At 65.5% G+C, this 55,277-nt stretch carries 56 protein-coding genes (1 of these 56 running past the window's edge); 22 read left to right on the top strand and 34 right to left on the bottom strand.

Annotated elements, in window-relative coordinates:
- The 4 genes from AC3A3W_RS07060 to AC3A3W_RS07045 form a co-directional block, all read right to left on the bottom strand.
- A protein-coding gene (locus AC3A3W_RS07060; protein WP_487441447.1) for a LacI family DNA-binding transcriptional regulator crosses the window boundary here: on the bottom strand, window positions 1–823 show its 5' portion. Its footprint begins 158 nt before the window's first position; only the first 823 of its 981 coding nucleotides appear in the window; the start codon lies at window positions 821–823; its stop codon lies beyond the left edge, outside the window.
- A 178-nt stretch (window positions 824–1,001) separates the two neighbouring features.
- Window positions 1,002–1,583 (bottom strand): hypothetical protein, encoded by a 582-nt coding sequence (locus AC3A3W_RS07055; protein ID WP_487441445.1) that lies wholly within the window; start codon window positions 1,581–1,583, stop codon window positions 1,002–1,004.
- A gap of 121 nt (window positions 1,584–1,704) precedes the next feature.
- Complete coding sequence (locus tag AC3A3W_RS07050) at window positions 1,705–2,979, bottom strand: MFS transporter (RefSeq protein ID WP_487441443.1); 1,275 nt, start codon at window positions 2,977–2,979, stop codon at window positions 1,705–1,707.
- The gene (locus AC3A3W_RS07045; RefSeq protein ID WP_487441461.1) at window positions 2,976–3,353 is read right to left on the bottom strand and encodes a MarR family winged helix-turn-helix transcriptional regulator; all 378 of its coding nucleotides are present in this window, start codon (window positions 3,351–3,353) and stop codon (window positions 2,976–2,978) included. The genes AC3A3W_RS07050 and AC3A3W_RS07045 overlap by 4 nt, the downstream gene beginning before the upstream one ends.
- 432 nt (window positions 3,354–3,785) lie before the next feature.
- On the opposite strand from AC3A3W_RS07045, the gene AC3A3W_RS07040 reads away from it, so the two are divergent.
- Window positions 3,786–4,166, top strand: a complete 381-nt coding sequence (locus AC3A3W_RS07040; protein ID WP_487441442.1) for a VOC family protein — start codon at window positions 3,786–3,788, stop codon at window positions 4,164–4,166.
- An 83-nt stretch (window positions 4,167–4,249) separates the two neighbouring features.
- Here the strand turns inward: AC3A3W_RS07040 and AC3A3W_RS07035 are convergent, their stop codons facing one another.
- The 6 genes from AC3A3W_RS07035 to AC3A3W_RS07010 all read right to left on the bottom strand — a co-directional run bounded on the left by AC3A3W_RS07035 (window position 4,250) and on the right by AC3A3W_RS07010 (window position 10,458).
- Entirely contained in the window at window positions 4,250–4,747 is a 498-nt protein-coding gene (locus tag AC3A3W_RS07035) for a DinB family protein (RefSeq protein ID WP_487441440.1), read from the bottom strand.
- A gap of 67 nt (window positions 4,748–4,814) precedes the next feature.
- Window positions 4,815–6,230, bottom strand: coding sequence for an NAD(P)-binding domain-containing protein (locus AC3A3W_RS07030; RefSeq protein WP_487441438.1), 1,416 nt, complete (start codon window positions 6,228–6,230; stop codon window positions 4,815–4,817).
- A gap of 106 nt (window positions 6,231–6,336) precedes the next feature.
- Window positions 6,337–8,073: a helix-turn-helix transcriptional regulator gene (locus AC3A3W_RS07025; RefSeq protein ID WP_487441436.1), complete on the bottom strand. Its 1,737-nt coding sequence runs from the start codon at window positions 8,071–8,073 to the stop codon at window positions 6,337–6,339.
- 160 nt (window positions 8,074–8,233) lie between these two features.
- Complete coding sequence (locus tag AC3A3W_RS07020; RefSeq protein ID WP_487441435.1) at window positions 8,234–9,028, bottom strand: alpha/beta fold hydrolase; 795 nt, start codon at window positions 9,026–9,028, stop codon at window positions 8,234–8,236.
- A gap of 48 nt (window positions 9,029–9,076) precedes the next feature.
- Window positions 9,077–9,970, bottom strand: coding sequence for a potassium channel family protein (locus AC3A3W_RS07015; RefSeq protein ID WP_487441434.1), 894 nt, complete (start codon window positions 9,968–9,970; stop codon window positions 9,077–9,079).
- 89 nt (window positions 9,971–10,059) lie between these two features.
- Window positions 10,060–10,458, bottom strand: coding sequence for a DUF1304 domain-containing protein (locus tag AC3A3W_RS07010; protein WP_487441432.1), 399 nt, complete (start codon window positions 10,456–10,458; stop codon window positions 10,060–10,062).
- A gap of 121 nt (window positions 10,459–10,579) precedes the next feature.
- Here AC3A3W_RS07010 and AC3A3W_RS07005 point away from each other — a divergent pair, with 121 nt between their 5' ends.
- Window positions 10,580–11,617 (top strand): helix-turn-helix transcriptional regulator, encoded by a 1,038-nt coding sequence (locus AC3A3W_RS07005; RefSeq protein ID WP_487441430.1) that lies wholly within the window; start codon window positions 10,580–10,582, stop codon window positions 11,615–11,617.
- 121 nt (window positions 11,618–11,738) lie between these two features.
- On the opposite strand, the gene AC3A3W_RS07000 is transcribed toward AC3A3W_RS07005, so the two are convergent.
- The 4 genes from AC3A3W_RS07000 to AC3A3W_RS06985 all read right to left on the bottom strand — a co-directional run bounded on the left by AC3A3W_RS07000 (window position 11,739) and on the right by AC3A3W_RS06985 (window position 14,040).
- The gene (locus AC3A3W_RS07000) at window positions 11,739–12,110 is read right to left on the bottom strand and encodes an MATH domain-containing protein (RefSeq protein WP_487441429.1); all 372 of its coding nucleotides are present in this window, start codon (window positions 12,108–12,110) and stop codon (window positions 11,739–11,741) included.
- Window positions 12,111–12,244: 134 nt separating this feature from the next.
- Window positions 12,245–12,925, bottom strand: a complete 681-nt coding sequence (locus AC3A3W_RS06995; protein ID WP_487441427.1) for a DUF998 domain-containing protein — start codon at window positions 12,923–12,925, stop codon at window positions 12,245–12,247.
- A 204-nt stretch (window positions 12,926–13,129) separates the two neighbouring features.
- The gene (locus AC3A3W_RS06990) at window positions 13,130–13,780 is read right to left on the bottom strand and encodes a hypothetical protein (protein ID WP_487441426.1); all 651 of its coding nucleotides are present in this window, start codon (window positions 13,778–13,780) and stop codon (window positions 13,130–13,132) included.
- 8 nt (window positions 13,781–13,788) lie between these two features.
- Window positions 13,789–14,040, bottom strand: coding sequence for a PspC domain-containing protein (locus tag AC3A3W_RS06985; RefSeq protein ID WP_487441424.1), 252 nt, complete (start codon window positions 14,038–14,040; stop codon window positions 13,789–13,791).
- Between the two features lie 388 nt (window positions 14,041–14,428).
- On the opposite strand from AC3A3W_RS06985, the gene AC3A3W_RS06980 reads away from it, so the two are divergent.
- Both AC3A3W_RS06980 and AC3A3W_RS06975 read left to right on the top strand, forming a co-directional pair.
- Window positions 14,429–15,751 (top strand): GmrSD restriction endonuclease domain-containing protein, encoded by a 1,323-nt coding sequence (locus AC3A3W_RS06980; RefSeq protein ID WP_487441422.1) that lies wholly within the window; start codon window positions 14,429–14,431, stop codon window positions 15,749–15,751.
- 45 nt (window positions 15,752–15,796) lie between these two features.
- A complete protein-coding gene (locus tag AC3A3W_RS06975; protein ID WP_487441420.1) occupies window positions 15,797–16,525 on the top strand; it encodes an excalibur calcium-binding domain-containing protein in 729 nt (242 codons plus the stop codon).
- Window positions 16,526–16,742: 217 nt separating this feature from the next.
- On the opposite strand, the gene AC3A3W_RS06970 is transcribed toward AC3A3W_RS06975, so the two are convergent.
- From AC3A3W_RS06970 to AC3A3W_RS06955, 4 genes are all read right to left on the bottom strand, one after another.
- Complete coding sequence (locus tag AC3A3W_RS06970; protein WP_487441418.1) at window positions 16,743–17,483, bottom strand: DJ-1/PfpI family protein; 741 nt, start codon at window positions 17,481–17,483, stop codon at window positions 16,743–16,745.
- 128 nt (window positions 17,484–17,611) lie between these two features.
- On the bottom strand, window positions 17,612–18,220 hold the full coding sequence (locus AC3A3W_RS06965) for a GIY-YIG nuclease family protein (RefSeq protein WP_487441417.1): 609 nt from the start codon (window positions 18,218–18,220) through the stop codon (window positions 17,612–17,614).
- A gap of 169 nt (window positions 18,221–18,389) precedes the next feature.
- Complete coding sequence (locus tag AC3A3W_RS06960; RefSeq protein ID WP_487441416.1) at window positions 18,390–19,283, bottom strand: hypothetical protein; 894 nt, start codon at window positions 19,281–19,283, stop codon at window positions 18,390–18,392.
- 613 nt (window positions 19,284–19,896) lie between these two features.
- Window positions 19,897–20,655 carry a FadR/GntR family transcriptional regulator gene (locus AC3A3W_RS06955; RefSeq protein ID WP_487441415.1) on the bottom strand — a complete coding sequence of 253 codons (759 nt, stop codon included), beginning with the start codon at window positions 20,653–20,655 and terminating at the stop codon, window positions 19,897–19,899.
- A 94-nt stretch (window positions 20,656–20,749) separates the two neighbouring features.
- Here AC3A3W_RS06955 and AC3A3W_RS06950 point away from each other — a divergent pair, with 94 nt between their 5' ends.
- The 3 genes from AC3A3W_RS06950 to AC3A3W_RS06940 are packed head-to-tail and all read left to right on the top strand — an operon-like array spanning window position 20,750 to window position 23,824.
- On the top strand, window positions 20,750–21,628 hold the full coding sequence (locus tag AC3A3W_RS06950) for a carbon-nitrogen hydrolase family protein (RefSeq protein ID WP_487441413.1): 879 nt from the start codon (window positions 20,750–20,752) through the stop codon (window positions 21,626–21,628).
- A gap of 10 nt (window positions 21,629–21,638) precedes the next feature.
- Window positions 21,639–22,994, top strand: a complete 1,356-nt coding sequence (locus AC3A3W_RS06945; RefSeq protein ID WP_487441411.1) for an APC family permease — start codon at window positions 21,639–21,641, stop codon at window positions 22,992–22,994.
- 50 nt (window positions 22,995–23,044) lie between these two features.
- Entirely contained in the window at window positions 23,045–23,824 is a 780-nt protein-coding gene (locus AC3A3W_RS06940; RefSeq protein WP_487441409.1) for a carbon-nitrogen hydrolase family protein, read from the top strand.
- 4 nt (window positions 23,825–23,828) lie between these two features.
- On the opposite strand, the gene AC3A3W_RS06935 is transcribed toward AC3A3W_RS06940, so the two are convergent.
- Entirely contained in the window at window positions 23,829–24,785 is a 957-nt protein-coding gene (locus tag AC3A3W_RS06935; RefSeq protein WP_487441408.1) for a lipid kinase, read from the bottom strand.
- Between the two features lie 131 nt (window positions 24,786–24,916).
- Entirely contained in the window at window positions 24,917–25,639 is a 723-nt protein-coding gene (locus tag AC3A3W_RS06930; protein WP_487441406.1) for an HAD hydrolase-like protein, read from the bottom strand.
- Between the two features lie 74 nt (window positions 25,640–25,713).
- Here AC3A3W_RS06930 and AC3A3W_RS06925 point away from each other — a divergent pair, with 74 nt between their 5' ends.
- Window positions 25,714–26,196 (top strand): Lrp/AsnC family transcriptional regulator, encoded by a 483-nt coding sequence (locus tag AC3A3W_RS06925; protein ID WP_487441404.1) that lies wholly within the window; start codon window positions 25,714–25,716, stop codon window positions 26,194–26,196.
- Here AC3A3W_RS06925 and AC3A3W_RS06920 read toward each other — a convergent pair.
- Together AC3A3W_RS06920 and AC3A3W_RS06915 are read right to left on the bottom strand one after the other, a co-directional pair.
- The gene (locus AC3A3W_RS06920; protein ID WP_487441402.1) at window positions 26,186–27,598 is read right to left on the bottom strand and encodes an aldehyde dehydrogenase family protein; all 1,413 of its coding nucleotides are present in this window, start codon (window positions 27,596–27,598) and stop codon (window positions 26,186–26,188) included. The two genes, AC3A3W_RS06925 and AC3A3W_RS06920, sit on opposite strands and share 11 nt — an antisense overlap.
- Window positions 27,591–28,643, bottom strand: a complete 1,053-nt coding sequence (locus AC3A3W_RS06915; RefSeq protein ID WP_487441400.1) for a homoserine dehydrogenase — start codon at window positions 28,641–28,643, stop codon at window positions 27,591–27,593. Before AC3A3W_RS06915 ends, AC3A3W_RS06920 begins: the two co-directional genes overlap by 8 nt.
- A gap of 295 nt (window positions 28,644–28,938) precedes the next feature.
- Here AC3A3W_RS06915 and AC3A3W_RS06910 point away from each other — a divergent pair, with 295 nt between their 5' ends.
- Both AC3A3W_RS06910 and AC3A3W_RS06905 read left to right on the top strand, forming a co-directional pair.
- The gene (locus AC3A3W_RS06910) at window positions 28,939–30,378 is read left to right on the top strand and encodes an amino acid permease (protein WP_487441399.1); all 1,440 of its coding nucleotides are present in this window, start codon (window positions 28,939–28,941) and stop codon (window positions 30,376–30,378) included.
- A 125-nt stretch (window positions 30,379–30,503) separates the two neighbouring features.
- Window positions 30,504–31,301, top strand: a complete 798-nt coding sequence (locus tag AC3A3W_RS06905; RefSeq protein ID WP_487441397.1) for an IclR family transcriptional regulator — start codon at window positions 30,504–30,506, stop codon at window positions 31,299–31,301.
- Here the strand turns inward: AC3A3W_RS06905 and AC3A3W_RS06900 are convergent.
- From AC3A3W_RS06900 to AC3A3W_RS06890, 3 genes are read right to left on the bottom strand one after another with little or no spacing between them, the layout of a single operon-like run.
- Window positions 31,298–32,074 carry an IclR family transcriptional regulator gene (locus AC3A3W_RS06900; RefSeq protein WP_487441395.1) on the bottom strand — a complete coding sequence of 259 codons (777 nt, stop codon included), beginning with the start codon at window positions 32,072–32,074 and terminating at the stop codon, window positions 31,298–31,300. The two genes, AC3A3W_RS06905 and AC3A3W_RS06900, sit on opposite strands and share 4 nt — an antisense overlap.
- Before the next feature lie 32 nt (window positions 32,075–32,106).
- Entirely contained in the window at window positions 32,107–32,859 is a 753-nt protein-coding gene (locus AC3A3W_RS06895) for a cyclase family protein (RefSeq protein WP_487441393.1), read from the bottom strand.
- Window positions 32,856–33,305, bottom strand: a complete 450-nt coding sequence (locus AC3A3W_RS06890; protein ID WP_487441392.1) for a hypothetical protein — start codon at window positions 33,303–33,305, stop codon at window positions 32,856–32,858. Before AC3A3W_RS06890 ends, AC3A3W_RS06895 begins: the two co-directional genes overlap by 4 nt.
- Before the next feature lie 164 nt (window positions 33,306–33,469).
- Here AC3A3W_RS06890 and mmuM point away from each other — a divergent pair, with 164 nt between their 5' ends.
- Window positions 33,470–34,438, top strand: coding sequence for a homocysteine S-methyltransferase (gene mmuM / locus AC3A3W_RS06885; RefSeq protein ID WP_487441390.1), 969 nt, complete (start codon window positions 33,470–33,472; stop codon window positions 34,436–34,438).
- A gap of 40 nt (window positions 34,439–34,478) precedes the next feature.
- Here the strand turns inward: mmuM and AC3A3W_RS06880 are convergent, their stop codons facing one another.
- Window positions 34,479–35,504 carry a DUF808 domain-containing protein gene (locus AC3A3W_RS06880; RefSeq protein ID WP_487441388.1) on the bottom strand — a complete coding sequence of 342 codons (1,026 nt, stop codon included), beginning with the start codon at window positions 35,502–35,504 and terminating at the stop codon, window positions 34,479–34,481.
- Between the two features lie 329 nt (window positions 35,505–35,833).
- Here AC3A3W_RS06880 and AC3A3W_RS06875 point away from each other — a divergent pair, with 329 nt between their 5' ends.
- The 6 genes from AC3A3W_RS06875 (at window position 35,834) to AC3A3W_RS06850 (ending at window position 43,688) form a co-directional block, all read left to right on the top strand.
- Window positions 35,834–36,685, top strand: a complete 852-nt coding sequence (locus AC3A3W_RS06875) for a hypothetical protein (protein WP_487441386.1) — start codon at window positions 35,834–35,836, stop codon at window positions 36,683–36,685.
- Window positions 36,686–37,025: 340 nt separating this feature from the next.
- A complete protein-coding gene (locus AC3A3W_RS06870) occupies window positions 37,026–38,048 on the top strand; it encodes a 3-oxoacyl-ACP synthase III (protein WP_487441384.1) in 1,023 nt (340 codons plus the stop codon).
- The gene (locus AC3A3W_RS06865) at window positions 38,042–40,738 is read left to right on the top strand and encodes an alpha/beta fold hydrolase (RefSeq protein WP_487441382.1); all 2,697 of its coding nucleotides are present in this window, start codon (window positions 38,042–38,044) and stop codon (window positions 40,736–40,738) included. Before AC3A3W_RS06870 ends, AC3A3W_RS06865 begins: the two co-directional genes overlap by 7 nt.
- Window positions 40,735–41,727 (top strand): NAD-dependent epimerase/dehydratase family protein, encoded by a 993-nt coding sequence (locus tag AC3A3W_RS06860; protein WP_487441380.1) that lies wholly within the window; start codon window positions 40,735–40,737, stop codon window positions 41,725–41,727. Before AC3A3W_RS06865 ends, AC3A3W_RS06860 begins: the two co-directional genes overlap by 4 nt.
- Window positions 41,728–41,895: 168 nt before the next feature.
- Window positions 41,896–42,216 (top strand): GYD domain-containing protein, encoded by a 321-nt coding sequence (locus tag AC3A3W_RS06855; protein WP_487441379.1) that lies wholly within the window; start codon window positions 41,896–41,898, stop codon window positions 42,214–42,216.
- A gap of 395 nt (window positions 42,217–42,611) precedes the next feature.
- Window positions 42,612–43,688, top strand: a complete 1,077-nt coding sequence (locus AC3A3W_RS06850) for a methyltransferase (RefSeq protein WP_487441378.1) — start codon at window positions 42,612–42,614, stop codon at window positions 43,686–43,688.
- A gap of 322 nt (window positions 43,689–44,010) precedes the next feature.
- Here AC3A3W_RS06850 and AC3A3W_RS06845 read toward each other — a convergent pair whose 3' ends face one another.
- From AC3A3W_RS06845 to AC3A3W_RS06830, 4 genes are all read right to left on the bottom strand, one after another.
- Window positions 44,011–44,367, bottom strand: a complete 357-nt coding sequence (locus AC3A3W_RS06845) for a hypothetical protein (RefSeq protein ID WP_247048198.1) — start codon at window positions 44,365–44,367, stop codon at window positions 44,011–44,013.
- 80 nt (window positions 44,368–44,447) lie between these two features.
- Window positions 44,448–45,344, bottom strand: coding sequence for a ketopantoate reductase family protein (locus tag AC3A3W_RS06840; RefSeq protein WP_487441375.1), 897 nt, complete (start codon window positions 45,342–45,344; stop codon window positions 44,448–44,450).
- A 43-nt stretch (window positions 45,345–45,387) separates the two neighbouring features.
- Window positions 45,388–47,046 (bottom strand): thiamine pyrophosphate-binding protein, encoded by a 1,659-nt coding sequence (locus AC3A3W_RS06835; protein ID WP_487441373.1) that lies wholly within the window; start codon window positions 47,044–47,046, stop codon window positions 45,388–45,390.
- Window positions 47,047–47,166: 120 nt separating this feature from the next.
- Window positions 47,167–47,670, bottom strand: coding sequence for an Lrp/AsnC family transcriptional regulator (locus AC3A3W_RS06830; protein ID WP_487441371.1), 504 nt, complete (start codon window positions 47,668–47,670; stop codon window positions 47,167–47,169).
- Between the two features lie 92 nt (window positions 47,671–47,762).
- Here AC3A3W_RS06830 and hisC point away from each other — a divergent pair, with 92 nt between their 5' ends.
- Window positions 47,763–48,860, top strand: a complete 1,098-nt coding sequence (gene hisC / locus AC3A3W_RS06825) for a histidinol-phosphate transaminase (RefSeq protein WP_487441369.1) — start codon at window positions 47,763–47,765, stop codon at window positions 48,858–48,860.
- Window positions 48,861–48,914: 54 nt separating this feature from the next.
- Window positions 48,915–50,327 (top strand): amino acid permease, encoded by a 1,413-nt coding sequence (locus AC3A3W_RS06820; RefSeq protein ID WP_487441366.1) that lies wholly within the window; start codon window positions 48,915–48,917, stop codon window positions 50,325–50,327.
- 200 nt (window positions 50,328–50,527) lie between these two features.
- Here the strand turns inward: AC3A3W_RS06820 and AC3A3W_RS06815 are convergent, their stop codons facing one another.
- Window positions 50,528–51,775, bottom strand: coding sequence for an RES family NAD+ phosphorylase (locus AC3A3W_RS06815; protein WP_487441364.1), 1,248 nt, complete (start codon window positions 51,773–51,775; stop codon window positions 50,528–50,530).
- A 74-nt stretch (window positions 51,776–51,849) separates the two neighbouring features.
- Between AC3A3W_RS06815 and AC3A3W_RS06810 the strand changes: the two genes are divergently transcribed.
- Complete coding sequence (locus AC3A3W_RS06810; protein ID WP_487441362.1) at window positions 51,850–52,116, top strand: amino acid permease; 267 nt, start codon at window positions 51,850–51,852, stop codon at window positions 52,114–52,116.
- Window positions 52,117–52,243: 127 nt separating this feature from the next.
- On the opposite strand, the gene AC3A3W_RS06805 is transcribed toward AC3A3W_RS06810, so the two are convergent.
- The 3 genes from AC3A3W_RS06805 to AC3A3W_RS06795 all read right to left on the bottom strand — a co-directional run bounded on the left by AC3A3W_RS06805 (window position 52,244) and on the right by AC3A3W_RS06795 (window position 54,087).
- The gene (locus tag AC3A3W_RS06805) at window positions 52,244–52,357 is read right to left on the bottom strand and encodes a hypothetical protein (protein WP_487441459.1); all 114 of its coding nucleotides are present in this window, start codon (window positions 52,355–52,357) and stop codon (window positions 52,244–52,246) included.
- A 96-nt stretch (window positions 52,358–52,453) separates the two neighbouring features.
- The gene (locus AC3A3W_RS06800; RefSeq protein WP_487441360.1) at window positions 52,454–53,599 is read right to left on the bottom strand and encodes a DNA sulfur modification protein DndB; all 1,146 of its coding nucleotides are present in this window, start codon (window positions 53,597–53,599) and stop codon (window positions 52,454–52,456) included.
- 401 nt (window positions 53,600–54,000) lie between these two features.
- Window positions 54,001–54,087 carry a helix-turn-helix domain-containing protein gene (locus tag AC3A3W_RS06795; RefSeq protein ID WP_487441458.1) on the bottom strand — a complete coding sequence of 29 codons (87 nt, stop codon included), beginning with the start codon at window positions 54,085–54,087 and terminating at the stop codon, window positions 54,001–54,003.
- A 252-nt stretch (window positions 54,088–54,339) separates the two neighbouring features.
- Here AC3A3W_RS06795 and AC3A3W_RS06790 point away from each other — a divergent pair, with 252 nt between their 5' ends.
- Together AC3A3W_RS06790 and AC3A3W_RS06785 are read left to right on the top strand one after the other, a co-directional pair.
- Window positions 54,340–54,951: an amino acid permease gene (locus tag AC3A3W_RS06790; protein WP_487441358.1), complete on the top strand. Its 612-nt coding sequence runs from the start codon at window positions 54,340–54,342 to the stop codon at window positions 54,949–54,951.
- Between the two features lie 19 nt (window positions 54,952–54,970).
- A partial coding sequence (locus AC3A3W_RS06785) for a nitrilase-related carbon-nitrogen hydrolase (RefSeq protein ID WP_487441356.1) occupies window positions 54,971–55,277 on the top strand: 307 nt, incomplete at its 3' end.

The raw sequence follows: 55,277 nt of genomic DNA, 5'->3' as shown, positions 1-55,277 counted from the left end.
GGGCCGTGGAGGTGTTGTCAAAGCCGAGGACGGAGACGTCTTCCGGAACCCGTCGGCCGCGTTTCTGCAGTTCGTTCACCACGGCGGCGCCCATCTCGTCACTCATGGCGAAGATGGCGGTGAGATCCGGTTCCTGGTCCAGGAGTTCGTCCAGGCCGGGGGCGCCGCTTTCGTAGAAGAAGCTTCCGGCGGCGGTGACGGGAGTGCATTTGGCTTCGGCCATGGCGCGGAGGTAGCCGCGCGTGCGTGGCTGCGCCACATAAATGGACGCGGGGTCGCCGGTGAGCAGGCCGATGCGGCGGTGGCCGAGTTTCAGCAGGTGACGGGTTGCGTCGTAGGCTGCCTGCTCGTCGTCGATGGCCACACTGGGTGAGCCGGACTTGTCGCTGATGGCCACGGAGATGATGGGGATGTTCGGCCCCAGCAGCTGCCGTGTTTCGGGGGTGATGACGGCGGAGATGAGGATGACGCCGGCCGCCCGGTAGGTGCGGAGCGTCCTCAGGTAGCCGGCAATGTAGGCCGACTTGGCTCCGGTGCGCCCCAGCATCACGGCGTAACCGCGCTCCTGGGCCTCGGCTTCGACGCCCTGCATCACCTGGGAGGCGAGGGCGTCGGACACCATGGGGGCCAGCAGCCCGATCACGGAGGTCTGCCGGGTTTTCAGGCCGCGGGCCAGGTAGTCCGTTTCGTAGCTGAGGCTGCGGACCGCGTCCTCCACGCGCTCGCGGGTTTCGGCGGAGTAGCCCACCAGCCCGTTGACCACCCGCGAGACGGTGGCAGGAGATACGCCGGCGTGCCTGGCGACGTCCCTGATGGTTACCACTGTTTCTCCTCGCGGGGTGTTGCTGGTTCGGGTGCAGAACACGGGCACGCAAACGGTTTACGTAATCGGTTTCGTGATCTGCTGCACCAACACTAAACGGAGAGGAACGGGATTGTTGTACGTTTCGTAAACGGGGGATTCATAGCGATGGAGGCAGGGCCACCGGACCCCACCCGAATCATCCTTTGGCGTCAGCCGGGCCGCTATCAGTCGCCTCGTCCTCCGCAGGGAGTGCGGTATGGGCAGAATTCCCTGACGAGATCTGCCGCTTGACCTGCTCAAGCTCATCTTTGAGAAGGTCAACGGTGGCACGGTATTCTTCGAACTCCGCCGTTCGGCGCCGAGCCACCGAGTAACTGATGCCGGCGGCGAGAATGGCAAGCGGGAACGACACCAGCAGGGCCCAGCCGGACGCGGCAAGGAAGTCCAGCGCTACGGGAAGTGCCTGCTTGAATGCCAGGAACTCGTTCACCCCGCCGACCACTCCGTTCAGAGCGGAGTCCAGGGGGCCCAGAAACTGCCCCACGACAGGGGTCCCGGAGAACGACGGAGCGCTCAGCGGCGGTTCTCCCCCTGCGGACCAGCGCGAATCACTGAAATGGTTCAGGACGTAGATCGCTGCACCCGCGTTGAGGGCCGCGAAGAGCAGGACGGAACCAAGCGCAGTCCAATGGAGCCTGCGCGGACGCCAGACGCCGGCCACAAGCGCGAAGACTGTGGCGGCAACCCAAGAAAAGATGCGGAGTTCGTCGCGGCTCATGCCGCCCAGTAGATCCAAGGAATTCCCCGCCCCTTACAGTTGGAGCCCATGCTTGTCCCGTCCCAAGCGAGCCTATCCCAGTCACCCTCGGGCATGTCGCGGCAGTTGCGGGCGTCACCGGCTAGGCGTCCGAGATCTCCATGCCCCGGGCGCGTTTTCCGGGGAACGCCGTCCGGAGCTGTGCCCGGAACGTCAGCGGGCTGCGCCGGCTGACCGCGATGACCGAGAGCAGGCCGGTCAGCAGCACGATGATGCCGCCGGCGGCCACCGACCAGCGCGCGCCGAACTCCGTGCCGATCCACCCCATGAGCGGCGCTCCCACGGCGGTGCCGCCCTGCAGGACGGCAAGATAGAGGGCCAGCACACGCCCCCGGAACTGCGGCTCCACGGAGAGCTGGATGCTGGTGTTGCAGCTGTTCAGGAAGGTGATCGAGGCCAGGCCCACCGGTATCAGCACGGCGGCGTAGAGCCAGAACGACGGCGACACGCTGGCTACCAGCGTGAAGACCCCGAGTCCGAGGGCCCCGCCGAGCAGGAACCGCAGCCGGGGGCCGGTCCGGCGGGCCGCGAGCAGGGCGCCGGCCAGCGTCCCCACGGCCATGATGGAGCCCAGCAACCCGAATTCACCCGGCCCCATCCCGAACTCCGCGGTGGACATCAGCGCGTTGGTGATAGCGAAGTTCATGCCGAAGGCGCCGAGGACGCCCACCATGACCAGGATGAGCACCAGCTCCGGCCGCTGCCGCACGTAGCGGAGGCCCTCGGCCACCTGGTGCTTGCCGCGGGAGGCCCGTGTGGTGGGGGCCAGCTCGGAGGTGCGGATCCGGAACAGCGAGATGATGACGGCGGCGAAGCTGGCTGCGTTGAGCAGGAAGACCGGTCCGGTGCCTACCCAGGCGATGAGCAGACCGGCGATGGCCGGACCGGTGAGCCGGGCGGTGTTGAAGGAGGCGGAGTTCAGCGCGACCGCATTGGCCACCCCGTCCTGCCCCACGAGTTCGGAGACGAAGGCCTGGCGGGCCGGCGCGTCAATGGCGCTGGCCAGTCCAAGGCACAGGGCGGCCAGGTAGGCGTGCCACAGCTGGGCGTTGCCCGTCACCACCAGGAGCCCGATGGCCAGCCCGCACAGTCCCATCGCCAGCTGGGTCCACAGCAGGATCACGCGTTTGGAGTGCCGGTCGGCGAGCACCCCGCCGTAGGGGCCAAGCAGCAGCATCGGCAGGAACTGCAGGCCCGTGGTGATGCCGACGGCGGTGCCGGAGTGGTCGGTGAGGACGGTCAATACCAGCCAGTCCTGGGCGATCCGCTGCATCCAGGTGCCGATATTCGAGACGAGCGCCCCTCCCGCCCACACGCGGTAGTTTCGGTTCTCCAGCGCCCGGAACATGGCGCTCATTTGGCGGCCAGCTGCTGCATGATGTGGGCGGCGCGGCTGAGGGTCTGGCGGTCCTCGTCGCTGAGTCCGGCGACGCGTTGGGCCAGCCACGCCGTCCGTTGTTCGCGGGCCTCCGCCAGGACATCCTTCCCGGCAGGGGTGATTCCCACCTGGACCTGGCGGCCGTCTGCGGGGTGGGCTGTCCGGGTGACGAAGCCCTGCTCTGTGAGGGCGTTGACGATCCGGGTCATGGACGGTGCCTGCACGTGCTCGCGTTCGGCCAGCGCGCGGAGGGTCTGCGGGCCGTTGCCGTGCAGCTGCGCCAGTACCGTGTACTGGCCGGGGGTGATGACGTCCCCGGTTGCCTCCACGCGGAGCCTGCGCGAGGTGCGCATCACCGCAGTCCGCAGGTCGATGGCCAAACTGTCCGGCGTGATGCTGTCCTTGGGCTCCCGGTCCGTTGTCACTGTTTGTTGCGCCTCCTGAAAATTTAGTTAGCAATGCTAATTAGCTCTGCTAACCATTATGCTCCCGCCGCCTGCAGGCGGCAAGTGGGTGCCGCCGTCGGCTACTGACCGGGCGTGGTTGTACAACCGGAGGGCTCCGCCGCGCGCTATTTCCGTAGCCATGAATCGGTTCCATAATGGCCCCATAAGTGTCGGGACCCTCCGCGCCGATGATGGCTGGCGGGCGCGGGAGAGTCCCAGGTGGCCGCCCCGGGAACTGGCGGAGCGGGCGGCCACGCGGCCACGGGACAAAGACGTCCCGGTGCCGCTACCGGGGGAGAGCATCGCCATCACCGAGAACAACGGACAAAGGGAATCATCATGCTCACGGATTCAGACATCATCGCTGTCCTGCCCGCGAAGGACATCAACAGGGCGAGGGATTTCTACCGGGACAAGCTGGGGCTGGAACCTTCCGAGACCCCGGAGGCGGACAGCCTGCTGTACCGCGGCGGACACGGAACGGGCTTCCTGATTTATCAGACAGAGAATGCAGGCACGGCGAAGAACACCCAGATGGGCTGGACCACGGACAACCTCGAACGCGAAATGGAGGAACTGCGGGGCCGCGGCGTCGTCTTTGAAGAGTACGACCAGCCCGGGCTAAAGACTGAGAACGGCGTCGCCACGAGTGAGTCTGAGAAGGCCGCCTGGTTCCTGGACAGCGAAGGGAACATTCTCAACATCTCCCAGCGCACATAACTGGAAGAGAACGACGCCGGCGCTCGCCGCTGCGGTCCCCTCGCCGGCCGGGACCGTCGCCAGCGTGGTGATGCAGTGCGCGGTCAGCCGTTGAGGATCTGCTCGCGCAGGATGTCTGCATGCCCGCAGTGCTGGGCGAGCTCGCGCAGCATGTGAAGGTACACCCAGCGCAGCGGCAGCGGACCCCTCCTGTTGCCCAGAACAAGATCGTCGAGCTCAAGGGAAGACGCCGCGCGGCGCGACGCATCGCACGCCTCTCGGTGGGCCTGCTGCACGCTGGCGATGGAGTCGCCGTCGTCGAGGATGAACGATTCGTCAGGCGTGGCCGGGATGCCGATCTCGGCGCGCGGCCGGCACGTGATTGCCTCGTCGAACCAGACCTTCTCCACGAAGGTGGCGTGCTTCACCAGGCCCAGCAGCGTGGTCCGCGACGGCACCAGTGACCGCCGCGCCTGCTCCTCGGTCAGTCCGTCCAAACAGGAATTGAGCATGCTGCGGTGTTCATTGAGGAATGCCTCGAACTGGACGCGGACCGGCTGATCGATGACGCCGTCGGCGAGGGTGGCGGGGAGGGCAGGCATGTGTGAAGTATTGCAAGGCCGTCTGCACGGGGCAAACGCCACACATCGGCTGCGAAGGCTGCCTCGATCAAGCCCGCGTGGCCGCCAGCCGCTTCGCCAGGTACTTGGCGTCCCGGCACACGCCGGGCAGGGTTTCCGAGACTGCCGAGAAGATGAAATCCTTCCCCAGCAGGTACAGGCCCGGCACGGCATCCACGATCCCGCGGTGCTGCCGCTCCCGCCAGTCCGCGGGCAGCGCCGCGATGTCCAACCACGGGTAGTCCTCGGCGAAGCCGGTGCACCAGATGACGTTGGCCACCGGAAGGTGCCGGCCGTCGTCGAGCATTACTTCGCCGTCCCGGACTCCGGCGACCCGCGGCACCAGGTGGACTCCGGCGGCGCCGAGGTCCGCGAGCTTGGTGCGGATCAGGGGCGTCGCCATGACCGCCATCTTGGGCAGCACCTTGCGCCCCACCGGGGTGTTCGTGGTCAGCACGTGCAGCCCGGCGAAGCGGACCATGGGGATAATGAACCGCGCCCCGGTCCGGCCGTGCCGGAACGGGACCTCGGCGCTCGGCTTGCCCGCCAGCCAGGTGTCATGTGTCCGGCTGGTCTCCAAGGCGATCTCCGCCCCGGAGTTGCCCACGCCCACCACCAGGACCGGACCAGGCTGGAGCTGATCCGGGTTCCTGTAGTTGTGGGAGTGGAGCTGTACGACGCCGGACGCCAGGTCCGACGCGAAGCGCGGCGTCTTGGGCTGCTGGCAGGACCCAGTGGCGAGGACGACGTTCGCCGCCGTCCAGCGCTGCGCCCCGGCCGTGACATGGAAGAGTTGCCCGTCGTGGCTCAGCTGGGTGACGGCCGTGTTGGGCCGGACCGGCAGGTGGAACCGGGAGGCATAGTCCTCGAGGTAGTCCGCCTGCTCGTCCTTGGTGGGGAAGGCGAGGCGGTCGCCGGGGAAGGGCCGGCCGGGCAGGCCGTCGTACTTGGCGGGGGTGAACAGGCGCAGCGAGTCCCAGCGGCTGCGCCACGCGTCGCCGACCCGCGTGCGGGCGTCGAGAATGACAAAGTTCCGGTGCTGCTGCGCCAGGTAGTAGCCCAGCGCCAGGCCGGACTGTCCGGCGCCGATGATGACGGTGTCGACGGCGGCGGTGCCGACGGCGCCGCTGGTGTCAGGTGCTGGGGTGGTGGTCATGATGGTGCCTCCTTGGTGATGCAGGTGCGGTTGCGGGGTATGAACGCTGTGCTCCGACCGGAAGCGCAGGTACCAGATGAGCAGCAGCGCGGAGGCGACGGCGTAGAAGAAGTGCAGCAGCCAGATCGGCCCGGCCGGGAGGCTGACGACGTAGACGGAGTGCACTGCGTTGGCGGCGCTGCTCAGCGCCAGGTAGCCGAAGCTGTAGGAGTCAAGATCCCTGGTGCGGAGGGCCTTGAGCAGCATCGGCAGGTAGCTCACCGCAAAGAGGACGGTGGACACCATTCCTGCGAGCACTGCAACGTTCATGCCACTAACGCTATTTTTCGGCGCGGCGCGGCGAATCGGGCGAATCACCCATTTCCGCGGCGGAAGCCGGCGGGCGGGGAATGGGTATTTTTATGCAGCAAGGAGGTCAGACGAGGCCGTGCTTATAGGCGTAGGCCGTGGCCGCGGCCCGGGACGTCAGGCCCAGCTTGGTGAAGATATTGCTCAGGTGCCGGGCCACCGTTTTCTCGCTGATGAACAGCTCGGCGGCGATGTCCCGGTTGCTCAGTCCGGTGGCGACGAGCCGGACCACCTCGATTTCGCGGGCGGTGAGCGGCCCGGCGCCGGCGGGATGGCCGGCGTCGTCCGCGGAGGCTGGCAGCGGGGCTGTCCGGGCGTCCCGCGTAACACGCGCAGCGGGCGCCGCTTGCCCAAGCGCCGATGACTCCAGCGCCGATGAGTCCAACCCCGATACCTCCAGCCCGGACAACTCGAGAGCCGACAGCGCCGGCGCGGCGCCCAGCTCGGTAAAGACCGCCCGGGCCGCCGCGCGCTCCAGCCGGGCGGATTCCTCGTCGCCGAGCGCGGCGCAGAGGCTGGCCAAGAGGGCTCGGCAGCGGGCCGCCTCGAACGGCGCGTCGAGGCTGAGCCAGCGGGACCACGCGCGGCGGAGCGGGACCATGGCGGCCTCGGGGTGGCCTTCATGGAACAGGACAGCGGCCTCCGACTGGTCGGCGAGGGCGTGCAGCATGGGCATGTCGATCGCGGCGCAGAGCGAGGCCAGCTCCTCCATGGCGGCCCGCGCCGCCCGCGCGTCGCCTGCCGCCAGTTCGATCTCCACCCGCGCGGCGAGCATCCGGCGCCGGTAGGCGGGGCCGACGCCATCCATGGCCTGGCGGAGCAGGGACCGGGCCTGGTCCGGCCTGCCCTGGGCCAGGCGCAGCAGCGCCAGCCCCGGCTGCGGCGGGAAACCGGTCTCCTGGGCCTGGCGGTAGCAGGCCTCGGCGGCCTCGAAGTCGCCCCGGAGCCGGTGGATTTCGCCCTGTTCGTAGAAGCCGCCGTACGTGGCCATCCGGTCGCCGCGGAGGGCCAGGTCCTGCGCTGTTTTGGCGGCGTCGAACGCCTCGGTCCATGCGCCGTGCAGCCGGTACAGCTCGGCCCGGTGCATCTGGCACTGGCCGCCGAAGGCCACCAGCTGCTGCGCGCCGCACCACCGGTCCAGCGCCCGTGTCCACTCGTGGGCGCGGTCCAGGTCGAAGGCCAGGTGGCAGGTTTCAATCACCGCGCAGTAAATGATCCCGGCGGGGACCGGGGAGATTTCGCCGACCGTGACGGCCACCATGGCTTCGTCGAGCAGGGCCAGGCCGTCGCGGAGCTGGCCCAGCAGGATCTTCGCCTGCCCGAGGCCGAGGGTGCCCAGGGCTGCCGAATCGGCGTCGCCGCGTTCCCGCCCGAGGTCGGCGGCCCGGGTGAAGGCCTCCGCGGCGGCGGCGCCGTCGCCCTGGTAGAAGGCGCCCAGCCCGGCGGGGACGAACAGCAGGCCCTCGCAGGGGCAGGGCTCGGGCAGGTCCTCGACGATCCGGCGGGCGCGGGCGAGCCAGCCGGTGCTGCGGGCCGATTCGCCCAGCAGCATGAGGTTCAGCCCGGTCCAGACGGCGCAGCGGGCGGCGGCGGGGTAGTCGCCGTCGGCGAGGTACTTCAGGTGCGCGCGGGCCAGGATGTCCACTCCCTCGGGGGCCCGGCCGGTGAGGATCACGGAGGTGGCCAGCCGTTCCAGATCGCCGGCCGGCAGTTCGGCGTCGTGCTGGGCAGCGGTGTACTGCCCGACGGCGTCCGGCCAGCGCCGTTCGGCGTAGGCTTCCCGGCCGTCTGCCAGCGTGGACATCGCGCCTCCCCGTTCCCGGTGGCGGGTCTGAGCCGTGGGCGCTGCCGGTGCCGGCACTCTCTCGGAACCGGCGCTGGGCGGCGCGGCCCGTCATCTGTTTTTCAGGCTACCGCCGGGGTTAAGAGGGCGGCAAGGCGCCCGGGACCCTCCGTCAGGGGTGTCAGGCACGCGACGTGAGGAACGCCGCCGTGTCGTCGGCGACCCGCTCCGGGCATTCCCACAGGACCAGGTGCGCCACGTCCGGGTAGACCTTCAGCTCCGCGCCCGCGATCCGGGCGGCGAGGGCTTCCTGGTCGCTGCGCGGCAGCAGGTTGTCGTGGGCGCCCCACAGGATCAGCGTGGGTGCCCCGATGGTTCCCTTTTCCGTGGGCGGCGTGGCCGTGATCAGCCCGTTCAGGATGGCTTTCCACGCATGGGCGGGCATCCTGAGGCCGTCGCGCACGCGGTCCTCAATGAACCACGGAGGAACGTCGTGCAGGAGCGGAAACCAGGACAGGGAGTCCCGGACCCAGCCCTCGTCGAGCGGATCGGTCAGGGCGTCCACCTCGTCGGCGAAGGGGGTCCGTCCCTGCAGGCTCAGGGGAGAGCCCACCAGCACCAGCGCCGCAACCCGCCCGGGGTGGGCAACGGCCAGCTGCTGGCCGACGTACCCGCCGCTGGAGGAGCCGACGACGAAGGCCCGGGGCACGCTGAGGGCGTCCAGGATCGCGGCGGCGTCCTCGGCCTGTTCCGCGAGGGAGTAGCCGTCCTCCGGTTTGTCTGCCCCGCCCTGCCCGCGGAGGTCGGGGGCGTAGACCCTGAAGCCGGTCAGCAGGGGCATCAGGCGGTCGAAGCTGCCGCGGGATTCGCCCCACGCATGCAGCAGCAAGACCGGCTTCGCACCGGCGTCGCCCTGGATGAGGCACGGCACCGTGATGCCGGTGCGGAGCCGGAGATCCCGGACCTCGGTTTCCATGGGCTCAGGGTACGCCGGGTGAGGACCCGGTTCGCGGAATAGCCGAACCTAGTTTGTGTCCGGTTCCCCCGGCCGCCGGTGTCTGTGGTGCAGCTCGTAGCTATCGAACACATCGGAGGACGTTGATCCTGAATGGCCGAATTTGCCGCGAAGGACGTCCGCGAGTCCGTCCAGCGCCGCGTGGAGCATCCGTCCCGCGAACTGGAGTTCAGGGCTCGCGCTGCGCTGGGCCTCGGAGGCCAGCTCCTGGGCGTAGGCCACTGTGGCCGGCAGGGAGCCGCGCTGCTCGACTTCACGGAAGTAATAGGTTTCATGGAACGCAAGCAGGTCTATGCTCACCGAAGCCACGTTTCCGGCCATTGACTCCAGCAGCCCGGCAGCATGCCTGGGGTCCAGAGACAATACACCGGCCGGACCTGCAGCCTCCCTGAACAGGTTCAGCTGGTGGGCGAGGGCCCGGCGGCGGTTCAGGGCCGGGTACGTCTGCAGGATCCAGGTGACCGTTGCCGTCAGCAACCCGAAACCCGTGACGGCCTGGAGAGCCACAACCAGCCTGAGCAGCGGATGTGCCGGCACTATTTCGCCGAACCCCACAGTGGAAAGAGTGACAAGGGAGATGTAGAGCGCTTCGCCGAAGTCGCCCCGCTGTGGAACCCCGGCCCCGTGAACAAAACCGGCCGGCAGATGGGGCAGATAGAGCAGGGCCCAGCCGATGGCCGCCAAGCCTGCCCAGGCGCCAATGACAGCTGCCATGGCCAAAGGTGCTGCGATAAAGGAGCCCCGGCCCCGCAGCTTTCTGGACACCAGCCAGAATCCCCGCATGATCGCCCGGCCCACAGGACCGGAACCGTGCGGATAAAGGAGCGTACGAAAGACATCAACAAGCATCAGCAGAACCAGCCCGGCCCCCAAAACCGTCCAGAGCATGTCCTCGAAGTCCATGCCTCATCTTATGGCGGCACTGTTGGGAACCCGCGACGAACATCACGGGACAGGCGTTGACAGCGCCGGCTGCGCCAGGACCAGGAGGCTCAGAACGGGAGAGCGACCAGCGCGATGAGGGGCGGGACGGTCGCGCCGAGGGTGCCGGGGATGCTGTCACCCTTCCTGGGGTAGTGGCCCAGCCAGTCCGCCAGCCCCATGGTGGCGCCGCTGAGCACCATGTTGGCGCTGCAGTAGACCACCAGCGTGTAGCCCACCACCACGTAGCCGGTGTTCACCGCAACCACCCCGGCGATGTTCCCCAGCCCGATCAGGAGGTTGCGGAAGCCGGTGGGGATGGCCCACATCATCACGGCGGGCACGTTCTGTGCAGGTGTGCTGAGGAATTTCTGCGCTGCCGGGTGCCGCAGGAAGAAGCTTTCCAGCGGGAACACCACGATGTAGATCAGTGCGGCAAGCACCGCGAACAGCTGCGATACGGCGTTCATGGAGGAAGAGTACGACGGCGGCGCGCGGCCCTGCGATCCCCTCAGCGGGGGTTTCCTGGAGACTTGCGGAATCCCCTGTTTGGGGGATTGCGGTCCGGCCCTCCGACCGGATACTGGACGTATGTGGGAGGAGCGCGCTGAGCGTGCCCGGCGCGAGATGGCGGACCTCGCCGCGGGCGGCCTGGACCTGGCTGAGCTGTACGCTGCGGCGCTGGCCGTGGTGCGTCAGGAGGTTCCGTTCGATCAGGGCTGCTGGGCCGCGGTGGACCCGGACACATTGGGGATGACGTCCGTGACCAACTGGCGGCCGTGGCCGGTGACGGACGAGTATGCTGCCCGTTTCGCCGAGTCCGAGTACACCGGCGCCGAACCCAACACGTTCAGGGAGCTGCTGCGGCGGCCGCGGCCCGTGGCCAGGATTTCTGATGCCCCGCACCGGGACGTGGTCCGCAGCGTCCGGATCAATGACCTGCTGGTTCCCCTGGGGTTGCACCATGAGCTGCGCGGCGCGTTCCGGGTGGACGAGGCGTGCTGGGGTGTGGGCAGCATCTTCCGGGAGGGCGGGCAGGATTTCTCGGACCGTGAGGTGGAGTTCCTGGACGCCGTCACCGCTACCCTGGCGGCTGCCACACGGGTGGCCGTACGGGTGCAGCGCGGGCAGCGCGCCGCTGCGGGTGGGCCGGTGATCGTGATCGCCGGAATCCATGGCGAACTGCGGGCGGCCACCCCTGCCGCTGTCCTGTGGTTGGCCGAGGTGGAGGATGCGGCGCCGGGAGGGTTCACCATGACGCTGCACTCCGTCGTGGCGCAGGCCCATGCGTCCGTCTCCGGCACTGCCCGGGCCAGAATGCGGGACACCGGCGGCAACTGGGTGGTGCTGCAGGCCAGCCGCCTCATCACGGGCGACGACCCCGAGCAGATGGTGGTCACCGTGGAGCCGGCGACCACGCACGACGTGGTCAGCCTCCTGCTGGCGGCCTACGGGGTCTCCGCCCGTGAGCGGGATGTCTGCCTGGAGCTTCTGTCCGGAATTTCGACGGCGGACGTCGCACGAAATCTGTTCATCTCCCCGCACACGGTGCACGACCACCTGAAGGCGCTCTACGGAAAACTGGGCGTCGGCAGCCGCGGGGAATTGGTGGCGAAGCTGCTGGTTTAGCCTCCGGTGGTTGAGCCTGTCGAAACCCTGCGTGCGACCATCAAAGTGCGTTGGGCACAGTGACAAACGAGGAACCCCGCAGTGCTGGGCACGGCGGGGTTCCTTGCGGACTGGATTCCGGTTACTCGGAGTCGGGCTTCTGTTCGGCGTCCGGTTTCTGTTCCCGGTCCCGGAGGTTCTTCTTGATCTCGTCGAACTTCTCCTTGATGACCCGTTCCGCGTCCGCGAGGGTTTTCCCGGCGGTGCTCAGGGGGTCCAGCTGAACGTAGACGTTCTGGCTGACAGGCACGTCGTACTCGTCCTTCAGATGCGTGCCGCCGCCCACCCCCTGAAGCGACAGGTACACCATGGCCTCGGTCCGGGCAATGCCGGAGAGTGTTCCGAAGACAACTGTGAAGTCGTTCGATTCAAAGCTCACCGTCTGGCCGATATGGCTGCGGTCTAGGTCACCGGCTGCTACCGGCTTCTCGGACTGACTTCCGTTGTAGCTCATGAACTTCTCCTAAAAGGTCGAGGGACACGTACCACTGCAGTCTATATACGGGGCCCGTGAAGCCTCGGCGGTTAATCGCGAAATGTCAATGCATCGGAGAGATGGCCCGGCGCCGCCGTCGTCACTGGGAAAGCCTAAACGTGTGACGTCCTGCCAGCCGCAGGCCGCTTCCACAGCGCGACTGCGAGCACCGCTACCCAGAGCAGGAATGCGCCGATGCTGATTCTTTCGCCGATGCCCAGCAAGAGGTTGGGGCCTGGGGCCGCCATGAACGCCACTATGCCCATAAGCGAGGAAACTAGAAGCGATGCAATGGAGTAGGCACGCATCCGCCCGCGAAACCCTGCAGCCACGAAGCACATTGCAGCGACCATGAGTGCGAGCTGGATATCGGTGGCGAGGATATGCATGGGAACGGAAGCCTCGTCCCCCAGCGTCAGGGGGTAGAGGGCGCCCATGATGTTCCACAGTCCGTAGGCGGTAAGCAGGCCGGCACCTATGCGAAGAACGCGGGTGCCGTGCACGGAGATCCAGACACCTATCCCGTACGCGGTGAACAGCAGCGTGTAAAGCCACGTGAAGGGGAGGAGGACGTCCCGGCCGGGTGAGCCGACCGCGAACAGTTCGCTCACCATCTGTTCCGCCCGGCGGTACCCGTCCCACCTGGATGCAGCCAAGATGTCGGTGGCAATCACGTAGAGCAGCGAAGACACAGGTCCTGCGGCCAGAAGGGCCTTGCGGATGGCGTCTCGGCTGCGTCCTCCTTGCGTCGCGGTCCACGCGCGTGGCGGGAGCCGGCGCTTGTCGATTGCCATGTCCTGATGTCCTCAGAGCCGCGGTCTGGCAAAGGCTTGATGCAGGGACCCGCGGGCGTCCGCCCCAGCGCCTACCTGTTTAAGCTTTGGCCCCGTTTAACTGGTGTCGATAGGGCCGAACGGCCTTGATCGGCAGGGGGTCCTGAAATGGTCGACGACGACACGTCTCATGGGCTCAGCGTAGGCCGGCCGCCGTGTCTCACGTCAGGGACTTTGGTCCGTCTCGGAAAACAGCATCCGTAGCAGGACAAGTCCGGTAACGGCTGCCATCCCCACCGCCATGGCAATGCCCGCGAACACGCCGATGAGTGCGATGAGTGTTGGTGGCTGGCCCGGTTGCCAGAGGGGAGCGGAGATCGCCAGAAAGATAACCAGCCCAACGGACCAGGCCGCGGCCGTACCGGGGATCCACGGCCAGCTGTGGGGAATATGCCGTCGCAGCTCCAGCCATTGCGCCACGCCGATTGATGCCAGCAGGACAAGGCCGGTGAGGAGCCCTACCGCGAGTTGCAGCGCCGGAGGCCATGGGATCCATACTTGGTTGAATTCACTCGGGGCGAGGCCGAGGTACCACGCGGCCGCAGCGGCAATTGAGGTCAGGAGCGTCCAGCGCCTGGCTGATAATGCAGGCAGCAGGCGCTTGAGCACATGCGCCTGCGACCATCCCAGCAGTGCACCCTCGGCCAGGCCCGCAAGGACCAGCAGAGGGAGCATCATTCCGGCCGCGGCCTGCGATCCGAGCTGCTGAAACATCACCGGGGCAAGAAATCCAATGCTCTCGCCGAGGCTCACCCAGCCCACCCAAGCAGCCAGGAACGCACGCGCAGCCGGGACATGCGTGATGGTCCGAAGCAAAGGTGCTCCTAGATTCCCGGTCTTTCCGCCAGCCAGGATTCGAGGATTATCTTCCCGGAAGCGTCCGGGAGTACGAGCCAGGCCCAGAGGTAGAAAGCGACGGCAGGACCGGGAAACAGTGCAAAGATCAGGAACACGATTCTGGCGAAGGTGGGACTGACGCCCAGCTGGGCGGCAAGACCACTGCACACACCGGCCACCCAGCGGTCAGAACCACGGCGGAGGTGGGTCCCCCTGATGATGCCGAAGAATTTTTCCATGCAAGCAGTGTCCTGCTTCCGTTCCCGGTTGTCACCGGTGCCTGAAGTCGGAGGGACCTGAGCAGCCAGTGCGTGCTGTACCCGGCTTGAGAGCTTCAATCACCATTCAGAATCAGCAGTGTTACGAGGATCCTCAAGGTTGGCTCAAGACTGGATCAACGTTGCCCCAAGATCAACGCTGTTGTCGTTTTCCCCAGGCGCCGGGGAAATAGGCTTCTCATTAGCTACATTTCGGCTTAAGCAAAAGGCCCGGCTACTTGCCGGGCCTTTATTAATGGGGATACGAATGTCGAACTACGGGAGCCTTCTGGGGCCAGGACCAACGGGTGCGGGACCGGGCCCGAGGCCACCGCGAAAGCCACGAGCGTCCACCTTCATTGCCGGGGGCATGACCGCGCTGTTCGTGATCCTGGGGGCGTTCAGCGGCGGCATTGGGGGTGCCCTGGTCTTCCTGGCCATCTCCGCCGCCCTCACCGGCCTCTATGTGCTGGCGACCGGGCGCCGTTCGTGGGCGTGGCTCCCGGCCAAGCGGAAGGCGGGGGCCATTGCGCTTGCTGTCGCCTTTGCTTTGTTTATCGCGGGCGGCTTGGCGATGCCGCGCAGTGCGACGGCGGAGCTGGAGGCCGCCTCATCGGAGGGCACTGCCACGCCAGCCTCCGCAGAGGCGAGCGCTACCTCCACAGCGACGCCGACGCCGTCGTCTGCCCCAACCGCTCAGGAGACGGGCGCTCCGCTGGATCCTGACAGTCCGTCCCTCTTGGCGCAGGGCGCCAGCGTGACGGCTCCAAAGTCGCAGCCTGCCTTCGCCACTAAGGCGGTCGACCTGCTGGCCACCCTCCCCATCAAGGGCCGGGCACCCAAGACGGGATATGACCGCGCGCTGTTCGGCCAGGCGTGGGCAGACGTTGACCGCAACGGTTGCGACACCCGGAACGACACTCTCAAACGCGACCTGACCGGTATCAAATACACCAACAGTGTCCCGTGCAAGGTGCGGTCCGGCACGCTGGCGGACCCGTACACGGGCACCAGCATCAACTTCCTGCGGGGGGCTGCGACCAGCAGTGCCGTCCAGATCGATCACGTTGTTGCCCTCAGCGACGCCTGGCAGAAGGGGGCACAGCAGCTGACCACGGAACAGCGGACAGCCTTCGCCAATGACCCGCTGAACCTCCAGTCGACGGACGGCCCGACAAACATGCAAAAGGGCGACGGCGACGCAGCCACCTGGCTGCCGCCAAACAAGGGCTTCCGGTGCGAGTACGTTGCCCGGCAGATTTCGGTGAAGGCGACGTACAGCCTGTGGGTTACCCAGGCGGAGCACGACGCGATGGCCAGGATCCTGGGCGACTGCTCCGGCCAGCTCGCACCAACAAACTCGAAGGCGCCGGCCGCCGCGGCGCCGGCGCCTGAGCCTGCACCGGTGGTGGCACCGGCCCCGGCTGTCGTTGCTCCGGCCCCGGCCGCCGTGGCACCTGCCCCCGCTGTCGTTGCTCCGGCGCCGGCAGCTCCGGCACCGGTTGCGCCTGTCCCCGTTCCGGCGGCACCGGCTCCGGTAGTGCCCGCCCCCGCTCCGGCAGCACCGGCTGCCGCTTACTACGCCAACTGCGCGGCGGCCAAAGCTGCAGGTGCGGCACCGCTGTATGCCGGGTCGGCGGGCTATCGACCGGCGCTGGACCGCGACTCCGACGGCGTTGCCTGCGAGAGCTAGACCGATGCCATCACTCCACAGTTTCAAACTTTCCAAGGGGGAAAAATGAAAAAGACATTGATATTAGTTGTGCTGGCCGGCCTCATGCTGACTGGATGCGGCGGCAAGCAGGAGGCTGTGCAGCCGACAGAATCGGCAACCGCTGTGGCAGTGGCTGAAGAGACTGTCACGGTTCCAGGCGTAGTGGGCCTGACTCTGGATGTCGCCACGGAACAGCTGGAGGATCTCGGGCTCGAGGTCGAGGCTGAGGACATCGTGGACGGCAAGTCGATCATAGTGGAGAAGAACTGGCAGGTAGTGTCCCAAGACCCCACGGAAGCTGCACAAGTGGCAAAGGGCTCCACCGTGCATCTCGGCGTCAAGAACCTTGACAAGATTGCGGCGGAAAAGGCTGCGGCGGAGAAGGCTGCTGCAGACAAGGTGGCCGCCGAAAAGGCTGCTGCAGTAACGGCTGCAGCTGCGAAAGCTGCCGCGGACAAGGCCGCAGCGGACAAAGTAGCGGCTGATAAAGCGGCGGCCGACAAGGCTGCGGCGGACAAGGTTGCCGCGGATGCGGCTGCGGCTGCCGAGAAGTTGGCGGCGGAACAAGCGGCGGCTCAGCAGGCCGTCCCGCAGGCTCCGGTGCAACAGGCTGCCCCGCCGGCGCCCGCCTCCGCCTACTACGCCAACTGCGCCGCAGCAAAGGCCGCAGGAGCCGCGCCGCTGTACGCCGGGCAGGCTGGCTACAGCACCAGCCTTGACCGCGATCGCGACGGCGTCGCCTGCGAAAACTAGTCGCTGACGAAGTAGCGAAGCCGTGGGTACCTTCTCTATTCGGGGGTATCCACGGCTTTCGTTTTACGTGCGGTCCCCCACAGAACGGCAGCGTGATCTGCGGCTGAAGTCGACGGATCGGCAGATTACCGGCGCGTGAGCGGGGCGAGCACGCAACGTCGCCCAGAACTGCGAGGCCCTCCGGAAGCAGATCGCATTGCAGGGATCTTTGACGTAGTCAGCCGTCGAGGTCGAGGTGGGGCCTTCCGCAAAGCTCCGGTTGTGCAGAGGGCTGCGCCCTCGCCAGGGCGCTGGCAGAGGTTCGGACCCTGGCCATGCGGAGGTTCTCGGTAGCGGCGATGATGCTCTTTACTGCTTCGGGGTCTGCCTTGCTTGGCGAGCCGTGGTCGAACGGGGGTTCCGGGTCGTATTCGATGGCTAGCTGAATCTTCCGGGCTTCATCGTCACCAAAGAGTTCCGCTGCCAGCGTGAATGCAAAATCAATCCCTGAGGTAACGCCGGCACCTGTAATCCGGTTTCTGTCGCGGACGACTCTTTCCGACGTCGGTTCGACGCCGAAGTGTTCGAGCATCTGCAGGGAGGCCCAGTGGCTGGTGGCTCGGTAGCCGGTGAGAAGACCCGCCGCTGCAAGGGTGAATGATCCCGTGCAAACGGAGGTGATCCAACGGGACTTCCTTGACTGCACACGGAGAAACTCCAGAGCCGCAAGGTCGTCGAACATGTCGAACGCCCCTGCGCCTCCTGGAACAAAGAGGATGTCAGCCTGGGGGCAGTCGTCAAGGGTGGTAGTCGGCACAATGCACCAGCCGGCGTCGGTGGCGATGGGGTCCAGGTCATGCCAAGCGAGGTGAACTTCGGTGTCCGGGAACTTGGAGAAAACCTGAGCGGGCCCCGTGAAATCCAACTGGGTGACCCTCGGGAAAAGGAGGACGACGATTCTCAGTGGACCGGGAGACATGGTTTCAGGCTATACGAGCGCGTACGTTATCCGGCACCTTCGCTCGAATTGCTACACCCGTTGGTTGCCTCGCAGAGGGGAGAGGCCCAGGGCCGTCCACGGCGACACCGTCACCGGATAGGAAGGGCCTAGTTCAGGTTCATGCCGAACTGCCGGGTCAGGAGCGCCCGCTTGAAATGGGCCTCGGCTGCATCCACCTGCGCGGATGGAGCGCTCGGGGAGAAGACCTGCAGGATGCTGAACTGGAAGTGCTGCCGGTGCCGGGCGTCCGCGATGAGGTAGATGCCCTGCACGGAGCTGAGGGCCGTCCGCCATTGGCCGTAGCGGTCGTCGGCCATGACGGCCTGGAGCTCTTCGAAGCTAACAAGGAGCGAATCGAATCCTGGAAACGGCACACTGGACGGGTCGGAGATCTCAACCACCGTCATGGAGGTTGCCTGGTCGCCTGTCTTGGCCCAGTTCACCGCGTCCTTGGTCCACTCGATCACAAGGCGGTCCGACAGGGCAGCGAACACCGGAGTGGGCCGCAGGTCAAAGAAGCGGCGATCCTCAGTCCGCTCCGCGAGCAGTTCGCCATGGTTCTCGTGCGCGATGATGAACCGGGCGCGCCGGCCGGTGGTGGCGAGGAAGTTCAGCCAGAACCGGGGTGGAGTTGCCGGGATCTTACTGTTTGGATGCCCTGTTCTCGCACGTACGGCAACAGGTTGGGTCCCATAGCATCTGCCCGGGCTCGCCACCCTACAAGTTCCCGGCAAGGCATGCCGAATTCGCCGCTGAGGCTCGCATCCAAACGCGGCAAAGCCCCCGAGTGATGTGAACTGTCCCCCAAAGCCGGACTAAGAAATTCGGTTCGACTACTGGAGGTCGGTTCAATCTACCGGGGGCTTTGCACTTTCCTTAGGAGTGTTACTTGACGGCTACGAAAACTTTGTCGGCCAGCATGCCCGGCCTGACGGCGAGGACGCCATGGCCAGCAGTGGCGGTCGGCACTTCGATGGCCATGTTGCCCGTTGCGGTGCCGTCCTTGTAGAGCGTGCTCGTGGTGTTGATCGGCTTTGGCGCGGTGACGAGCTTGTCGAGTCCATTGACAGTCGTGCCGTTCGCTGTGACGTACTCGACTGAGACGAAGGCAGGCATCTGCCCGTCAGGGTCATCGCCAATGTACGTAGCGGAGTAGTTCACCAAGATGTACTCCGACCCCTTGGCCGGCGCCTCATTGAATTGGTTGGCCGCGACAACGGCATCCGTGGCGGCGAGCGTGACCGAGTTGATCACGACGCGCCAGTCGTCAGACTCTACAACCGACCCTATCGGGGACGGGTTCTCACGGGTTCCTGCTGTGGCGGCAGGATCTTCCTTTGCTGCTGCTTGGTCGTTCGTGCCCGCATCCCCAGACGGTGTGGCGACTTTGGTGTCGCCGCTGCCGAGAGCGTTGTCAATTGACGTACCGACAACGGCGAAGAACACGGTAAACCCTACGATCGTGCCCACGATAGAGACGATCAGGGCGGTGACGCCCGTCCACTTGACCTTGTCTTTCAAAAAGAGTGAAACGATACCCAGAACAAATGCGATCGGCAGCAGTATCCAGCCAATGATGAGTGCACCGGGGATGCAGGCGAAAATGAACCCGAGTGCCGCGGTGATAAGCGCGATCAGCCCGAGGACGTTGGACTGCTTCTTCGTCTTCGTTGGCCGGGGCGGGAACGTCTGCGTTGGCGGACCATAACCCGGCTGCCCAAAAGGTGGCTGTTCCGGCTGCCCTGGTGCCGTCTGCTGGTAACCCTGCTGATGTGACATTTGTTCCCCATATTTCTTTTAGTCGTTCAAATTTCGGCTTTGCCAGATTGCAATTTGAAGTCTTTAACGTGTTGCGGCAGTTACTGTTTCAGCCAAGAACCACAGCGAGAGGTCATTTTAATTTTTGACCTGCCGAGATGGTCATTGAAGGATGGCGGCGTCCACTTTCAGGAGTCCCTGGGAAGGGAATATGTTCGGTCACGAGTGATGCCCCCAGTTTTGCGTGCAAATGGCTTCTCTAGGACTGCCAGTCAGTCAAGGAGGTCATCCCGTCAATTCTGGTATCCGGCGGGATTGCGGACATTCACCAACGTGCCCGGTGCCGCCACTACCTCGTCGAGAATGAGCCTATTTTCTTTTCCGGCCCAAGTTGCGGTGCTGGGCTAATCCTCAGTCAACATTCGGGCTTTCTTGAGCCGATCCTGAGGTTTCATGACACGTCTTGAGATTCCTGCTCGCTTGAGTTCACTCCAAACGAAGTCAGTCGGAATAGAAACGCTGCTTTGCATGACCACGTCGAATCCGCCCGCCCGTGCCTCGCCCCGGGGAGTTTGCAGCCCCCACAACACGGGAGCATGACGGCATCGGACTGCCGCCGTGTCGCCGTCGTACCTCAACCGGAGCTGGCTCCACCCTCCGTCAGGCCCATGAACATCGTCCGGTGCAGGATGTCCACGTGCTTGCGGGAGATCTCCACGGCCTCCTGGACATCTCCGGCGCGGAGGGCCGTCACCAGCGCGACGTGGTCGCAGTTCGATTTGTGCAGCAGCTCGATCGGGTAGGGGATGAAGTACGCGTAGAGCTCCGTGAGCGTCTCGTGGTAAACCTCGACGGCGGTCCCCAGCCCCGACGCGGTGCCCACCAGCTGGTGGAACTGCTCGTCTGCCTGGTGGTAGTCGGACCAGTCGGAGGACTCGGCCATGTCGCGCGTGAGCCGGTCGAGCTCATCCAGCTGTTCGGCCGTGGCGTTGAGCGTCGCGTAGTGCGTCACCGCGCATTCGAACAGCAGCCTCCGGTCCACTAACCGGTTCACGGCCTGGGACTCGGCCGGCGACGCCGAGAGTTCGGCCAAAACATCCGTAGGTGGCGAATCCGCCACAAACGTTCCGCCGGCCCGGCCACGCCGGCGCACCACCACACCCTGCTCCGCCAGGCTCGCCAGCGCGCGGCGCGCGGTGATCGGGCTGACGGACAGGCCCAGGGCCACGTCCTCCTGGTCGGGCAGGCGCTCGCCCGGTTTCAGCAGGCCCAGCGAAATCGCCATGCCGATCCGCAGCCGCACGGCATCGATGGCGCTGCGGCGGTCGATGCCGGCCAGCCTCCCGGCGCCGATCGGCGAAGGCTCGGCGGTGTCCTCCAACTGACGGGTCATAACCGCTACTTTACGGCCCAAACCTTCCTCTTCCCATAATTGGATCATTCTGATCTAATATAAGGCAGATCACATCCCCAACGTGGAGATAACCATGCAACGCATCCTTCCCCTCATCGCCGCCCAGGCCCGGCCCCGGCTCATCGGCGAACCCGTCTCGGCATTCGCGGACGAGGTCACAGCCGCCCTCGCCGTCCAGCCGCACAGCACGCTGGTGGTGTTTCCGGAACTGCACCTGTTCGGGGATTCCGACCCCGACCAGCAGCGCACCGAAATGCTTCAGGCCTCAGCCGAGCCGCTGGACGGCCCCCGGGTCAAGGAGCTCCGGCAGCTCGCCGGTGACCTGGGTATCTGGCTGGTCCCGGGAAGCGTGTGCGAGCGCGGCCCGGAAGGGCAGCTGTTCAACACCCAGCTGGTCCTGTCCCCGGAAGGGGCGCTGGCCGGCTACTACCGCAAGGTCTTCCCCTGGCGCCCGTTCGAGCCCTACGACCCCGGCGACCGGTTCACCACCGTGGACCTGGCCGGCGTCGGCAGGGTGGGCCTGAACATCTGCTACGACGCCTGGTTCCCGGAGGTGTCCCGCCAGCTCGCCTGGATGGGCGCCGAGGTGATCCTCAACGTCGTCAAAACCACGACGCCGGACCGGCGGCAGGAGTTGGTGCTCGCGAAGGCCAACGCCATCGTGAACCAGGTCTTCGTGGTCAGCGTCAACTGCGCCGGCCCCACCGGCAAGGGCCTGAGCATCATCGTCGACCCGGAGGGCAACACCCTGACCGAGGCCGACGACGACGCGCCGGTGCTGCTCACCGCGGAACTGGATCTTGCCGCCGTCGAACACGTCCGAACGCACGGCACCGAAAACCTCAACCGCCCCTGGTCGCAGTTCCGCGACGGCGAGGACGCCGTCGAACTGCCCGTCTACCAGGGCCGGATCAGCCCGGCCACCTGGGCTCCCCAGACCTTCAACGCCTAAGGAACACCCCGTGACAACAACACCCACCCTCACCCGCACGCTGAAACTGCCCTCCCTGGTGCTGTTCGGCCTGGCGTACCTGACCCCGCTGATCGTCCTGGGGATCTTCGGCATCATCGCCGAGGCCACCGGCGGGGCGTCGCCCGCCGCCTACCTGGTGGCCATGGTCGCTATGCTGTTCACCGCCCACAGCTACGGCCGGATGGCCGTCGCCTACCCCGTGGCCGGCTCCGCCTACACCTACGTCCGCCGGTCCATCGATCCGAGGGTCGGGTTCCTCGTCGGCTGGGCCATCCTGCTGGACTACCTCTTCCTGCCCATGGTCATCTGGCTCATCGGCGGCTCCTACCTGAGCGCGCAGTTCCCCGGCATCCCCATCGGTGTCTGGATCGTGGGCTTCATCCTCATCACCACACTGCTGAACATCCTGGGCATCAAGGTGGCGGACAAGGCCAACTATGTGCTGATGGCATTCCAGCTGCTGGTCATCGTGTTCTTCGTGGCGCTGTCCATCGGCAACGTGGTGTCCACCGCGGGCGCCGGCGGCCTGGCCAGCACCCAGCCGTTCTTCAACGACACCTCCAGCTTCGCCACCATCTCCGCCGGTGCCGCCATCGCCGCGTACTCGTTCCTCGGGTTCGACGCCGTCACCACCCTCACCGAGGAAACCATCAACCCGCGCAAGAACATGCCGCGCGCCATCATGCTCATCGCCCTGATCGGCGGCGGCATCTTCGTGGCCGTGTCCTACGTGACCCAGCTGGTCCACCCCGGCGGCGTGTTCGAGGACTCGGCCTCCGCGGCCAGCTCCATCGCCCTGCAGATCGGCGGGCAGCTGTTCGGCGCGGTGTTCCTCGCCGGCCTGGTGGTGGCGCAGTTCGCCTCCGGCCTCGCCGCGCAGGCCAGCGCCTCCCGCCTGCTGTATGCGATGGGCAGGGACTCGGTCCTGCCGAAGGCGTTCTTTGGCCGGCTCAGCGCGAAGTTCCACACGCCGGTGGTGAACCTGGTCGTCACCGGCATCATCGGGCTGATCGCGATTTTCCTGGACGTGGCGACCTCCACGTCGTTCATCAACTTCGGCGCCTTCACGGCCTTCACCCTGGTCAACGCGTCGGTGGTGTTCCACTATGTGCGGCGGCGCCGAGCGGGGGACCAGCTGAACCCCATGTCCTACGTGGTGGTCCCGGTGATAGGTGCCGTCATCTGCGCCTACCTGCTCTCACAGCTGGACAGCAACGCGATTACGCTGGGAGTGTCCTGGCTGGTGCTGGGCGTGGTGGTCCTGGCCCTGATCACGCGCGGCTTCAAGGCGGCACCGCCGGAGATGACGGCTACTGAGAAGGCGACGGTCGAGGCGGCCGCCTGAGCTCGGCGTTTTCAGCCGCGCCGCCGTCTGAAGTAAGGGAAGGAAGAACCGTGAGGATAGCGCTCGGGCAGCTGGAGTCGGGAACCGACATCCAGGCCAACCTCGCCGCGATTGACCGGTTCGCCGCGGAGGCCGCGCGCGACGGCGCCGCTCTGGTCGCCTTCCCGGAGTACGCTACCTACGAGAAGAAGACGGTGGACGCGTCATTCCCGGCGGTGGCCGAGCCGCTGGACGGTCCCGTCTGCCTGGAGCTCGCTCGCACCGCCCGCCGCCACCGCATCGCGCTGGTGGCGGGCGTGGTGGAAACCTCGGACGAGCCGGGCAAGGCGTACAACACGCTGGTGGCTTTCGGGCCCGACGGCGGCCAGCTCGCCTTCTACCGGAAGATCCACCTGTTCGACGCGCAGGGCTTCGGGGAATCGACGTTCATCAAGCCCGGACCGTCGACCGATCCGGTGGTGTTTGAGTTCGGGGGAGCGCGCTTCGGCCTGATGACCTGCTACGACCTGCGGTTTCCGGAGCTGGCCAGGTCACTGGCCGACGCCGGCGCCCAGGTCCTGCTGGTCTGCTCGTCTTGGGTGCCGGGCACCCACAAGACCGAGCAGTGCCTGGCCCTGAATGCGGCGCGAGCCATTGAGAACAGCGTGTACGTGGCAGGGGTGTGCCAGGCGCCGCCGGTCTCCGTGGGCCGCAGCGTGCTGGTGGATCCGATGGGGGTGGTTGAGGCCGACCTTGGGCTGGAGGCCTGTGTCCGGACGGTGGATTTCTCGCTGGAGACGGTGGCGAGGGTGCGGGAGCTGTTCCCGATGTTCCGGCAACGGAGGCTGTAGGCCTTCAACTGGATGGCCGGTTCGCGGCGCCCGGTCCGTCGAACAACGCGCTGGTGCTGCTCTGGGGCACCACGACGTGGACGGCGTTGCGCTGGACGGTGAAGTCGGCCGGCGTGGTGGTCGCGATCTCGCCGTCGAGGTTCACGCCCAGCGGCTGCTCGGTGACCAGCCGGACATTCCGGCTGGTCAGGTGGTACACCCGGTCGTGTTCGATGAAACTTCCGTCCTTGAGCAACCGTGCGATCTTCATGTGCTCTCGGAGCGGCGCCGCCAGGATGGCGTAGATGTCAAGGGTGTGGTCGTCGATCCCTGCTGTGGGGGAGACCGTGTTGCCGCCGCCGTAATGCCGGCCATTGCCGACGGCCACCTGAAGCAGGTTTTCGAGCTCCATCGGCTCGTGGTCCCCCTCGGGGAACTCGAGACGGGCCCGGAACGCCTTGTGCCCGGCATAGGCGCGCAGGGTGGCAATGCCGTAGGCCAGCGGCCCGATAAGTCGCTTCAGGCGTGGGCTGAGAGCTTCGGTAACAGCCACCGACAGGCCCACGGACGCGACGTTGAGGAAGGGTTCACCGTTCGCCCGGCCCAGGTCGATGTCCACCACCTTCCCGTCCGCGACGGCAGCGCACGCCTCGGACAGATTGTTGGGTATCTCCAGCGTGCGGGCGAAGTCGTTGGCGGTGCCCAGCGGAAGAACGCCGAGCACAACGCTGGTGCCGGCAACACGACCGGCGGCGTAGGACACGGTCCCGTCGCCGCCGCCGACAACCACCAGGTCGTGCCCGTCCGCCACCACCCGGTCAAGCGTCGCAGCCAGCTCGCCCCCGGACAGCACCTGGTGGACGGAGGAGATCGGCACGCCGGCCTTTCGCATCGTGTCCACCGCAAGTTCGTGTGCCGCCCCTCGGCGTGAACCGGCGTTGATGACCACGGCGGCGGAGCGGGCGTCGCGGGCAGCCTTCATGTGGACATGTTAGGTGGTGGACCTGTGAATTCTCCCAGCCCGCCGCCCCGGCCAGTGCCGTCAGCGGCAGTCGCGCGTCCTCAAGTTCGGTACTGCGTCCTTGTTATGTCACGCCTTACGCTCCCGCTCGGTCATCCGAACGCTCCCGCTCGGTCATCCGACGGGCGGCGCTTGGCCACGATCAGTGGCAGCAGGGCTGCAGGAGAGGAGACAACGGCGGCCGCCTGCGATGCTTCGCCGGCGTCCCCGTAGCCCCAGTGCGCGAATATCGTCGGGATTCCGTGTTGGGCGGCTCCGGCGACGTCGTAGCTTCGGTCTCCAACCATCACGGGACTGGAGATGTCCACGCCTTCGGTTTGAAGGCGGAGCAGCAATTCGGCGACGACCTCTGCCTTGCTTGCTCTTCCATCGCGGTCGGACGCCCCGCAGATGTTGATGAAGTGGCCTTCGATGCCAAATCTTCGTGCGAGTCTTACCGCTTGATCTTCCACCTTGGATGTGGCCACGGCCATCGGAATGCCGGCCGAGTGCAGATGGTCGAGCAGTTCGATGATCCCGTCGTAGGGGCTGGACTGTTCAGCGCCGTGGTCGGCGTATGCCTTGCGGTAGTGTTGGAGGGCCTTTTGGGCGGTTATGTCGTCCAACTGTGAGACTGTTCTGAAGGACTCGATCATGGGCGGGCCGACGAATTGCCGCAGCTTGTCCATCGCGGGGACCGGCGCGCCTACGGCTGCCAGGGCTCGGGCAGCACTTTCCGTAACGCCGGGTGCTGAATCCAGCAGCGTTCCGTCCATGTCGAACAGGACGCAGCTAATGCCGGTGAGAGGTGGACGGTCTTGCTGCAGTAGTGTCATTTTTCGAGTGCTTTCGGTCGTGGAGTTGGTTCGGTTCTGGGTGTGCCGGGGAAATTTTGGGGTGAAGGGTAGGCATGGATCGAGTGAGTCTTGATCAGATAGACCAGAGGATTCTTGCGGAGCTAACGAAGAACGCCCGGATGAGCCACGCGGAGCTGGCGACCAAAGTCCTGCTGTCGAGGAATGCCGTGCGCCAACGGATCGAACGGATGGAACGGCAAGGGTATATCCAGGGGTACACGATCGTTGCCGGCCCACCGGGGCAGGGGCCGGTGTCGGCCTTCCTGATGGTTTACCGGAAGGACCGGGTGCGGGGGTCGGACGTCATCACCGTACTGCGGTCGATTCCGGAAGTGGTTTTGTGTGATGTTGTGAGCGGTGACTTTGATCTGCTGGTGAGGGTCGAGGCCCGCTCGCTGGAGAGGGTTCAGGAGATCTGGGAACAGATTGCCGCCATTCCGGGCGTCACGGACACGGTGACGGCCATGACGCTGTCCAGTTACATCAGGCGGGGCCCCGGCGGTGCCCGCGCCCCCTCCGGTTCAATCAGTTCCTGATGCAGATGACCTTTGGCTGGGTCATCTCCTCATACGCGAAACGGACGCCCTCCCTGCCCATGCTTCCGTACTTGGCCCCGCCGAACGGCATGCCGTCGAAGCGGTAATCAGAGGAGTCGTTGATCATGACGCCGCCTGCTTCGAGCTGCTGGGCTGCGTCCATGGCCCTGGCCAGAGAGTCGGTGAAGATGCCCGCATGAAGACTGAACTCGATGGCGTTGGCGACTTCGATGGCCTCTTCGAACGTGCTGAACTCGCGGAACATGACCACGGGCCCGAAAACCTCCTGCTTCCACAGCCGGCTGTCCGTCGGGACCGCTTCCAGGACGGTCGGATGAAGCACATTGCCGTCCGTGACATTGCCTGAAAGAAGGACAGCGCCGGCGCCGAGGGCCTCGTCCAGCTTGGTTTGAAGCTCCTGCAGGGCAGCCGGGCTGATCATGGGCCCGACGTCCGTCCGTTCATCTGAAGGATCTCCAACAACCAGCCTGTCCGCCGCCTCCAGGAAGGACCGGCGAAACGCGCCGTAGACCGGGGCGGCTATGAGAATCCGCTGCACCCCCACGCAGTTCTGGCCGGCGGCCCAAAATGCTCCGGAGACGCAGGATTCCACCGCCTTTTCGATGTCGGCATCGTCCAGCACGATCACGGGTGCGTTTCCGCCGAGATCCATGGACAGCTTCTTCAAGCCCGCCGTGCGGGCGATGCTTTCACCAGTGGAGAACCCCCCGGTGAAGGACACCATTCGTACGTCCCTGGACCTGATGATTGTTTCGGCCACTTCCCGGCCGCCGTGGACAATTGTGAGGGCCTCCGGCGGGAGCCCCGAGCTCACGAGGGCGTCCGCGAGCAGCTGGGCTGACAGCGGCGTCAGCGCAGAGGGTTTGAGAATCACGGCGTTTCCGCCGGCGATTGCCGGGCCGACCTTGTGCGCCACCAGGTTGAGGGGGTCATTGAACGGGGTAATGGCGGCAATGATGCCCAGTGGTTCGCGCGAGTACCACCCGGTGCGGTCCTCTGAGCCTTCATAGGAGTCGAAGGGGATGACTTCGCCTGCGTTCCGGCGCACTTCGGCAGCGGACAGGCGGAGCGTGTTGACCGCGCGCAGCACTTCCTTCCGTGCCTGGCGGATCGTTTTCCCGGCCTCGGACACTATCGTTAGTGCGAACTCCTCGCTGCGCTGCTCGATCTCCGTTGCCGCGCCGTCCAGGATCTTCCCGCGTGCGGCGCGGGACAGGGCCCGTGCCTTCCGGGCGCCGACGCGGGCCGTTTCAATCACGGCTTCGCCGGCGGTGGCTTCGGTCAGCGAAACCGCGCCGACCACCCTGCCGTCGTAGGGGCTTGTCACGTCATGGAACTGTGGCAGCGCGGTTTCTGCCGAACACACTGTGGCTTCAGGCATTTGCGGATACCTCCGTCCTGGCTGCGTGCATGGCGATGATGTCAGAGAGCAGCGCGTAGGCGGTCTCCACGCGCCCGGCTCCTGGTCCGGAGATGGTTACGGCGCCCAGAAGATCGGTCTCGAAGGACACAGCATTGGTCGCCCCGGAAACCCCGGCCAGCCCATGATCAAGGGGGAGCGCCACTGGGGAAACGCCTGCCGTCACGGACCCGTCCGGGTTCCGCCGTGCCGCGCCGATGAGCTTCCAGCGGCGCCCCTCGCGGGCTGCCTTCCGAAGATCTTCCGGCGTCACGGTGGAAATCCCCTGCCGATGAACGTCCTTGAGCTCTATGCCGGCGTCCAGCAGTTCGTTGGCGAGGATGAGGACCTTGAGCTGAACGTCGTAGCCCTCGATGTCGGCTGCGGGGTTTGCTTCAGCGTAGCCGAGTTCCTGTGCCTCCCTGATGGCCGCGTGGAAGTCCAGACCGGCTTCCATCCGCCCGAGCACATAGTTGCTGGTGCCGTTGAGAATGCCTTCAAATCCGTTCAGTTTCAGCCCCGCGAACATCTTCTTGGCCAGGCGGATGACGGGAGTGCCGCTCATAACGGCGCCCTCGAACTCGAAGTGCACGCCGTTCTGCTCGGCGAGGGAGCTCAGTTCGGCGCCGCGGAGGGCAACCGGGCCCTTGTTGGTGGTGCAGACGCTCCTGCCGGATTCGAGTGCCCAGCGCACGTGTGACACTGCCGGCTCGCCGTCTTCGGGATTAGTGAAGGTGGCCTCGCAGATGATGTCCGCTGTGCAGTTGCGGATCACGGATTCGTTGTTGGTGTCGGCAGATCCGCCGTGGGCTGCAAAGGTTCCACTTTCGCCTCCCAGTTTGAGGGCAACGGAGAGGTCCACGCCGTCGGGCTGGACCAGGGATCCGAGACGCAGGTCGGTGATGGCCACGATCCGCAGGCCGAAGCCCAGTTCGGAACGAAGTCTCTCACCACGCGTCGCGATCAGTTCGGCCAGCGTCCTGTTGACGCCGCCGAAGCCAATCAGCGCAATGTCGTAGGTGGTCATGGTGCTCCTTCAGTCAGTTACATCGGTCCTCCAATGCTGACCGCATTCCATGTCTGTCGGCGCATGTGATTGTGACCGAAAAGCAGGGCGAACTGACCATCCGCCTGTCGAATCGTCATTCACCGGAACGTAACTTGCGTTCAACATAGACATGTGAAGATGTTTTTAATGACCAAAACGGCCGTTTTGTGTTACTTTCGTCACTGTCGCTACTGCGCAGCTCGAGTCGGCGTGACCCACGCCAGGCCACGTGCGCATCCTTCGCATCACACCTGCCACTCACCTGGGAGAAACCATGGAACCGTCATTACCTGTCCAGCTAGAACCGCGGCCAACCATTCCGCCGTCGACCGATTCGGGGCTCCGGCGGTCCATGGGGGCACGGCATCTGGTCATGATCGCCATGGGCGGGGTGATCGGCTCCGGGCTTTTTCTGAGCTCGGGCTACACCATTTCGCAGGCCGGGCCGCTTGGGGCGGTCATCGCGTATCTCATAGGCGCCTTTGTTGTGTACCTGGTGATGGCCTGCCTCGGGGAACTTGCCATCGCTTATCCGGTCTCAGGGGCCTTCCATATCTACGCGGCGAGATCGATCGGGCCGGCCACCGGGTTCACCACCGCCTGGCTCTACTGGCTCTGCTGGGCGGTGGCCATCGGATCGGAGTTCACGGCTTCCGGTCTCCTGATGCAGCGCTGGTTCCCGGGTGTTGACGTCTGGGTCTGGTGCCTTATCTTCGCCTCGGTCCTCTTCGGCTTCAATGCGGTTTCTTCGAAATTCTTCGGCGAATCTGAGTTCTGGTTTGCCATCGTCAAGGTCGGCGCCATCGTGGTTCTCATCGTTTTCGGCGGCGCGGCGCTATTCGGCTTCCACCCGCTCAGCGAGGCGGCCAACCATCCCAGCATGTTTGAAAACTTCAACACCTCAGGCGGTCTCTTCCCCAACGGCTTCACGGGTGTCCTGGTCACTGCACTTGCGGTGTTCTACGCCTTCTCGGGTTCAGAGCTCATCGGTGTGGCGGCGGGCGAAACCGCTGACCCGGCCACCAACATCCCCAAAGCGATGCGCAGCACCGTCATCCGTCTGCTGATCTTCTTCGTCGGGGCAATCGCTGTCATTGCCGCCACCATCCCCTTCGAGCAGGTTGGGCTGGATGAAAGCCCGTTCGTGACGGTCTTCTCATCCATCGGCATTCCTTATGCCGCCGACATCATGAACTTCGTCATCATCACCGCGCTCCTTTCAGCCGGTAACAGCGGCCTCTTCTCCTGCGCACGGATGCTTTACTCCCTTGCCGACGAGGGGCACGCGCCCCGGGCGCTGAAGAAGCTGACCCGGCGCGGCATTCCCATGACTGCACTCTCCGTCAGCATGCTCGGTGGCCTGGCATCGCTCATCAGCAGCGTCGTCGCACCTGAAACGGTCTATCTGGCTCTCGTATCGGTGGCGGGTTTCGCCGTCGTCGGGGTCTGGATGTCCATCACAGCCTCGCACTTCTTCCACAGGAGATCCTTCGTCAGGAACGGCGGTGATGTCGCCGCGCTTCCCTACAAGGCCCCGCTGTTCCCGCTGGTGCCGATCCTGGCCTTCTCGCTCTGTGTCATCTCGCTCATCGGCATCGCCTATGACCCGAACCAGGTGGCAGCGCTCTATTTCGGATTCACTTTCGTTGGCGCCTGCTATGCCTTCTTCTACTTCAAGTACGGACGCAAGGCGCGCGCAAACCAGCCCTCCTGACGCCGTAACGAACTATCGTCCGCGTAGCTTGGTGGCGGGAGGGTTTCGTCCCCCGCCACCAAGCTCGGCGTTCTGTGGGGACATGTGAGAATAGGCGTAGTCATCAGGCGGAAGGAGCACGGAGCATGGATTCTTCCTCGGAAGCGTCATCCATGGCCCAAGGCCTTCGGATAGTTCGGCTGGTCGCAGACCGGGAGAAGTGGGGAAGGCGGCTACTCGGCGTTTCCCAGATCGCATCCGAGCTGGAGATGGACCAAAGCCGTGTCTCCCGGTTGACTCAGGAATTGTGCGAGCTGGGACTGCTGGAACGGGGCGAACGCGGGCCATTCCGGATCGGTCCACGTTTTTTTAGCCTGGCTGCCGCTTTGAATACAGGCTGGGTCCGCGAATCAAGAAGCGAACTTGAGGCGTTGGTGGCCTCGTTCGGCCTTAGATCCAGACTTTCTGTCCGGGAGGGCTTCCGCGTCATTCTCCTGCGGACCTCCAGCAATGACGCCGTTCCCGGCGGCTTCGTGAAACCCGGCATGGTGACACCCGTGTGGTGCACCGGGTCCGGCCGGGCCCTGCTGTGGGACGAGGAGCAGCCAGCCGTCGAGGCCCTCCTTGCGGACGTCAACTTCATTGGCGTGGGCGGTCCGGGGGCGGCCCATTCGCCGCAGGAAGTCGTCGAATTGATGGACCGGGACCGGGCTCGCGGCTTCATTGTCGCGGAGGAAGAGTTCGAGCATGGAGTCTACGAACTGGCGGTTCCGGTCCGCGCCGCCGACGGTTCCGTTCTTGCAGCGCTCAGCGTCCTGGGCAGCCGGGCCGAGACCATGTCCGGTGCCGATGACGTTGCAAAGGCACTGTGGGAAGCAGCCCAACGGCTGGGGTCCCAGGGCGGCACGCGGAACAGCGCTGGCCGGAAGGGTCTTGCCAGCTAAGGCGCGTTCCGCGGCGGGACCTGACCCAGCATGGACTCAAGCCAGCTTCCCCAGGACACGAGAGCTGTGGCGCAGGCCTCCAACCTCGGCTGCAGGCGGGTCTTGGCGCCTACGACCTGCAGCGCTGCCACCACGTCGCCCTTGAAGTCCCGAACCGGAACGGCCAGGGAATACAGCCCCGGCTCGGCTTCCTCGTCGACGATGGAGTATCCCCGTTCCCGGGCCGCGCGCAGCCGTGACAGGAAGTCCTCCGCGTCAAGGGGCGTATTGGGGCCATGGCGCACGAAAGCGACACCGGAGAAAAGGGTCCGGACCTCGTCGTCGGACGCCTCCCACAGCAGTGCCTGGCCGGCATCGCTGCAGTAGGCCGGATAGGGCCGGCCCAGCCATGAACCGATCATGTTGCTGCTTGCCGGAACATGCTCACCGATGGTGACGGTGCTGTCTCCGCTCAGAACTCCAAGGAAGCATCCTTCATCAGTTTCACGGGCCAAGCCTGCCAATGCGGTGGCGCCGTCAGTCTGCAGGCGTTGTTCGGACAACAGCTGCGCGTCCGTCAGGAGCGACCAGTCGACGGCGTAGGTCCGGTGGTCTTTGCGGACCAGGAACCCCTCCTGCTGGGCCGTCCGCAGGCTGCGCGCTACCTGGCTGCGGTCCTTGCCCAGGTCGGTTGCTATATCAGCGACCGTTCCGCCAGGCAGGCCTTCTGCGTTGCGGGAGCCCACCGCTAGAACAGCCATAATTCCCCGGCCCATGCTGGATGTCTTAGACATGGGTCCGATTCTAGTCACTGGAGGTACGCCACCTAATGGATGGCGAAGACCCGGGCAGGAAAACCGCTGCCCCGCAGTGGCTTGGGCCAGGTGGCAATGAGGGCAGCGCCCGCTTCTGGAAGTCCGTCCAGGTTCGCCATCAGCTCGATCTGCCACCGGTTCTGTGCCAGGACGTAGGTCTCCAGTGTGAAATCCTGGCGGGATGTGGCCAGTCCCGGGTCTGTGTCCGTCTGCTCATGACCGACGGCGGTAACCGACCGCTCCTCAATCAGGAACGAGAGGACTTCCTGCGACCAGCCCGGTGTGTGGCTAACACCGTGATCGTCCCTGTTTGCCATGGCGGCAGCGTCAGGCCAACGGTCACTCCAGCCTGTCCGCAATGCCACAAAGGCCCCGGGTGGGATGGCGCCATTGCGGTGTTCCCAGGCCTGGACGTCCTCCATCCGGGGAGTGGCGTCCGCATTAGCGATGACGCGCTCGGTGATGTCCAAGACGACCAGCGGAAGGACCATCTCCTCCACGGGAATCTGATCCAGGGTCCTTCCCCCTGAGATGAAATGCGAGGGAGGATCAACGTGTGTTCCCCATTGTCCGATGATCGAGTAGCGGTGAGCGGTGAAGCCGTCACCTTTCTCCAGATCGAAGACGGGCTCCCTGATTTCGTCGGGGAATGCCGGGAAGTGTGGCTGGCCGGGGTGGAAGGCGTGCGTCAGGTCAGTGAATGATCTGCCCGCAAACAGGGTCTGCAGCCCGTCCCAGAGGGCGCTTGTGGTGACTTCAGTCATGACGTGGCCTGGCTTTCGACGAGTGCCGGAAGAGCAGTGCTGGAAACGCCGATTGGCCCTGTCAGCTCAATGACCGGCACCTCCCAAGGGTGGATATCCACGATGTGCTGCAGCAAGCGTTCCACGGCATCGTCGCCGAGCGCAGCATCGAAATACGTCGTCAAGACCAGGGTCGGCGAAATTGTCTGCTGACCAACCTGCCCCAACGTAGGATTGGCGCCTTCCGCGCAAGTGAATCCCTCAAAGCCCAAACCGGATTCGAAGACATGCCGGTAGTTGCCAAAGTCCCCGAGGTCAGGGGATTCCGCGACAGCGGTCAGCAGGGCCGCAATGCCCGCCTCGTCTTTGAATGCTTCTGCGTCGCCGCTGGCGAGCCGCGAGAACGTTTCCGAAGCTACGGGCCAATGCACACGCAGCTTGCGTACTGTCTTCATTTCAATCTTCAAGGGAAGTCTCCTGATCGGTTCGTAACGTGTTTGCATGCCATCGTGGCACGGTGTGATGATCATTACAAGCATTGAAAGATGCTTATTATGAACATAGCCACCGTGCAGCGGACGTGCATCGTGCCCGCCAGCCATGGACGAACGAACCGCTTGGAGCCCAAACAATGCCCAGTAACACCAAGCTCTCCCGCATGCTGGATGCCCGAACGAACCTGACCGTGGACGGCGCACTTGCCACCGAGCTGGAAGCGCATGGTTGCGATCTGGACGACCCCCTGTGGTCGGCCAAAGTCCTCCTGGAGCAGCCGCAGCTGGTCAAGCGCGTGCACCGCGATTACTTCCGCGCCGGAGCAGCGGTCGCGATCACGGCGAGCTATCAGGCAACACCACAGGGATTTGCGCGGCGCGGCATTAGCGAAGAAGAGGCCCTGGAGCTGGTGGCATTGAGTGTGCGCCTGGCCGACGAGGCTCGCAGCGAGCACCTGGCCGAAAACCCGGGTGCAGGCCCTCTGCTGATTGCAGGATCGGTCGGTCCCTACGGCGCATACCTGGCCGATGGGTCGGAGTACCGGGGAGACTACTTCCTCAGCCGAAACGAGTTCATGGAGTTCCACCGGCCTCGAATTGCGGCGCTGGTGGACGCCGGAGCGGACATTCTTGCCTGTGAGACGCTGCCGTCCTTGCCGGAGGCCGAGGCCCTGACGGCACTCATGGAAGAGTTCGACGTCGAAGGCTGGCTCTCCTTCACACTGCGGGACGGAGGGCACATCAGCGACGGCACACCGCTGGCCCAGGTGGCACAGCTCGCCAGGGCGCATTCGAACGTCGTGGCCATTGGCGTGAACTGTGTGCCACTGGAGCTAGTTTCCCCAGCCCTGGGCGCCCTGGGCAAAGCCACGGACACGCCCCTAATCGCGTATCCAAATTCCGGCGAAATCTACGACGCGGTCACCAAAAAGTGGCGGCCGGCCGCGTCCGGGGACACATCTGGGGGAGCCGGTAACAAGCAGCCCGCAAGCCTGGCCGAAGGAGCCGCCGTCTGGCGTGAACTTGGTGCCCGGCTCCTCGGCGGGTGCTGCCGGACGACCCCCGGGGACATTGCCGCCGTGGCCAGGCTTACGGGAAATCCCTGACGACTGGCTGCCTCAGCAGGCCGGCCCGCCTGCTCGCTAGCTAAGCGTCGGGATCGGCGTTACGTTTCGTCGGCCGGTAGCCGGCAAGTTCTGCGCGGATGTCGCCCTCCTCGTGCCCGCCCTTCTTCTTGCCGAACGGCAGCGCTTTGAGCAGCGGATGCACGATAGCCATGACGACGATGCCCCAGGCGAGTCCGATGACTGCCGAGCACAACGTGTTCACGAACCAGGCCAGGAAGCCGCCAACCACCGCGATCCCCTCGAAGGGGTGCTCGAGGACATGGACCAGGTCATACGGACCGTGCCAGCCGAGATCGTATGCCCCCTGCAGCATGATGTGGCCACCAACCCACAGCATGGCGATCGTTCCGATGAAGGTTATCCCGGCCAGCACGGCGGGCATCCCCTTGACGAGCAGCTCGCCGACGCGCTGGGAGCCTGCGGAATCTTTAGCGGCCAGGTGCATCCCGATGTCGTCCATCTTGACGATGAGAGCGACGGCACCATACACGGCCACCGTAATCACGAGGGCCACGACCACCAGGATGATCGCCCGTGACAGCAAGGAATCCTGGGCCACCTCGTTCATCGAGATGACCATGATCTCACAGGACAAGATGAAGTCGGTGGTGATGGCGCCCTTGACGACCTTGGCCTCGGCCTCCGGGCCGCGTTCAACCGCCGGCGTATCTTCCTCTGCGGTGTGGTGGCCCCGGAGCTTGTGCCAGACCTTCTCTGCACCCTCGTAGCAAAGGTACGTGCCGCCTAGCATGAGGATGAACGGGATGGCCCATGGGACGAAGGCGCTGACGAGCAGCAGTGCCGGCAGGATGATCAGCAGTTTGTTCCGGAGCGAACCCCAGAAGATCCGCTTGATCATCGGCAGTTCGCGGGAGGGGTCCGCCCCGGACACGTACTGCGGGGTCACTGCGGCGTCGTCGATTACCACGCCGGCGGCCTTGGCCCCCGCTTTGGCCGCTCCGGCAGCGACGTCGTCCACCGAGGCGGCCGCTATACGGGCCAGGGCTGCGACGTCATCCAGCAGGGCGACGAGACCGCCGCTCACAGATCGCCCCGGTGCTGCTCAAGGGTGGACGGCTGGGTGTGGCTGCCTATGTCGAGGCGTGTGATTGGCATGTTTGCAGTATATCGACGGCGGGCGACCCATCGACGGGAGTGAAAGCGGAACTATCGTTCTGATTCGTCGCCTCACGGTCGGAGGATGGCACGAATGGGAGGGCTCAGAAATATCCCCGGGGAATTGACGCGGGCCTCGCCGTGGAGGAAACTGCGTGCTCTGACTGTTAGCCGTGATGACCGCTGGAGGCCGGAAATGTTTCCAGGCAGTTGCATGGCCACAAAGGCTGATGTGGCGATGGCACCAAGCGGCGTCCGATGACTATTGCGATCATCGCGGGTTCGGTACTGCTGTTTCTGGCAGGCATCTGGCTTATCGTCCGCTGGGGCGGCACGGCGATCCAACCGCCAGCCGGCGGCGGGCCAAACCGGGAACGTCGAACCGCTACGGCTGCTGCAATTCGCCGGTACTTCTGGTGGGCCAATCTTTGGTGCTTTACGGCCTTGATCACCGGTTTGCTCATGGCATGGCCTGGTGGCCGTCTTCTCATGCGGATCCTGGCGGCGACTTCCCCTGGTTCGGCGCAGGGCCGCCTAACAGAGGCCCAGGCAAATGTGGGGTTCGTTACCTTGGACGGCACTCTGGCGCTGCTGCTGTTCGGTGGAATGCCGACGGCGTTTGTAGCGTCGATGATTTATCTCACCATCCACCGCTGGCTCCCGTCCGGTAGATTCTCGGGTCCGTTGGCAGGACTCCTGGGAATCGTTGTATTCGGGGCGGGTGTTGAACCGTTCAGAACCAGCAATGTCGACTTCACGTTCATCCGCCCGGGCTGGCTGTCCGTGCTGCTCTTCACCCTTCTCGCCGTTCTGATCGGGGCAATCGTGGCAGCTGTGGCTGGGTGGTACAGCCAGCGGCTGCCACTGTTCACGCGTCGGACGGTTCCGGCCTACCTGCCGTTGCTGACGACCATCATCTTTCCGCCGGCGACAGTCCTGATCGTGCTGGGCGCTTTGCTCGTCCTGGCGTGGCCACGCGTGGCTGCGGGTAGGCAAAATAGGATAGTGGCTCCCAGATATCTTTGGGCTGGCAGGGCGTTCCTTGCACTGGCCGTCCTCCTGGCCCTTCCGGCCTTCGTCGCAGCGGTGTCGTTCGTCATCACGGTTTAGGCGCGGGGCACACGTGTAGGCCGGTTGTCAACCCCGCGCCATACATTCGCGACGACCGCCCACGTTGGGGGAGTAACGGCTACTTCGTCACATGAACGACAACAGCCTTATTGACGGACTGCTTGGTGCCAGGTCGGGTTTCGTCACATATGGGCTCGCCTGTCCATGCAACTATATTCTAAGCATGCTTACCAATGGCGATTCGGTCAGTCGACCAACGGCGGGGTCAGGTCTGACTCGGGGTGTACATCTGGGTTGTTGCGGCACTTCCCAACAGGATCGTGCGCTTGTGGGTAAAGTCACCGCAACGATGTAGGACGGAAACGAACAGGGGCTTTCATTGGCAGGGAATGCAACCTTCCGGCATAGCAACACCGCGCTGCTCTCGGTCAGCAGTGTCGAGGCTCCCAGGATCGTGAGTTCTACGGATTTCGACTGCAGGCTGGCTTCGACCCTGCAGCGGCTGAACTTCCCGCCCGGGCTGCTTGAGCGTGTTGCCGGCGTCACGCATCGCCGCTGGTGGGCGGCCGGGACCTCTTTTGATGATGCGGCCACCGAGGTTGGCGCCAAAGCCCTGGCCGAGGCCGGCGTCGAAGCGTCCGACGTCGGCCTGCTGATCAACACCTCGGTGACGCGGCGGAACCTTGAACCGTCCGTCGCGGTAAAGATCCATCACGGACTCGGCCTGCCGTCGTCGGCCATGAACTTCGACTTGGCCAACGCCTGCCTGGGGTTCGTGAACGGCCTGACCCTGGCGGCCAGCATGATCGACTCGGGGCAGATCAGGTACGCGGTGATCGTCAACGCCGAGGATGCCGAGGCCACCCAGGAGGCCACGCTGGCCCGCCTCCAGCGGCCCGAGACTACGCGGGAGGACTTCAACCGGGAGTTCGCCACGCTCACCCTGGGGTCGGGAGCTGCTGCCGCCGTCCTGGGTCCCGCGGACAAGCATCCCGGTGCTCACCGGATCGCCGGCGGGGTGATGCGCGCCGGCACCGAACACCATGAATTGTGCGTGGGCGGCCTTGACGGCATGACCACCGACACGAAAGGACTGCTCGACGGCGGCCTCCAGCTCGTCGTCGATGCCTGGCATGAAGCCCGGCCGGAGTGGGACTGGACCGCCATGGACCGCTACGTCACCCACCAGGTGAGCAATGCCTTCACGCAGGCGATTATCGACGCCATCAACCTGGACCCCGCGAAGGTGCCCATCACGTTCCCTCACTGGGGCAACGTGGGCCCGGCCTCCCTCCCCATGACCCTCGCCGCCGAGGCCCAATCCCTTGAACCGGGGGACCGGGTCCTGTGCATGGGCGTCGGATCCGGGTTGAATACCGCCATGCTGGAGATTCTTTGGTAACCGCAGACTGGCCTGGCGTGGACCCGGAATGGTCGCGCACCATTGAAGTCGCCTCCACATCGGACGCCGATGCGCCGGGCACGGTCCGCCGTTGGCACCTGCTGGACAACGGGGCCCAGCTCTCCCGCCTGGGCCTGGCTCCGGCCGGTACCCTGCTGTGCGTGCACGGCAACCCCACCTGGTCGTACCTGTGGCGGACGCTGCTGGCAGCCGGAGCAGATGCCGCCCACCCGTGGCGCGTTGTGGCGGTGGACCAACTGGACATGGGCTACTCGGAGCGCACCGGCACCTTCCGGCGCCTGGCCGACCGCATCAACGACCTGGGTGACTTGACCGACGCTCTCGGCTTGGACGGGCCTGTGGTCACAGCGGGCCACGACTGGGGTGGCGTGATCAGCCTGGGCTGGGCCCTGGCGCACCCGCAGCACCTCGCCGGGGTGGTGCTGACCAACACGGCCGTCCACCAACCCTCCGATTCGGCAATCCCGCCGGCCCTGCGGCTTGCCCTGCACCCCGCCGTCCACGGTTGGGGAACGACGACGACGGACGCGTTTCTTCGGGTGACGCACTCGCTCGCCCACCCGCCGCTGCCCGTCGACGTCCGCAAGGCTTACATGGCTCCCTACCGCGAAGCCCACCGCCGCGTTGGAGTAGGAAACTTTGTGGCGGACATCCCCGTGGATGCCTCCCACCCGAGTTTTCCCGCGCTCACCGGCGTCGCGGAAAGGCTGCGCGGGTTGAAGGTCCCGGCGTTGATGCTCTGGGGCCCACGGGATCCCGTTTTTTCGGACCGGTACCTCAAGGACCTCATCACGAGGTTTCCGCACGCCGATGTGCACCGCTTTGAAGGTGCCGGCCATCTTGTGGCGGAAGACCGGAACATTGCCGCGCCGGTCTTCCAGTGGCTCGCCGAAAACGTTGGCGCCCGCGAAAACTCATCCGTGGAAGCGGACGCCATGACGCCCGGCGACCAGCGGCTGGACCATGCAGCTGAGCCGGAGCAGGCGGAATTCCGGCCCCTGTGGGACCTGCTCGGCAAGCAGGCGGCAGGGCTCGCGGGAGCGGAGACCGCCGTCGCGGAAATGGCGCCGGACGGCACGGTGGCCCGCTCGCTCAGCTGGCAGCAGCTGGACCGGAACATCCTGGACCTGGCCGCGGGGCTGCGGGAAGCCGGCGTGGACAGCGGCAGCCGGGTCAGCCTGATGGTTCCGCCGGGGGTGGACCTGACCGTCGCCCTCTACGCCTGCCTCCGGCTGGGCGCCATGGTGGTGGTGGCCGACGCCGGACTGGGAACCAAGGGCCTCAGCCGCGCCGTGAAAGGCGCCACCCCCGATTTCCTGATCGGAATCGACAAGGCGCTCGCGGCCGCTTCAGTGCTCGGCTGGCCTGGACGTCGGATCAGTGTGCGGGAGCTCCCGGCCGCCCGCCGTCGGATGCTGGGCGTCGAAGCCTCTCTCGACGCGCTGGCGCATACCGGTGCCGGCCGCGGTTCATCGCAGCCGGGGGACAGCGTGGATCCGGGTGCCCCGGCCGCCGTACTCTTCACCTCGGGCTCGACCGGCCCCGCCAAAGGCGTGCTCTATGCCCACCGGCAGCTTGCCGCGATGCGGGACACGGTGGCCGCAACCTTCGAAATCCGTCCCGGTGCACGACTGGTGGCCGGTTTTGCACCGTTCGCCCTGCTGGGACCGGCACTCGGAGCAGTGTCCGTGACGCCGGCCATGGACGTCACCGCGCCCCGCACCCTGACCGCGTGCGCGCTCGCCGGCGCCGCCGCGGCGATCGACGCCACGGTGGTCTTCGCCTCGCCGGCCGCGTTGCGCAACGTCCTTGCCACCCGCGATGACCTGGACCAAGCAGGGCGTAAAGCTTTGGACGGCATCGGGTTGCTGCTCTCTGCCGGCGCGCCCGTCCCGGAACCGCTGCTGGCAGAGGTGCAGCGGCTGCTGCCCCGGGCCGCGCTGCATACGCCGTACGGGATGACTGAGGCGCTGCCGGTTACCGACACTAGCTTGGGACAGATCCAGGCCGCCGACGCCGATGCTGCCGCCGGCACTGTACTGGGAGCAGGCAATGGCGTGTGCGTGGGGTGGCCGGTGCATGGCGCCCGGGTGGCCGTCGTGCCGCTGGCGGCCGATGGCACTGCGCCCGGTTCCTGTCCCGTGACGGAGCCCGGAATAACCGGTGAGATCCTGGTTAGCGCCCCGCACGTCAAGGAAGCGTATGACAGGCTCTGGCTGGTCCAGCGGGAAAGCAGCAGCGTGCCCGGATGGCACCGCACGGGCGATGTGGGGCACTTCGACGGCGCCGGCCGGCTGTGGGTGGAGGGACGCCTCGCCCATGTGGTCACGGCGCCTGGTGCTGTGGTGACGTCCGTGGGCGCGGAGCAGGCCATCGAACGCCTGGACGCCGTCCGGCTTGCGGCGATCACCGGCGTCGGACCGGCGGGCACCCAGGCCGTGGTCGCCGTCGTCGAGACCGTCCCGGCCGCGCGGAAAGCTGGCCCTGCTGCGCCGCAGCTCGCCGGGAGTGTCCGCAGGGCAGCGCTTGAGGCCGGCGTCCAGGTATCCGCTGTGCTCGAGGTCCCCGCACAGCCCACCGACATCCGGCACAACGCCAAGATCGACAGGAGCCGGCTGTCCCGCTGGGCTACGCGGGTGCTGGCCGGCGGTCGGTTAGGAAAGCCATGAGGGTCCTCGTCACCGGAGCAAGCGGGCTGCTCGGGGGAGAAGTTGCCCGGCTGCTGGTGCGCCAGGGCCATGACGTAGCCACCTTCCAGCGCCGTCCGTCAGGGGTCGACGGCGCCACGGACTTCTGCGGGTCAGTCACGGACGCTGAAGCGCTACGGAGAGCAGTCGAAGGCGCAGAAGGAATCGTCCACCTGGCAGCAAAGGTTTCCTTCATGGGCCGCGCCGCGGAGTTCGATGAGGTGAATGTTGAAGGAACCCGCCGCCTGCTGGATCGCGCCCGTACGGCCGGAGTCCGGGACGTGGTGTATGTGTCCTCCCCGTCTGTGGCCAACTCCGGTGCCGCCATCGCCGGGCTTGGCGCAGAGCCGGCTGACCCGGAGCGCGCGCACGGCGACTACTCACGCACCAAGGCCGAGGCTGAACTGTTGGCGCTCGCAGCCGACGCTCCGGAATTCCGGGTCGCAGCCGTTCGGCCCCACATCGTCTGGGGCCCCGGCGACACCCAGCTGGTGGAACGGGTCCTGGCCCGCGCCAGCCGTAACCGCCTGCCGCTGCTCGACGCCGGTGCGGCCCTGATCGACACCACCTACGTGGACAACGCCGCCGCGGCCATCGTCGCCGCGCTGCACCGCATGGAACACGTGCACGGCAGGGCCTTGGTGGTGAGTAACGGCGAGCCGCGGCCGGTGGGGGAGCTGCTGGCAGGCATCTGCGCCGCGGGAGGTGTCCCCGCGCCCTCGTGGCGCGTGCCCGGTGGGGTGGCGCGGGCGGCGGGGGCGGTAGTGGAGAGGCTCTGGACCTGGGCGGCGCGGGATGAGGAGCCGCCGATGACCTGGTTCCTCGCCGAGCAGCTCTCCACCGCCCACTGGTTCGACCAGCGCGAGACCCGGGAACTCCTCAACTGGACGCCCGCCGTCCTGATTGATGAGGGATTGGCGAGGCTGGCCGAACACTATAGCTCCGGGTCTTGGGTATCCGGCGCATATTGACTACCCCCAGCCGGAGGAATACTTTCTCCGTTAACGAGGTCATTCGGGTGGCCCCAGATGGCCGTGGAGCACTATTCCCGGTGCGTGACGTGGTGCCGGCCATTAATAACGGCGCTCATTTCGGATGTGCGGCACCGGACTGAATGGAAATGTGGGAAGGGAAAGGCCATGCCGAAGTATCTGTTTGAAGCGAACTACGTGGGCGATGGGATCAAGGGGCTCATGCAGGAAGGCGGCACCAAGCGGCGCGAGGCTCTGAAGGAGGCCCTCAGCTCCGTAGGAGGATCGCTGGAGAGCTTCTACTACGCTTTTGGTTACTACGACGTTCTTGGCGTTTTTGAGGCGCCGGACGATGCCAGTGCTGCAGCACTGTCGCTGCTAATCAATTCCACGGGGAACGTCAACGTCCGCCTGAAGCCGCTCCTGACGGTGGAAGACCTCGACGAAGCAGCCAAGAAGACGCCCTCCTACCGGGCCCCGGGACAGTAGGGGAGTCTGGCACCCTGCCAGCGGCCGCCGTCGTGAACGTACGACGGCGGCCGCTGGCTTTGCGCGGCGGTGACCTTCGGGTACTCCCGGTAGGGGTCTGGCCGGCCACGGCACACCTGTATCCTGAAAATGCAGGTTGAATGGCTACAGCGGCCATCAACCGAGCTCGGTTCGCGGCCGGATGACGGTCCGGAATCCTGGGCCGTCGCCTTCCACGTCGTGGATTACCGCCGCAATCGTCAGTCGCCGATCGGCTCCTCTGACGCTTGGAATGGATCTTTATCACTAGCGACACGCCAGCTCACGGGGGAAGTCCGACCCCTGTCCTCAAGCCCTCGAGCAGAGCTGCGGTGGTTGATCCCGCCGTCGTGACCTGGGCCGAGGCTGGTGTCAGCATGACCGCGCGATGGCGTTCGGCGAACGGCAGACCGGCGCCGACGCGCGTCGAAGTAGTCGACGACTCCCTCACGGCCGATGATGCGAACCGGATGGCGTCACAGGGGATCGCGATGCTCTGGCACGGTGACTTCCACAACGCACGGCAGATGCTCAACGCCATGGACCGGCGGATAGGCGCCGGAAAGAAAGAGACCGCAGCAACTCCGGCCGAAAAGTTCTATCGGCACCGCCAGTCCGCCTCGCACCGTGCACGCATTCTCGGCCTGCTGCTGATTCCCCTTGATCCTGGCCCGGTGGTGCCGCTGCGCCGCGCACCGGACATCCGGCAGGCCGCCGCCGAAGCGTACGGTCATATCGGCGAACCTTCCATTGTGTCCCTGCACGAACTGGTCGGGGCCATTGGCGCCCACGAGTGGCGACGGACTGGCGTCTACGTCGATGCCCTGCAGAACCGCATCCACCCGCACTATGGCACGTTCTTCCCCACCAGGAGTGAGTATGTGGATCTCGTGGCCGCCGCGCCGCTCCCCTCTGACACGCTGGCGTTCGACGTCGGAACCGGCACCGGGGTGCTCGCTGCCGTCCTCGCGCGCCGCGGCGTCCACCGCGTGGTGGCGACGGACAATGAACCGCGTGCCATCGCCTGCGCCGCTGAGAACTTCCGGAACCTCGGAGTCCAGGACCGTGCCGAGGCAGTCCTGACCGACATGTTTCCGCCCGGCCGGGCACCCCTTGTCGTGTGCAACCCGCCCTGGATTCCGGCCACGCCGCATTCCACCCTGGACAACGCCGTCTACGACCCCGGGAGCAGGATGCTGTTCCGCTTCCTGAACGAACTCCCCGACCACCTGGAGCCGGGCGGTGAGGGCTGGCTTGTCCTCTCCGACCTGGCCGAGCACCTTGGCCTGCGGACGCGCGACGACCTGCTGGCCGCCATCACGGCGGCCGGGCTGAAGGTGGTGGAACGGCTGGACACCACGCCAACGCATCCGAAGGCATCGGATCGCGACGATCCTCTGTTCGAGGCGCGCACGGCCGAGGTCACGTCCTTGTGGCGGCTTGTTCCCCAATAGTCGAAGGCTTCCACGCAAAGGTATCCCCGTATATTGACGCCCTGGGGCCCGAGGAATAGCGTCGGCGGTAGCGGGGTCATTCACGCCGTTTCCACGGGACAAGGGGCCGGATCTGGGTCGCTGCTCATCAAATTCGACGGGGAACGTCAACGTCCGCCTGAAGCCGCTCCTGTCGGTAGAAGACTTCGACGAGGCAGCCAAGAAGACGCCGTCCTACCGCGCCCCGGGACAACAGGGGAGTTTGGCAGCCTGCCGGCGGGCCGCCGTCGTAAATTACGGCGGCCCGCTAGGGAACGGGAGTTACGGAGGCCATGTTCTGCGCCTAGCCGGTTTGCGCACCGTCTCCGGTGTCCTCCCACATGACATCCAGATTGTGGAAAATCACGGGTCCGTCGCAAAGTGCCGCCATCTTGGCAGCGAACTCCGACGTTTCCGGCCGGCCGGAATTCTCCATCGCGGAGTCAAAGGAATCGAAGTCGACGATGGTGAAATAGGTCCCTGGGTGGTCCCTGTCCGCCGTGGCAACAATGCGACGGAACGTGGGCTGGGTGCTTCCCTCGGTTCTTGAGGGACGGCCCAGCTCTTCGATCTCCTTGATGCGGGAGGTCTTGAATTCGATGATCTGCACAAACCCGGACATGACGGCTCCTCGACGGCGGTGGACGCTGATCCCGATCATGCTAATCCTCACGGCAGGCGGTGCACAGGGGAGCCATACTCAGACCGGCTTCTGCGCGTGCGCCCCCACGCTACGGTGGTTCAGGTTGGAAGGCCGGCCTTGATCTGGATGAGGGTGAGGTCTAACAGCGGCGTAGGAACGTTGAGCTCCCGGGCCCTGCGTGCGAGGTCGCCGAGGATGTGCTCGGCTTCCGACGGCAGTCCTGCGCTGAGGTCCCGGTACAGGGAGGAAGTGAAGGCCGATCCCGGTTCCGTGAGTATGCCGACCGCCTGTGCATGAGCGGCGTCGGAAACGGGGTGTCCTGCCGCGGCCGCCACCGCTTCCGTTTCGCTGATGGCGTCCAAGATTTTCGGCTGCCCGCCGGCCTCCATGATCCGTCCAACCGGCGCCCGGAACAGGCAGTTGACGATCCCTGCAGCAGCGATGAAGGCCCATTTGTCCCACAGTGCGCCCATTATGTCGTCCACTACCGAGAAGTCGACGCCGGGCACGTCCAGAGCCTCAGAAACCTCCCGAGGTACGGGGTTTCCGTTCAGCCCGCCCACCGTGAGGGAAGTGAGGGGCACCTGCTGGCGGACCACTTCGCCGTCGAGAGTGGCGACGATCCGCGCCAGGCCGCCGAGCACCTGGCCCGGATACAGCTGCTCAAGCCGGTCCACGTGGGCCATGCCGTTGAGGATGGGAACGATGCTGGTTCCAGGCCCGACGAAAGCGCCAATCTCGCCGAGGACGCCCTCCAACGCGGTAGCTTTGACCGTGACGAGGATCAGATCGAAGGCCTCGGACCCGTCCGGTGCCGTGATGGTTTTCACCGGGTGCGTCCGGTCAGCAGTGGGGGAGATGAAGCGCAACCCGTCGCGGCGAAGGACCTCCTGCTTGCGCGGCCGCACCAAATAAGTGACATCCCGTCCCGCTTCCTGCAGGAGCGTGCCGAACGCCCCGCCTGTGGCTCCGGCTCCGACGACGAGTATCCGCATGGGTGCATCCTACGTCAGTCAGGAAGGACCATACGTGCCGCCGTCAGCCTGCCACCGCCGCCATCGCCTCCTGCTTGGCCTGCATCCACTCGCTCAGCCACGGGGCACGGACGCTCGACGTGATCCGGCAGTCGGCCACGAAGGTTCCCCTGGCGCCGGCGTCGATCCACTCCGTGAGCGCGGAAAGGTCCGCCAGGGAGCGGATGATCGCCGACTCGGCACCGAGCGCGCGGGCGATGCCGCTGAAGTCCACCTCGGGGATCAGCATGGGCTTTTCGGTGAGGCCCTGGGAGCCGTACTGGTGGATCTCGGCTCCGTACGCGGCATCGTTGTAGATCACCACAATCGCGCTGCGGGCCGCGCCGATGAGCGATTCGAGGTCGGACAGGCCCATCAGGAACCCGCCGTCGCCGGAGGCCAGCACCAGGGTGCGGCCGTCCTCCAGCGCGCGGGCCGCCCCGACCGCGCTGGCCAGGCCCAGCCCGATGGCCTGGAACGCGGTCCCCACCATCACCAGGTCCTGCGGCCGCGGAATGTTCCAGTACATTGGCGCCCAGCCCACGAAGTGCCCGCCGTCCTGGACCACCGTGCGGCGCTCCGGCAGCACGGCGTCGAGTGCCGTGGCGAGGGAGCGCGGGTCCAGCCGGCCGTCCGCGGTCTCGTCGGAGCCCGGGTGGTGCCCGGGTCCCAAGGCCAGTCGCTTAGAAGCTTCCGCGCGCCAACCTTCAGCCGCAGCCTCACCATCAAGCAACGACAGAAGACGCCCCGCGGCGGACTTCGCGTCCGCGCTGACGAACGTATCCACCCGAGGGTGCGTCGGCTGCAGTGCGGCGTCGATCTGGATAACGGTGCTGTCCGGGCCGAGCAAGTGCCCGAACCGCATGGTGAAGGGGCTCAGGCTTGCCCCGGCCACAAGGACCACATCGGCCTCACCCATGAGCCCGGCTGCGGTGTCCGTGCCGAAGCCGCCCGCCACGCCGAGGTATCCCTCGCCCTGGAGGAGGTTGAGCGCCAGAGCGGTTCCGGCGGTCAGCGCGCCCAGACGGTCGGCGAGTTCCCGGAGCTCCGGGCCGGCGCCGGCGAGATGCGCACCACGGCCGGCGAGGATCAGCGGCCGCTTCGCCCCGGCGAGCAGCCGGGCTACCTGCCCGAGGCCGCCGTCGACGTCGTCCGTCACCTTTGGTGCCGACGGCACCGGAAGTTCCTCGTCCGCAGCCTCGAGTGCCGCGAGGTCGTAGGGAATGGCAATGACGACGGCGGTCCGCTTGGTGAGCGCGTATTCCACCGCCTGCTGCGTGATGGAGCCCGCGGCGTCGCGGGTGACGGTGAAGGTCGCCGCGCCGAGGCCTGCGGCGATTGCTGCCTGGTCCACGTCCTGGGGCCGGGCGCCGCTGCTCGGGGCGTCGCCGGTGACCAGCACCACGGGGATCTGCGCCTGGACTGCTTCCGCGAGGGCGGTGAGGGCATTGGTGTAGCCGGGGCCGTAGGTGGTGGTGCCCGCGGCGAGGCGTCCTGATGTCCGGTAGTAGGCGTCGGCCGCGGCGATGGCGGCTCCTTCGTGGCGGACGGGGGAGAAGCGGAGGCCCAGCTTTTCCGCGGCGTCCAGGAAGTAGACGTTTCCGTTGCCCATGACGCCGAAGACGTCGCTGAGATAGCTGCTGAGAACCTGCGCCACGCGGCCTGAGACGGTAAGTGAAGTCATGCAGGAATCTTGTGGGCTGGTTCACAGATGGGCAAGAGAGTCGAGTTCGATTGGGACATTTGGCAGGCGAATGCCGACTGAACTGAAAATATGCACACTTGTGGTGTGCATCACCCGTGCTTAGTGGGAAGGGCGGGATTCCTGTTCGGACAGCCGGCTTAGGAGGCCGTCGTAGCGGGGCGGCATGAGTTCCAGTACGGAAATGGCCGTGCTGGTCCGTTGGATTCCCTCGATTTCCAGGATCTCGTTGGTGATGCGGTAGAGGTCGGCCGTACTGCGTGCCACCACCTTGGCCATGAGGTCCGCGTCGCCGGTGGTGGCGTGCACCTCGATGACCTCCGGGATCGCGGCGAGCCCGTCTTCCACCGCACCTGTCCGGGTCTGGCTGATGGATAGTGAGAGGAAGGCCATCAGGTCATAGCCAAGCGCGGCGGGATCCAGCCTCCGGCTGAAGGAGCGGAGGGCACCGCTGCGCTCGAGTCGTGCGAGCCGGGCGTGGACGGTGTTCCGTGCGACGCCGAGTGTCCGCGAGAGTGCCAGGGCGCTGGCTTCGGGGTCCTTGTCGAGGGCCAGGATGATCCTGCCGTCGAGGGAATCCACGGTGCGGGGGTTCGGGATGGTCATATTTTCACCACAGACAGTCGAAGTTGAGCAGAAGTCCCAATGGGTTGAGGGTATCTTGCATGTGCGCCGGGTCACAATCATGATCGGTGCTCATGACCAGTGATCAGCTCCTGACCGCTCCGGACACCGCGGTTCCCACACTTCGCGGCGCGGTGGCCGGCCTCCCTCCCTATGTCCCGGGCCGGCGCAGCGCCGGTGTGGACATCGCAGCCCTCGCCAGCAATGAAAGCCACTACGAACCACTTCCCGCTGCCGCCGCGGCGGTGGCCGCAGCGGCCGGTACGATGAACCGCTACCCCGACAGCGCCGCCGTCGAACTCCGTGAACGGATTGCCCGCCACCTCGGCGTCACGGCCGGAGAGGTCGCGGTGGGACCCGGCAGCGTCGGCGTCCTCCAGCAGATCATCACCGGCCTGTGCGATGCCGGCGATGAAGTGATCTTCGCCTGGCGCTCCTTCGAGGCCTACCCCATCTTGGTTGAGCTGGCAGGCGCCCGGCCCGTCCGCATCCCGCTGGACGGCGCTGAGGGGCACGACCTCGAGGCCATGGCCGCGTCCGTCACTGACCGCACGAAGGTCATCCTGCTCTGCACGCCCAACAATCCCACCGGCGTGCCGATCAGCCATGAACGGATCGTGGCCTTCCTGCAATCCGTCCGCTCCGACATCCTCGTGGTGATCGACGAGGCGTACGTGGAATACGCCGAAGCGGGCAGCGGCCCCGATTCCCTGGCGCTGTACCGCCGGTATCCGAACGTCTGCATCCTGCGCACCTTCTCCAAGGCCTACGGGCTCGCCGGGCTGCGCGTGGGATACGCCGTGGCGGCGCCAGCCATCGCCGAGGGACTGCGCCGAACCGCCCTGCCCTTCGCGGTGAGCGCGCTGGCCCAGAAGGCCGCCATCGCGTCGCTGGATGCCAGGGACGAGATGGAAACCCGGGTGGCCGCGGTCAGGCAGGAACGCGCCCGGATGGCCGCGCAGCTGGAAGCCCAGGGCTGGACACTGCAGCCCAGCCAGGGCAACTTCCTGTGGATCCGTGCCGATGACCGCCTCTTGGCGGGGCTGGTGGACGCGTTTGACCGTGCGGGCATCCTGGTCCGGGCATACCAGGGGGACGGCGTGCGGATCACCGTTGCCGGCCCCGCCTCCAACGACCGCGTGCTCCGGCTCCTGGAAGCCCACGCAGCCTGACAACCCGCTGACCTGAAACCCAAACCCGTTCAACCTACAACCAGAGGACTCCCCATGGAACAACAGACAATGACGTCTGGCCGCGCACTGGGCGCCGCACTCAAACCCCGCCAGCTCACCATGATGGGCCTCGGAAGCGCCATCGGCGCGGGCCTCTTCATCGGCTCCGGCGCCGGCATCCAGGCCGCCGGCCCGGCCGTGCTGATCTCCTACCTCGTGGCCGGCACCCTCATCATCCTGGTGATGTGGGCCCTCGGCGAGATGGCCGCCGCCAATCCGGACAGCGGTGCGTTCTCCGTCTATACCGCCAAGGCCTACGGGCCGGTGGCCGGTGCCACGGTGGGCTGGCTCTGGTGGCTGCAGCTCGTGGTGGTCATCGCAGCGGAAGCGCTCGGTGCGGCAGGCCTGCTGTCCACCATCTTCCCTGCCCTGCCGGTGTGGCTGATGGCCTTCGTGTTCATCGTGGTGCTTACCGCTGTGAACCTCACCAGCGTGAAGAACTTCGGCGAGTTCGAGTTCTGGTTCGCCCTGCTCAAGGTGGCGGCCATCGTTGGCTTCCTCCTGGTGGGCGCGGCCCTGCTCTTCGGCTGGCTGCCGGGCGTCCAGTCGCCGGGCCTGGCCAACTTCACCGGCGACGGATTCGCGCCCGACGGCTTCGCCGGCATCGCCACGGCACTTTTCGTGGTGGCGTTCGCATTCGGCGGGACCGAGATTGTGTCCGTGGCGGCAGCTGAGACCGCCGAGCCTGCCCGCAGCGTGAAGAAAGCGGTCCGGACGGTGCTGTGGCGCATCCTGGTCTTCTACATCGGCGCCATCTTCGTTATCGCTGCCGTGGTTCCCGTGGGTTCGGCGGGGCTGAAGAGCCCGTTTGCCGCCGTGTTGGAGGCGGCCGGCATGCCCGGCGCGGCCACCGCCATCACCCTGGTGGCTGTCGCAGCGCTGCTCTCCGCGCTCAACGCCAACCTCTACGGTGCCTCCCGGATGGCGTACTCCCTCGCGGAGCGGGGTGAAGCACCCCGCCTGCTCGCTTCCGTGTCCAAGGCCCGGGTCCCGGTTGTCGCAGTCCTGGCCAGCGTCGCCTTCGGCGTTGTCACGGTTGTGCTGGAGCTGGCCTTCCCCGAGAAGGTCCTTCCCGTCCTGCTCAACATCGTGGGTTCGACGTGCCTGCTGGTGTGGACGTCCGCGCTCCTCGCCCAGCTCGCACTGCGTCTCCGTGCCGACCGCGACGGGACGGCGCTTCCCCTGCGGATGCCCGGCTTCCCGTGGCTCACGGTGTTTGGTCTGGTCATCCTCGCTGCTATCTTCACGGTGGGATTCATTGGCGAGGATTCCCGTCCCCAGCTCCTGAGCACGTTCGCACTCGTCGCGCTCCTGGCCGTGGCGAACTGGCTTCACCACCGTTCGGGCAATGTTCCGGGCCGCGTCGAATCTGAGGACCGCGATAAGGAGCCTGTGCTCATCGACTAAATCAGGTGCTTGAACCACTTTGGGGGTCGGTGCACGCGGAGGGCGCGTTGGCTTTGGCCGGGCGCGTCCTCCGTAACGCTTTGCCGAGCTGGCCATACTGACCATAAAATCGGCCAGCTCTGCCGCGTCTCATTCGTTGGGCCACGACTGCGGGCCGCCGCCACCGGCTGCTCCGGATGCGTGACCGGCCACCACGCTAGTCAAACAAGCTCCACCTCGGTGCTGCGAACGACCTTGTAAGTCGTCACTTCTTTGGGGTTCAATGTGAAGACGGGCTGGGACTTCTCTCTTGAGCTAATAAAGTCTTCCTCCGCGGGCAGATGGTTTCCGACGGGAGCTGGCCCAGAGGGCGGCGATACGGCGTCACCAACCTCGTCCTGGTCGAAGAAAAGGACGTAGGTGGGTTCAGCGTCTTGGGCGCTGCCCAGCCGGATGCCATCGATTCTGGTCTTCGGAACCCACCGAAAGAATTCGGTGACGATCTGCGTCGGGACGTATTCGATGTGGGAGCGACTGTCCGGCAGGAGCGGGGCAGTGACCGCTTGCGCGAAGTCGCGGAAGAACTGGAAAACCCCATACGCGTTTCGTTGTTTCACGTCAAAGATGCTGGGCAGCGTCAGCTCCCCGGTTAGATCCAGTACCGTGAGAGAGCGCTGATTTCGGAATGTCCCGATTCTCGCGAAGCTGTGTGTTCCATGAGTGGCGATTTCCCGTACTGCAGTTGTGGCGGCGGCAGAGGCGTAAAACATCGGGATGCCTTCAGGGCTCATGCGGTTGGCTGAAGCGAAGTGCGCAGGAGCAGGCCCGAGGTCTTCGGCCGTGCGAAGAGTCGACGTGGGGTTCTGGATTAGCCTTCCTCGAAAAAACTTGCTACCGGGCGGGATATCGAGGAGTAGGTCGAGGTCCCGATTTTCGACGTACGGAACCAGGGACCACAGGAAAGCCGCGGAGCGCTGGCCAGGAGTGGCCATAATTTCGCCACTGGCGTCGGGCATGAAGATGAAGCGTGACTCGGACTTCACAGCCGCCACGAAGCTTTCCCATTCCCACCGCACAACCTGCATCGAGTTTCCGTGGAGGCTGTGAATCCACTCGTGTTCCCGAGCAGCCCCCGATAGGAGTTCAACGAGGACTTCATCAACGTCCGAGGCGAAGACGCCCGCACAAACACTAGAAATGACGTCCCACGAGTCGAGATTCTCTGGGTCAAAATAGCCCCAATCCGGTTGGACTTGGTCCGGGGGGTCATAGAGGAACTCCACCGCGTCCATCACCTCCAGCAGTAGTGACTGGATCGGAAACAACAGCGAAGATGCATTGTCAGAGCTGTCTTTACACAGGCGGCAGCAAGCTTCCATAACTGCGCGGTTGGATAACAACGCAGTCAGCGAAGGGTCAATAATGTGTGACAGGCACATGTTGCCTTCAATTTCGTAATAACCACGCAACTCTATGAGTTCCTGTTCTCGCTGGCACTCTCCATGCCTAGAAGCTTGCCACACAACAAGCCACGTTCCGTTGGTTGCGGAGCAAGAACCACCACCTGGACATCCTGCGCACGATGACGGTCTTCAACGACACCGCCAGCTTCGACACCATCTCCGCCGGAGCGGCCATCGCCGCGTACTCGTTCCTGGGGTTCGACGCCGTCAGCACTCTCACCGAGGAGACCTTCGAGCCGCGCCGGACGGTGCCCCGCGCCATCATGCGGGTGGCCGTGATCGGCGGTGGCATCTTCGTGGCGGTGTCCTACGTGACCCAGCTGGCCCACCCCGAGGGGAGCTCGTAACCGCAGCGATCTCGTCGTTCCACCGAGTTGATCTCTGCATTCAGTGCCAGGCAAAACAGCAGGCCGGCCCTCGTGCCGTGAGCGGACGTCGCTGCCGGGGGCGCGAACGAGGCAGCGAAACGCTCGGTCAGACGGTTGGCCCGCCGTGTGAGGGGTCGTGCGTGCCCCGTAACGTGAGCGTCCGGTGGCCATCTTGGAGAGCGGCCGCCATCCCGTTGAAAGCCGTCGCGATTTCGCCCAGTTCATCCCGACGTCTGACCTCAATGCGATGGTTGAGCCTAGGCAGAACTTGGGCCGGACAGAGCGTGCCTGGCCGGCCTACGTTCGCGGTTCGGTACTAGGAAGTGATCTTCGAGAAGATGGCCTCGCCTGCGGCCTCCCAAGCCGGCCGACCCGAACCGACCTTGCCTGTCTTTGGGTCAACGAGATTTCCCGCGAATATCGTGTCTCCTGGAGCGAGAGGATGCTTTTCCGTCGGTTGCGCTCGCCCGAAGTCGAGAGCCTTCATCGCTTCGAGTGCCTGGTCGACCGGCCGGCCGGCCTCGCGCGCCTTGTAGACAGCGAAGGCCAACGCGTAAAGGACCCCGGCGCTGCCCAGATAGGTCTTCTCCCGAAGGTCTGCCGCCGTGCGCTCTCCCTCGATCACTGCCGCGATGTCTGGAAGCGCGCCAACGCCCTTCCAGAAAATCTCGATCAGCTCCTGAGCATCGCGCTGGTCGTGCTCAACCATTAGGTTAACGGCCTTATCCCAGCCGCCCGTCGTGCGCTGGGAAGTACCGATGAGCATGGTGCCGGTCATGTAGCGGATCGTCTTGAAAGAGAAGAGCTTGGCACTGAATTTGCCGGGCGAGTCGGACAGGAACTCGACGCGGTTGGCACCTTCGCCGAAGATCCGGAGTTCAGGGTTCTGTACGGTCGTGATTAGCACGACATTGACGGTCTGGCGTCGGTCCATGCTCATTGCGAGACTGCGCGTCTGCGGCTTTGTATTGCGCTGCAGGTCGGTGAAGTCCTGGGCCCGGTGGAGCGGGTTGTCGTCGATGACGATGATCACTGGTTGTCCGCTGCTACGGAGACGGCGACGGAGAGGATCGTCTTCTTCAGGGTGCTCGGTCATGACGTCGGAGTAGGCAGCAATGCGATGCTGGCCGTCACCGACGTCTAGTTGCGCACCGTAGGCAAGGTAAAGCGTGCCGACGCGCCCTGGACCGCCGTGATCGACTTCGGGTTCGAAGTGGGCCTCCTCCGGCTTCGCGTACAGAACGACTCCGTTCAGGACGAAGTCCTCCACCGTCTCCAGGTAGTCCGCGATGCGCCGCCGGTGCGGCTTATCCACGGGGCGATTCCCGTGTGGCTGCTCGCCTACGGGATTCCAGACATCGGGCGGTGTCACCGTCTTTACGAGGGAGATCGGGTCCATCGCGGTAGCGATCATTTGTCGGTCGCCCTGCTTATAGCCGATCCCCTTGAGCTGCAGTTCCATCAGTTGCCTCCTTAGCTCAAGTTGACATACGCAACGATATCAGCTAGGGTCGGCGCTTTCTATCCCCATTGGTCTAAAATTTAGTAGCCTGCTGGCGATTTCCATCCAGATGCGTCTATTATTTTCGCGTAGCAGGCTGACGATTCCACGTAGGAGTCAAGGGTCTGCGCGCCGCTGGCATTCTTCTCACCCAACTTCGTGCTCGTCTGCATCGCCCGCTCATGGCATTGGGAACGGCGACGGCCTACCCGAGCGCCGTCGCCTTAGTTGGCACGGCCGGCCGCTCGGCCGCATCCAGACGGTCAACACAGAATTTTCGCTGTCTTGGTGTGTCGACAGCACTGCTGGCTGGAAGCAACTTGTCCGCGGTCCTTGTTGTAGCCAGGCGGGGAGGGCCCCATCTACTGAGCCAGCCGACGATATAGCGACACACGGCTCATCCCGAGCATCTGGGCTACGTGAGTGGCAGGCTTACCGGCCGCGAGCATCTCACGGGCGTTCGGACAGTCACGCCCTGTATATGCGACAGCAGAGCCACCCAGCGCCGCCAAAAGACCGCTGTGCAACCTATTTCTGCTTTGCCTTCTTCAGGGCAGCGTTCTCTTTCTTTAGCGCCGCGTTCTTCTCTTTGAGTTTGGCTAACGCAATGGAGAAAGCCCCATCCTTCTTGATCTCTCGCGGGGTGCGGCTCGTCGGGCCAGACGTTCGTCCCATGAAATGTTCTGGTTCACCCCGGCGGCGTGTTCGAGGATTCGGCCTCCGCAGCCATCGCCCTGCAGATCGGCGGACAGCTCTTCGGCGCGGTCTTCCTGGCCGGCCTGGTGGTGGCGCAGTTCGCCTCCGGCCTCGCCGCGCAGGCCAGCGCCTCCCGCCTGCTGTACGCGATGGGCCGGGACTCGGTCCTGCCCAAGGCGGCCTTCGGCCGCCTCAGCGCCAAGTTCCACACCCCGGTGGTCAACCTGATCGTCACCGGCATCATCGGCCTGATCGCGATCTTCGTGGACGTGGCCACCTCCACGTCGTTCATCAACTTCGGCGCTTTCACCGCCTTTACGATGGTCAACGCCTCGGTGGTGTTCCACTACGTGCGCCAGCGCCGGGCCGGGAACCAGCTGAACCCTGTGTCGTACGTGGTGGTCCCGGTGATCGGCGCCGTCGTATGTGCCTACCTGCTCTCCCAGCTGGACGGCAACGCCATTACGCTGGGAGTGTCCTGGCTGGTGCTGGGCGTGGTGGTTCTGGCCCTGATCACGCGCGGCTTCAAGGCCGCGCCGCCGGAGATGACGGCCACGGAAAGGGCCACGGTTGAGGCGGCCGCCTGTGCTGGACGTCGGAGCTTGGCCGTCGCCTGAGCAGAGGGATGGAATAGCCGTGAGGATAGCGCTCGGGCAGCTGGAGTCGGGCACTGACGTCCAGGCCAACCTTGCGGCGATTGACCGGTTCGCCGCCGAGGCAGCCCGCGACGGCGCCACGCTGGTCGCCTTCCCTGAATACGCCACCTACGAGAAGAAGACGGTGGACGCGTCATTCCCGGCGGTGGCCGAGCCGCTGGACGGTCCCGTCTGCCAGGAACTCGCTCGCACCGCCCGCCGCCACCGCATCGCGCTGGTGGCGGGCGTGGTGGAAACCTCGGACGAGCCGGGCAAGGCGTACAACACGCTGGTGGCTTTCGGGCCCG

Source organism: Arthrobacter sp. Soil_N43 (genome assembly GCF_057655195.1).
This window is presented reverse-complemented; position numbering and strand designations above follow the sequence as displayed.

Coding starts and splice junctions, on each gene's coding strand:
- AC3A3W_RS06985 (WP_487441424.1), bottom strand. CDS start 14,040: ATGGAAAAATTCTTCGGCATCATCAGGGGGACCCACCTCCGCCGTGGT.
- AC3A3W_RS06950 (WP_487441413.1), top strand. CDS start 20,750: ATGCAACGCATCCTTCCCCTCATCGCCGCCCAGGCCCGGCCCCGGCTC.
- AC3A3W_RS06795 (WP_487441458.1), bottom strand. CDS start 54,087: ATGCTCGCGGCCGGTAAGCCTGCCACTCACGTAGCCCAGATGCTCGGG.
- AC3A3W_RS06835 (WP_487441373.1), bottom strand. CDS start 47,046: ATGACTTCACTTACCGTCTCAGGCCGCGTGGCGCAGGTTCTCAGCAGC.
- AC3A3W_RS06930 (WP_487441406.1), bottom strand. CDS start 25,639: ATGACACTACTGCAGCAAGACCGTCCACCTCTCACCGGCATTAGCTGC.
- AC3A3W_RS07030 (WP_487441438.1), bottom strand. CDS start 6,230: ATGAACGTTGCAGTGCTCGCAGGAATGGTGTCCACCGTCCTCTTTGCG.
- AC3A3W_RS07015 (WP_487441434.1), bottom strand. CDS start 9,970: ATGGACTTCGAGGACATGCTCTGGACGGTTTTGGGGGCCGGGCTGGTT.
- AC3A3W_RS06875 (WP_487441386.1), top strand. CDS start 35,834: ATGACTATTGCGATCATCGCGGGTTCGGTACTGCTGTTTCTGGCAGGC.
- AC3A3W_RS06845 (WP_247048198.1), bottom strand. CDS start 44,367: ATGATCGGGATCAGCGTCCACCGCCGTCGAGGAGCCGTCATGTCCGGG.
- AC3A3W_RS06860 (WP_487441380.1), top strand. CDS start 40,735: ATGAGGGTCCTCGTCACCGGAGCAAGCGGGCTGCTCGGGGGAGAAGTT.
- AC3A3W_RS07005 (WP_487441430.1), top strand. CDS start 10,580: ATGTGGGAGGAGCGCGCTGAGCGTGCCCGGCGCGAGATGGCGGACCTC.
- AC3A3W_RS07045 (WP_487441461.1), bottom strand. CDS start 3,353: ATGCGCACCTCGCGCAGGCTCCGCGTGGAGGCAACCGGGGACGTCATC.
- AC3A3W_RS06920 (WP_487441402.1), bottom strand. CDS start 27,598: ATGCCTGAAGCCACAGTGTGTTCGGCAGAAACCGCGCTGCCACAGTTC.
- AC3A3W_RS06975 (WP_487441420.1), top strand. CDS start 15,797: ATGAAAAAGACATTGATATTAGTTGTGCTGGCCGGCCTCATGCTGACT.
- AC3A3W_RS06915 (WP_487441400.1), bottom strand. CDS start 28,643: ATGACCACCTACGACATTGCGCTGATTGGCTTCGGCGGCGTCAACAGG.
- AC3A3W_RS06895 (WP_487441393.1), bottom strand. CDS start 32,859: ATGACTGAAGTCACCACAAGCGCCCTCTGGGACGGGCTGCAGACCCTG.
- AC3A3W_RS06955 (WP_487441415.1), bottom strand. CDS start 20,655: ATGACCCGTCAGTTGGAGGACACCGCCGAGCCTTCGCCGATCGGCGCC.
- AC3A3W_RS06840 (WP_487441375.1), bottom strand. CDS start 45,344: ATGCGGATACTCGTCGTCGGAGCCGGAGCCACAGGCGGGGCGTTCGGC.
- AC3A3W_RS06850 (WP_487441378.1), top strand. CDS start 42,612: ATGACCGCGCGATGGCGTTCGGCGAACGGCAGACCGGCGCCGACGCGC.
- AC3A3W_RS06995 (WP_487441427.1), bottom strand. CDS start 12,925: ATGGCAATCGACAAGCGCCGGCTCCCGCCACGCGCGTGGACCGCGACG.
- AC3A3W_RS07055 (WP_487441445.1), bottom strand. CDS start 1,583: ATGAGCCGCGACGAACTCCGCATCTTTTCTTGGGTTGCCGCCACAGTC.
- AC3A3W_RS06830 (WP_487441371.1), bottom strand. CDS start 47,670: ATGACCATCCCGAACCCCCGCACCGTGGATTCCCTCGACGGCAGGATC.
- AC3A3W_RS06935 (WP_487441408.1), bottom strand. CDS start 24,785: ATGAAGGCTGCCCGCGACGCCCGCTCCGCCGCCGTGGTCATCAACGCC.
- AC3A3W_RS07050 (WP_487441443.1), bottom strand. CDS start 2,979: ATGAGCGCCATGTTCCGGGCGCTGGAGAACCGAAACTACCGCGTGTGG.
- AC3A3W_RS07040 (WP_487441442.1), top strand. CDS start 3,786: ATGCTCACGGATTCAGACATCATCGCTGTCCTGCCCGCGAAGGACATC.
- AC3A3W_RS07025 (WP_487441436.1), bottom strand. CDS start 8,073: ATGTCCACGCTGGCAGACGGCCGGGAAGCCTACGCCGAACGGCGCTGG.
- hisC (WP_487441369.1), top strand. CDS start 47,763: ATGACCAGTGATCAGCTCCTGACCGCTCCGGACACCGCGGTTCCCACA.
- AC3A3W_RS07010 (WP_487441432.1), bottom strand. CDS start 10,458: ATGAACGCCGTATCGCAGCTGTTCGCGGTGCTTGCCGCACTGATCTAC.
- AC3A3W_RS06800 (WP_487441360.1), bottom strand. CDS start 53,599: ATGGAACTGCAGCTCAAGGGGATCGGCTATAAGCAGGGCGACCGACAA.
- AC3A3W_RS06980 (WP_487441422.1), top strand. CDS start 14,429: ATGACCGCGCTGTTCGTGATCCTGGGGGCGTTCAGCGGCGGCATTGGG.
- AC3A3W_RS06820 (WP_487441366.1), top strand. CDS start 48,915: ATGGAACAACAGACAATGACGTCTGGCCGCGCACTGGGCGCCGCACTC.
- mmuM (WP_487441390.1), top strand. CDS start 33,470: ATGCCCAGTAACACCAAGCTCTCCCGCATGCTGGATGCCCGAACGAAC.
- AC3A3W_RS06925 (WP_487441404.1), top strand. CDS start 25,714: ATGGATCGAGTGAGTCTTGATCAGATAGACCAGAGGATTCTTGCGGAG.
- AC3A3W_RS06910 (WP_487441399.1), top strand. CDS start 28,939: ATGGAACCGTCATTACCTGTCCAGCTAGAACCGCGGCCAACCATTCCG.
- AC3A3W_RS06905 (WP_487441397.1), top strand. CDS start 30,504: ATGGATTCTTCCTCGGAAGCGTCATCCATGGCCCAAGGCCTTCGGATA.
- AC3A3W_RS06970 (WP_487441418.1), bottom strand. CDS start 17,483: ATGTCTCCCGGTCCACTGAGAATCGTCGTCCTCCTTTTCCCGAGGGTC.
- AC3A3W_RS06900 (WP_487441395.1), bottom strand. CDS start 32,074: ATGTCTAAGACATCCAGCATGGGCCGGGGAATTATGGCTGTTCTAGCG.
- AC3A3W_RS06855 (WP_487441379.1), top strand. CDS start 41,896: ATGCCGAAGTATCTGTTTGAAGCGAACTACGTGGGCGATGGGATCAAG.
- AC3A3W_RS07020 (WP_487441435.1), bottom strand. CDS start 9,028: ATGGAAACCGAGGTCCGGGATCTCCGGCTCCGCACCGGCATCACGGTG.
- AC3A3W_RS07035 (WP_487441440.1), bottom strand. CDS start 4,747: ATGCCTGCCCTCCCCGCCACCCTCGCCGACGGCGTCATCGATCAGCCG.
- AC3A3W_RS06960 (WP_487441416.1), bottom strand. CDS start 19,283: ATGTCACATCAGCAGGGTTACCAGCAGACGGCACCAGGGCAGCCGGAA.
- AC3A3W_RS07000 (WP_487441429.1), bottom strand. CDS start 12,110: ATGAGCTACAACGGAAGTCAGTCCGAGAAGCCGGTAGCAGCCGGTGAC.